Raw genomic sequence first — 56,581 nt, 5'->3', positions numbered from 1 at the left:
TTCAGCGTCAGCTTGCCGCGGCGGCGGTCTTCCTCGGCCTTGGTCGGCTTGGCCGGACGCGCCACTTCGGGCGTGACCGGACGGCGCACCGGTGCGCCGGCACCAACACGTTTCGGCTTGGCCACTTCCTCGTCATCGACTGTTGCCAGTTCGGCGGCCAATGGCGCGCGTCGACGGGCCTCTTCCTCAGCCCGACGGCGGGATTCTGCCTCGGTCTGCAACCGCGCCTCTTCCTCGGCCTGGCGGCGTGCGGATTCATCGCGTTCGCGCTTGCGGCGCTCTTCGTCCTCGGCGCGACGCTTGGCATCCTCGGCGGCGCGCTGGCGGTCCTCGACCTCGCGAACCTTCGAGCCCTCGAGCGCCCTGCGGCGTGCTTCCATTTCACTGCGCGACAGTTCGTTCAGCACCATACCGCTGCGTTCGACCGGGGCCGGCGGCGGTGGTGGCGCCTTCGGTGCTTCCGGCACGACGACGGGTGCGGCCACGACCGCCGGCTTCGGTGTGAAGACGGGGGCGGCAACAGGCTCCGGCTTGTCGCCGGGCATCGAGAACTTGCGCTTCTTGGTTTCGACGACGACCTGCTTGGTGCGGCCGTGCGAGAAGTTCTGGCGCACAGTGCCCTGTTCCATACCGGGGCGCTTCAGCGTCAAGGTCTTCTTCGGCGTCACACTCAGCGTATTGTCGTCACCCGATTTCGTATCGCTCATTCCATATCCTCTGCGGCATCATCTTCGTCAGCAACAGCCGCAAGCATTGCCAGATCGTCCGGGGAACCGCCCCGATACCGGTCGAGCGCAACCATGCGCTTCTGGACCGCCCTGCCCGCGTCTCCCGCGAGAACGGCAGCATGTATCACATTTGTACCCCCCAATGCCAAGCTCAACTCGGCCTCGGAGAAAAGTTTGTAGGCAAGGATAGCGGGCCCGCCGAGATGGACTGTCGCCCGTCGCGCCTGGCTGATCTTGCGCACGCCGTCGTCGGACGCCTCGGTCGCGTGGAGCACGAAAAGCGCCAATCCACCGCGGACAGCACTTTCGACCTTGGTGGCACCCAGCGAAATTGCGCCTGCCTTGCGGGCAAGACCAAGCATGCCCAGAGCGTGCCTGGAAAGTAGCCCGTCGATCATGCCGCCAAGATCGGGCGGCACGACCACCTGTGCCTTGAAGGCGCGGGCAAAGAGGTTCTTCGCCGCAGCCTTGTCGATATGTAGGCGGTCGGCGCTCACCCAGCAACCGCGGCCGGGCAGATTTCTCTTAATGTCGGGAACGACGGCCGAATCCGGGCCGACGACAAACCGGATCAGATCATCCGGTTCGGCTTGTTTGCGCGTAACGATGCAGGTGCGATCGTTCATCTCGTCCAAGGGCGGGTTCGGTGCGATGCGGTTTCACCTCACGCACCAACGGCTTCGTCAGCCGAGACTTCTTCGGCTGCAAGCTCGTCTTCGGTGATCCAGCCGGCCTTGAGGCGGGCGGCCAGAACCATTTGTTCGGCGTCTGCGCGGGTCACGCCATGATTGGCCAGCACGCCCGGATAGACCTTGGTCTCACCGTCCTTGCGTTCCTTCCAGCCGGTCAGGTCGTCGGCGGCATAGCCGGCGAAATCCTCGATCGTCTTCACGCCGTCCTCGCCAAGCGTCACCATCATGGCGGTGGTGACGCCGGGGATTTCGCGCAATTCGTCCGAAACACCAAGCGCCTTGCGCTTGTCATCGTGCTCGGCCTCGATCTTCTCCAGATATTCGCGAGCGCGGGTCTGGATTTCCGAAGCGGTGTCCTCGTCGAAACCGTCGATCGAGGCGATCTCGCCGGAATCGACATAAGCGACTTCCTCGACGCTGGTGAAGCCTTCGGAGGCCAGCACCTGGCCGACCATCTCGTCGACGTCGAGGGCTTCCATGAACAGCGACGAACGCTCGACGAATTCCTTCTGGCGGCGCTCGGATTCTTCGGCCTCGGTCAGGATGTCGATATCCCAACCGGTCAGCTGCGAAGCCAGGCGCACGTTCTGGCCGCGGCGGCCGATGGCCAGCGACAGCTGGTCGTCGGGAACCACGACTTCGATGCGTTCGGCATCCTCGTCGAGCACGACCTTGGCGACTTCCGCCGGCTGCAGCGCGTTGACGATGAAGGACGCCGCCGAAGGCGACCACGGAATGATGTCGATCTTCTCGCCCTGCAATTCGCCGACGACGGCCTGGACGCGGCTGCCGCGCATGCCGACGCAGGCGCCGACCGGATCGATCGAGCTGTCGCGCGAGATGACGGCGATCTTGGCGCGCGAACCTGGGTCGCGGGCGACCGACTTGATCTCGATGATGCCGTCATAGATTTCCGGCACTTCCATGGTGAACAGCTTGGCCATGAACTGCGGATGAGTACGCGACAGGAAGATCTGCGGGCCGCGCTGCTCGCGGCGCACATCGTAGACATAGGCGCGGACGCGGTCGCCATATTTGTAGTTCTCGCGCGGGATCAGCTCATCGCGGCGGATGATCGCTTCGCCGCGGCCGAGATCGACGATGACGTTGCCGTATTCGACGCGCTTGACGGTACCGTTGACGATCTCGCCGATGCGGTCCTTGTACTCGTCATACTGGCGGTCGCGTTCGGCCTCGCGGACCTTCTGCACGATGACCTGCTTGGCCGACTGGGCGGCGATGCGGCCGAAATCCATGGGCGGCAGCTGTTCAGCGATGAAGTCGCCGAGCTGAGCGTCGGGATTGCGCTCGCGCGCCGAGGAAATGGCGATCTGCGTGGCGTAGTCATCGACCTTCTCGACGACTTCCATCAGCCGCTGCAGCTTCATCTCACCGGTGTTCGGGTTGATGTCGGCGCGGATGTTGGTCTCCTGACCGTAACGCGAGCGCGCCGCCTTCTGGATCGCATCGGCCATGGCGGCGATGACGATCGACTTGTCGATCGACTTTTCACGCGCGACCGCGTCGGCGATCTGCAGCAATTCAAGTCTGTTGGCGCTTACAACCATCGTTTTTCTCCCGAGCCTGTTTGCCGGACCTTTGCGCCCGGCAGCTCAATCATAGTTCCTGTTCGTGTTCTTCCGTGGCGTCCGCTTCCGCACCCGACTCGTCGTCGTCCGGTTCGCCGCGGCGTTTCTTGGCTTCCTTGCGCGCCCTGTTGTCCTTCGACAGGGCATCGCGGATAAGATCGTCTGTCAGGATCAAGCGCACATCGGCAATCGCATCATAGGGGACGCGCACCGTCGGCTCCTCGCCATAGGCGGCCTTGTCGCGCTCGATCAGCACATCGTCTTCGCCGGCTTCGGCGATCTTGCCCTTGAAGCGCTTGCGGTCGGCAACGACGATCGATGTTTCCATCTTCACCAGATGACCCGTCCAGGTCGTGAAATCCGATTTGCGGACCAGCGGCCGGTCGATGCCGGGCGACGAGACTTCAAGATGATAGGCCTTTTCGATCGGATCGTCGACGTCGAGCGCCGGCGACACCGCGCGGCTGACCTCTTCGCAATCCTCGACGGTCATGGTGCCGTCCTCGCGTTCGGCCATGATCTGCAGCGTCAGCCCGTTCTGGCCCGACAGATGCACCCGCACGAGGCGGAAGCCGATGCCACGCAGGACCGGCTGGACGATCAGCGCGATGCGCGCATCGATGCCGCTTTCGCGGATGATGCGATCGTCGCCCTCGCTTGCCGTTGCAGTCATTGAAGCCCTGTCGTTCTACTAGGTTATCGGCAGGTAATAAAAAAGAGCGGGACCGGGTGGACCCACTCTTCGTCATACCGACCAAGAATTTGAGGCTGATATAAACGATCATGGCCTGTGTTTCAAGCCCGCTATGCTGGTCGGGCAACGCCGCCATCGAGGCGGCCCGCGCCAGCGTTGCATGGGGTGCATGGCGCCTATGCGGCGACCCCCATGGGATTGGCGCCGAAACGCACCTACCTATGTTGCGCTGCACAAATGTGGCCGTGGGTCACACGTGCGCGAAAGGACATGATCATGAGCAATCGCAAGATATTTTCTGCAATAGGCGACTTCTTCACCGTATTCGGCAGCGCCGTGGCCGCTTCACGGGCCGTGGAAGCCGGTCGCAGGCCGCGCGCCGACGACCTGCGCAACCTCGGCGTCGAGCCTGCCGCCTTCGATCGCATCGGCCGCCGCTTCTAGCTTTGACGCAATTCCGGACGGAAAACCGTTTCACACTTTTCCTGGAATTGCTCTAAGACTGCAAGCTTATTTCCGAATGAAGGTAAGATAGGCCGGCCGCCGGCCCTCACGAATGGCCTTGACCTCGTAACGGGTGCCCGGCCAGCCTTCATAGGGCCGGTGCCAGTCCGCCGCCTCGCAAGCCTGCCATGCGAACGCGCCATGCGCGCGGCAATGCAGCAGGGTCCAGTTGACATAGGTGTCGATGTCGGACGCAAAGCGGAATTTTGAACCAGGCTTCAGCACACGCGCGAACCGCTCGAGATTGACCGGGCTGACGAAGCGCCGCTTCCAGTGTTTCTTCTTCGGCCAGGGATCGGGATAGAGCAGATCGATGCCGTCGAGCGAGGCTTGCGGCAGCCAGTCGAGCAGCCTTGTGGCGTCGTCGTCATAAACCCGCAAATTGGCGAGCGGTTTCTCGCGCACCGCCATCATCATCTTGGCCATGCCGTTGACGAAGGGCTCGACGCCGATAAAGCCGATCGCTGGGGCCTCGGTCGCACGATGCAGGAGATGCTCGCCGCCGCCGAAGCCAATCTCGAGGCGAACCGCGCGGACATCCGTCTCAAACAAAGCGCTGAGATCAGCCGGCGGCTCGGCCGCCAGATCGAGCCGATATGTACCGAAGCCGCTCTCCAGCGCGGCCGCCTGCTGCGGACGCATGGCCTTGCCGCGCCGGCGACCGAAAAAGGCTTCGGTCGCGCGGCTTGGTCTGTCCTTCGGATCCATGGCGGGACTTTGCGGCGCCGCTGTCAGGCGGCGACCGCGTCCTTGAGCGCCTTGGCGAGATCGGTCTTTTCCCAGGAGAAAGACCCATCACGGCCGGCCTTGCGGCCGAAATGGCCGTAGGACGACGTCTTGGCGTAGATCGGTTTGTTGAGATCGAGGTGACGGCGGATGCCCGACGGCGACAGATCCATTACCGTGCGCAACGCGTCCTCGAGCTTTGCCTCGTCGACCTTGCCGGTACCGTGCAAGTCAACATAGACCGACAGCGGCTGAGCAACGCCGATGGCGTAGGAAAGCTGGATGGTGCAGCGGTCGGCGAGTTTCGCCGCCACGACGTTCTTGGCCAGGTAGCGCGCCGCATAGGCCGCCGAACGATCCACCTTGGTGGTGTCCTTGCCGGAGAAGGCGCCGCCGCCATGGGGTGCGGCACCACCATAGGTGTCGACGATGATCTTGCGGCCGGTCAGTCCGGCATCGCCGTCCGGCCCGCCAATGACGAACTTGCCGGTCGGATTGATGTACCACATGCAATCGTCGGCGATCTTGAGGTCGCCCAGCGCCTCCCGGATATAGGGTTCGACGACCTTGCGGACCTTCTTCGAATCCCAGCTCGCATCGAGATGCTGCGTGGACAGCACGATCTGCGTCGCCTCGGCGGCCTTGCCGTCGACATAGCGAACGGTGACCTGGCTCTTGGCATCCGGCCCGAGCTTGCCGGCTTCACCGCTGCCTTCGTGACGAGCGGCAGCCAGCAGTTCGAGGATCTTGTGGCTGTAGTAGATCGGCGCCGGCATCAAATCCGGCGTCTCGCGGCAGGCGTAACCGAACATGATGCCCTGGTCGCCGGCACCCTCTTCGCCCTGACGGTCGGAGGCATTGTCGACGCCCTGGCCGATGTCAGGCGACTGGCCGTGCAGCAGAACCTCGATCTTCGCCGTTTTCCAATGAAAGCCGGCCTGCTCGTAGCCGATTTCGCGGATCGCCTTGCGGGCGACCGATTTGAACTTGGCCGGATTGACGACCGAATGCCCGGCGGCATCCTTGAGAATATTGCCGGCCTTGTCCCGCTTGAGCAACGTGTCGGGAACACGCACTTCGCCGGCGATCACGACACGGTTGGTGGTGGCCAGCGTCTCGCAGGCGACACGGACTTTCCACGGGTCCATGCCGGTCTTCTTGGCTTCGCGATACACCAGATCGACGATCTCGTCGGAAATCCGGTCACAGACTTTGTCGGGATGGCCCTCGGCAACGGATTCCGAGGTAAAGAAGTAGTTCTGCCGCGTCACGGGTGTCCCCTCTTGAAAAACGATCGGCAGGCTGCCGATTTTGGCGCGCCACGTGTTAGCGGGGCGAAGCGCCGCTCGTCAAGCGGTGCTTCGGTTCTGGCATGATGTCGATGCAGTTATCTTGTGCCACCGGCGGCAAGACGCCGCCAGTCCTGGCGTGATTGCCGATCAGTCGGGATCGTCGGTGGAGAGGGACTTGACCAGGTCTATGATCCTGCGGCGCACCTTGGCGTCCGCGATCTTGACAAAGGCCCGGTTGAGCTGGAGTCCTTCGGGACTGCCGCAGAATTCGACGGCGAAAGCCATCGACGCGTCCTCGGCAAATCCGCGGCCCGCCACGGGCTCCTGGCCGGGCGCATCCTCGAAAAAGAAGGCGACAGGCACGCCGAGTATGGACGCTATCGCCTGCAATCGGCTGGCGCCGACGCGGTTGGTGCCTTTTTCATATTTCTGAATCTGTTGAAATGTGATGCCGAGGTTTTCTCCCAGCTTTTCCTGGCTCATTCCCAGCATGTTGCGGCGAAGCCGGATGCGACTGCCAACATGGATGTCGATCGGATTCGGTTTCTTCTTGTTGTCTTCTGTCATTTTTTCCTCGCCGAATTTTTTCGGCTTTCTCTATTTTTTTCCTGCCCAAACAAAGCCGGAGGCAACTGCCCCAACAGAACGATCCACCGGCTTCGAGAAATTTTCAGGCACTTACAGTATGAGTTTCTAATGTGTGGGCTGTCAATTCACCCGTAGCCTTTGCCTTACGTTCAACAGCGCTGCCCCAACGGCAAACAGCAACATGATCAGCATTCCGTTAATGCACCGTTGGCCGGGAGATATGAGCGCCTGTCCGGAAATCGGTATGTGGGCGTCGATGGCGCCGCGTGCGTCGATCGCAAGCGCATCGACGATGCGCCCACGCGGATCGACGACGGCCGAGATGCCGTTGTTGGCAGCACGCACCAATGGCAATCCATTTTCCACCGCACGGATCTGGGCCTGCCTGAAATGCTGATACGGACCCGGCGTGTCGCCGAACCACGCATCGTTGGTAACGTTCACAATAAGCTGCGCTGACGCAGCGTCAACTGCCACAAGATCGGGAAAGATCACCTCATAACAGATAAATGGCAGCGCACGGATGCCATCGGGCAGCGTGATGGCGTGGCGCTCATTGCCGGCCGCGAAACTCATCGGCCCGGCAACCAGTTGCTCGATGCCGAAACGCTGGAGCAGATCGGCGAAAGGCAGGTATTCGCCGAACGGCACCAGGTGAACCTTGTCGACGGCGTCAGCGATTTCACCCTTGTCGTCGATCGCCACCACGGAGTTGTAGTAACGGCTGTCGGCATTCGCGGCCGAACCGCCTTCCTCGCGAACGACGCCGGCAATCAGCATCTGGCCGGGTCCGAGCATGTCCCCCAGCGCCGTCAATGCGTCCGGACGCTCGGTGAAGAGGAACGGCACCGAGGTTTCGGGCCACAAGATCAGTTGCGGCTTTTGATGGCCTGGGTCCGGCGCCTTGGCCGAGAGCCCCATCAGGACCGCGAAGATGCGGTCGCGCACCGAGGCATCCCATTTTTCCGACAGGTCAACGGCCGGCTGGACGATGCGGACATCCAGGCTGCGTGAAGCTGGCGGTTCGGGAGCGGCAAGCCTGACATAGCCGAAGCCGACATGGGCGGCGGCGAGCACGACAAACAGTGCCGCGCCGAGGCGCAGATGCCGACGTGCCGCCAGCAGTGCCGGCAATGCGAAGACGAACACCGCGAGCGCGTTCATGCCGATCATGCCCGTCACCGAGACGCTCTGCATCAGCAGCGGCACGGGCATGGCCGCGTAGCCGACGGCATTCCAGGGAAAACCGGTGAACAGGAAATCGCGCAGCCATTCCGCCAGGCCGAAGCCGAAGGCAAGGGCGGCGATGCGGCCAATGTCGTTGCTCCACAGCAGCCGGGCAACGATTGCCGCAAAGCCGTAGAAAAAGGCGAGCATGAAAGGAATGCCGACCACCGCGAAGGGAAGCGCCCAGGCAAAACTGTCGGCCTCGACCAGCAGCGCCGAGCCGATCCACCAGAGGCCGGCGAGGAAATAGCCGAAACCGAACCACCAACCGACGGCGAAAGCCGGCCGCAGGCGCTGGAACAGGCTGCCGGAAGCTTCGCCGGTGGCGCCGTCGAGCAGCCAGACCAGCAGCGGAAACGAGACGAAACAGGCGGCGAAGAAATCGTAAGGCGCCTGCCCAAGCACGGCAAAAGCGCCTGCGAGAAACGCCACGAGCGCACGCCGCCAACCCCAAAGCAGAATTATCCGGCCGGTGAGGCGCTCCATGCATACTTCCGAGTCGCGAATCAGGACACAAGATTTAACAGGCTGCGCTCCGCGCTCCAAACGGCGGATGGGCTGGCTGAGATGCACAGCTTCGGCCCTGCCCTACCGGTGCCAACCCTCGATTTGAACGCCGCCCAGCCGCTCGGCCTCCTCGCGCGGAACTGAACGGATGGTCTGCGTGAAGGTCCAGACATGGCCCTCGGGGTCGCGTGCACGATACTGGCGCTCACCGTAGAACTGATCCGCCGGCTCCTGGATTATATCAGCCTCGGCAGCCCGCGCCTTCTCGCAATGCGCATCCAGGCCGCGCTTCAGCCTGACATAGATCGACTGCGTGTTCTTGCCCAAGACCGAAGCCGGGCTGGCAACATAATCGCTCCATTCGGAATCGACGATGATGTAGCTGTCGCCGAATCGCATCTCTGCATGGACGAGTTTTCCCTCGGCATCGCTGACCACCATGCTGCGCGCGAAGCCGAAGGCTGCTTCCAGCCAGTCCAGCGCGGCATGAGGGTCCTTGTAGAAGACACCGGACCCCAGACTTGGATGCTTGAAGGGGTCCTCGACCGCCATCCCTAAGCGCCTGGATTCTGGTTTTGCCGCATGATGTTCATTCGAAAAGTCTGCAACTTTTCGGCATCATGCTTAAGCCCTGGTTTTGCCGCATGATGTTCATCCAAAAAGTCTGCAACTTTTCGGCATCATGCTTACGCCTGTTCGGTGCGCGCGGTGGCGCGCCGGCGGCGCTCACCCTTCTGGCTCTGCACGATGCGCACGCGCTTGACGCGGCGCGGATCGGCGTCGAGGACGTGGAACTCGAAGCCGGGTATGGCCTGCACCACCTCGCCGCGGGCCGGAACACGGCCAAGCGTGTTGAAAATCATGCCGCCGATCGTGTCGACATATTCGCCATGTTCACCGGCGGCGAAATCCCCGCCGATCATCTTGGCGACGTCGTCGATCTCGGCCTTGCCGTCGACGATGAACACGCCGTCGCCGCTCTGGGTGATCATCGGCTCGTCGTCGTCATGCTCGTCCTCGATGTCGCCGACCACCATCTCGACGATGTCTTCCAGCGAGGCGAGGCCGTCGGTGCCGCCATATTCGTCGATGACCAGCGCCATCTGGGTGCGCGTCGTCTGCATGCGGCCCATCAGGTCGGAGGCAAGCATCGACGGCGGCACGAACAGCACCGGGCGGATCAGATTGAGGTCGCCAATGGTGCGTGCGAGGTCGACCTGGGCAAGATCGAGAACCGTGGCAGCGGGGGTTTTCCTGGTCGTGCGGCCCTTCTTGACGCGCGCGATCTTGGTGATGTGGGCCAGCACGTCACGGATATGGACCATGCCGCGCGGATCATCGAGCGTCTCGGAATAGACCGGCATGCGCGAATGGCCGGATTGTTCGAAAGTGCCCAGGAGATCGCCGAGCGTCGTCGTGATTTCGACCCCCTGAATGTCGGCGCGCGGTACCATGACGTCCTCGACGCGCACTTCGCGCAGCCGCAGGATGTTGTTGAGCATGGCGCGTTCGCCGGGCGAGAAGGCGCCGGCATCGCTCGTCGTCTCGGCTAGCGCGCCGGCAATTTCCTCACGCAGGCTGGTTCCGTTGCGTTGCTTGAACAGGCCCAGAACGCGGTCGAACAGGGAGGGACCGGCAGGCAACGTCTCGCTGGCAGCGCTGCCAGCACCGGCAGCAGCAGAGGTACTGCTAGCGCCAGAGGTACTGTTAGCACCAGAGGTAACGGTACTCGGACTTGATCCCTCTTCCGACGTGTCGGAAGCCTTGGTCGCACTGCCGGCGTCGGGGCGGGCGGCAGTCTCTGGTTTGTCGTTCATCGTCGTCCGGTCAATTGATCAGATGTAGTTACGCGTAGGGGTCGGGAATGGCAAGCCTTGCAAGCGCCGCGCGTTCGACGGCTTCCATCGCCTCGGCCTCGGCCTCGGTCTCGTGATCGTAGCCCAGCAAATGCAGCAGGCCGTGGATGACGAGATGGGTGATATGGTTCTCGACCGGCTTGTCTTCCAGTGCCGCTTCATGGGCGACCGTTTCGGCGGCCAGCACGATGTCGCCCAGCATCGGCGGCAACGGACCGCCTTGCGCAAACGGAAAAGCCGGAAAAGACAAGACGTTGGTCGGCTTGTCCTTGCCGCGCCAGCCGGCGTTGAGAACCTGGATATGGGCGTCGTCGGTAAAAACGAGGCTGAGTTCGGAACGGCCCGCCACGCCGGTTTCGGCAAAAGCCGCCTTAACGGCGCCATCGACCAGCCGCGTCAGGCTTACCTCGTCGGGCCAGTTGCCCGCCTCAACCGATATGTCGATGTCGACGGGAACATTCCCGTCGCTGGATATTATGTCCTCAGGCATGAAGCCGCATCGTCAACATCAATTCTCGGCGCCGAGGCCGCGCGCCAGCTTGGCGTCCCGGTCGTAGGCCCTGACGATTTCCGCCACCAGCGGATGGCGGACCACATCGCCGTCGTTGAAGCGCACGGTGACCGCGCCCGCCACGCCGTCCAGCACCCGCAAGGCTTCGACGAGGCCCGATTTGGTGTTCGAGGGAAGGTCGATCTGGGTCGGGTCGCCGGTGACGATCATGCGCGAGTTTTCGCCCAGACGCGTCAGGAACATCTTCATCTGCATCGGCGTGGTGTTCTGCGCCTCGTCGAGGATGACGGCGGCATGCGCCAGCGTGCGGCCGCGCATGAAGGCGAGCGGCGCGATCTCGATCACTTCGGCGGCAATGGCGCGCTCAACCTTGTCGGCGGGCATCATGTCGTAGAGCGCATCATAGAGCGGCCGCAGATAGGGATCGACCTTCTCCTTCATGTCGCCGGGCAGGAAGCCCAGCCGTTCGCCGGCCTCGACCGCAGGCCGCGAGAGAATGATGCGCTCGACCATGCCGCGCTCGAGCAGCATCGCCGCATGCGCCACCGCCAGATAGGTCTTGCCGGTGCCGGCCGGGCCGATGCCGAACACCAGTTCCGACCGTTCCAGCGCCCGCATATAGGCATCCTGGTTAAGTGAACGGGCATAGATCGTCTTCTTGCGGGTGGCGATCTGGGCGGCGGAAACCTTGCCCTTGCGCTCCAGCGTCGGCAGGGTCAGCTGATCGTCGGCGGCGATCGCCATGCGCACGGCGCCGTCGACGTCGGACTGGCCGATATCGACGCCCTTCTGGAGAATGCCGTAGAGATTGTCCAGGGCGCGGCGCGCCTGCTCGGCGGCCGACGCTGAGCCCTTGATGGTCAGCTGGTTGCCGCGTGAGCGGATGTCGACGCCAAGCTTCTGCTCCAGCCTGGCGAGGTTTTCGTCGAACTGACCATAAAGGGCGCTGGCAAGCTTGTTGTTGTCGAAAGTCAGAACGATGTGCGCCATGTCAGAAGCCCCAGATGCCGGTACCGGGGGCAGGTTCTTCAGCTCTGCTGCGCTCAACCGTCTCTCCTCATCTGCCGAGACCCTCAGGCCAATTCGGCGAACAGGCTATTGTAGCCCGTCTTCGTGATTCGCACCTGGATAATGTCACCGATTTCGCCGGCCTTTTCATCAACAATAACCGGCTGCAGCCAAGGTGAGCGGCCAACCTTCTGGCCGGCCTGACGGCCGGGCTTCTCGATCAGCGTGTCGATGGTGGTGCCGACGAGGCTCAAGCCGAAATCCTGCTGCTGCTTCACAAGCAGAGCCTGCAGCCGCTGCAAGCGCTCGTCCTTGACCGTTTCCGACACATGATCGGACATTTCGGCGCCCGGCGTGCCGGGGCGCGGCGAATATTTGAACGAGAAGGCCGAGGCGTAATTCACCTGACGCACCAACTCCATGGTCGCCTCGAAATCCGCCTCGGTCTCGCCGGGGAAGCCGACGATGAAGTCGCCGGAGAGCGCGATGTCAGGCCGCGCGGTACGGATACGGTCGAGCAGCGCCAGATAATCCCTCGCCGTGTGCCGGCGATTCATCGCCTTGAGGATGCGGTCGGAGCCGGATTGCACCGGCAGATGCAGATAGGGCATCAACGTCGGCAGATCGCGATGGGCCGCGATCAGTTCGTCATCCATGTCGCGCGGGTGGCTGGTGGTGTAGCGCAGACGCGCCAGCCCGGGGATTTCGGCCAGCCTGAACAGCAGGCGGCCAAGGCCCCACTCCTCGGTCTTGCCCCCTTTGGCTTCGCCCCGGCCATGCCAGGCATTGACGTTCTGGCCAAGCAGCGTCACTTCGCGCACGCCGGCTTCAGCCAGGCGCTCAGCCTCCGCGACAATCTGCGCCACCGGCCGGGAGACTTCGGAGCCCCTTGTGTAGGGCACAACGCAGAATGTGCAGAACTTGTCGCAGCCTTCCTGCACGGTGAGGAAGGCGGTGACGCCGCGCTTGATGACCTCGGCGCGCTTGGGCTGCGGCAGATGCTCGAACTTGTCCTCGATGGCGTAGTCGGTCTCGACGATCTTTTCGCCGCCGCGCACCCGCGCCAGCACGTCCGGGAGCCGGTGATAGGTCTGCGGACCGATGACCAGGTCGACGGCAGGCGAACGGCGGATGATCTCGGCGCCTTCGGCCTGCGCCACGCAGCCGGCGACGCCGACCAGCATCTCACGGCCGGCCAGGGCACGCTCGGCTTTCATGTCGCGGATACGGCCGAGCTCGGAATAGACCTTTTCGGCCGCCTTCTCCCTGATATGACAGGTGTTCAGCAACACCAAGTCGGCCTCGCCAATGGCATCGGTCGCGGAATAGCCGTCGGCAGCCAGCGCATCGGCCATACGCTGTGAATCATAGACATTCATCTGGCAGCCATAGGTCTTGATGAAGACTTTTCTCGCTGCCGCGGGAAGCACCGCCGGCTGTCCAGCCGTAGTGCCGATGTCGTCGCTTTCTATCGTGTTCAAGTCCATAAGGCGGCTTCTAACGCCTTTCCGTGACAAAAAACAGACGATTCTCGGCCCGCGCCAGCAAGGCCGGAGCTACCGGCTCGGCCGCGGGTCGGCAAGCGCCGCCTGCATCATCTCACGCACCTGGCTTTCCATCAGTTTCGACGTCTCCTTGCGGTTCGAACCCTTGGAAAAGGCGATTGCCTCGCCGAAATGCACCTCGACGTCGAGCGCGCCCTCAGCGAGCAATACCTTGAGATGCGGCATCAAATCCTCATCGCCGATCCAGGCGGCAAGCGGGCGATGCCGGCGGCCGAGCGGCACGCCGTGCAGACGCGTATAGGCGATCGCCACCGGCTGGATGAACACCTGTTCCGCCGCGCCTTCGGAAATCGCCATCGAGGCGGCGCCGAACAGCGTGCTCTTGAACGGCAGGACCATATTGCCGTCGCCGGTCGAGCCCTCGGCAAACAGCACCATCGCATCGCCCTTGGCCATGCGGCTGGCAATCTCGCTTGCCTGGTCGCCCGACGATCGCTTGCGCTCGCGCTCGATGAACACGGTGCGCTGCAGCTTCGACAGCATGCCGATCAGCGGCCAGCCTTCCATATCCGCCCTGGCGATGAACTTTACGTCGGCAAAAGAGCCGAGCACCATGATGTCGGTCCAGGAGATGTGATTGGACGAAACCAGCAGCGGGCGCTTGTCGGACAGCGCTCCCTTGACATGGATGCGCATGCCGAGCGCCCTGACGATCAGCCTGTGCCAGACCTTGAGGATGAAGGTTTCCGGCCACCAGCCAGTCTTCATCGACAGGATCTGTAACGGCACGAGGACCAGCGAACCGGCGACAACGAGGCCCAGCGCCAGGAGAATCCTGATTTTCTTGATCATCGCCCCATCCGGCCGTCTCGCTAGCGAAGATCGCGGCGCATGACAAGCGCGCCGGTGGGTCCGTGTTCGGCCGATCTGTAGTAATTCGGCCGCTTGCCGACCTCACGGAAGCCCAGCCGACGATAAAGCGCGATCGCCGCGACATTGGTCTCGTCGACCTCGAGGAACAGCGCTTCGGCGCGCTGCGCGTGCAGTTCGCGCAACACCGCGTCCATCAATTGCCAGCCCAACCCCTGGCGACGATGCGATCGCGCCACCGCGACGGTCAGGATCTCGCCCTCGCCTGCCGCAAGCCTCGCCAGCACGAAGCCGACGGGCGGCTTGGAGCCCTGTCCGGTTTCGCGCGCGGCATAGCCGAACACGGTGTCCTGTTCGAGCAACGCGGCGAATTCGCCATCGGTCCAGGGGCGGACAAAGTCCTCGCGATGCAGCAGCGAGACCGCCGGACTGTCGGCGATCCTCAGCGGCTCGAGCGCGTAGTCCCGGCGGCGTGGTTGGAGAAAAGGTATGCGCATTTATCTTTCTTGCCTTGATAGAATAAAGCCAGCCTGCGGCTTGGCGTCGGCGCCGCGCATATAGAGTGGTTTCGGCCGTTCGCCTGCGCCCTTGGCGGCAGCCAGGCGGGCGTAGGTGACAATGTCGGCGGTGGATGTCCGAGGGCCGACATCAAATTCGCGCCCGGCCGATGCGCTGATGAGCGCTGCCGCGGTGCCGGCAAGCACCGGAGACGTTTCCTTCGCCATGGCCACCACGTCAGCCAGCGTGGCCGCGGCCGGACCGTAAGTCAAGGCTAACCTTTTGTCGTAAAAGGCCGCGTGGATCTCTTCACGGCCGGCATCGAGCGCCGCCAGCACGGCGCGACCGGGAAATACCGCTGCTGCTTCGGCGGCCAGCGCCTCCAGTGTCGTCACCCCGATTGCCGGTATCTTCAGCGCCAGCGCCAGGCCACGCGCGGTCGAGACGCCGACCCGCAGACCGGTGAAGGAACCTGGGCCGACGGAGACGGCAATGGCGCCAAGACCCGCATAGTCGGTTGCGCTTGCCTCCAGCGCTTCGGCCGTGACCGCCATCAGGTGCTCGGCATGGCCCTTGCCGAGATCGAGCACCGAGCGGCCAAGCTCCTGCTTCGCCGTCGCGTCATAGACGCTAGCGGCGCAGAGGTTGGCGGCACAGTCGATGGCAAGCAATTTCATGAGGCAACCGGTTCGAAAAACAATTCCCTGTGCCCGCCACGGCCCGCCACCGCAAGGGGATAGTGCATAATTCGTTAAACGGCTTCGCTGGTAGACTATGCGGCCTGTTCGATGCGCAGCATGTGGTTGTCCCAGACATAGTCCGGTTCGGAGCGTGTCGCGCCGCTGCCCTCGACGATCTCGCCGGCGCCGGTGGTGGCCATGAAGCCGGTTCCATCGGGCGCCACGCCGCAGACCTCGACCAACGCGCTGTTCGCAACGACCCGGCCGCTGGCCGCATCGATCACGACAAGCGAGTTGCCTTCCGGCGAGGAAACGGCGACGGTTCCGGCAGCCCGATTGGCCGCGACCGAGCCTATGTAGTTGCGGAAGCCGGACAAAACGTCCTGCGGCATGTCGAGCAACTGCAGATCCTTGCCGCGCGCGGCGCGACCGACCAGCAATGGACGATCGCTGCCCGGTCCCCGGTACTGGCAGCCGAACCAGACGGTTCCGGACGGATCGGTGTCCATGTGGCGGATCGACAGCTGATGCAGTGCGGCCGGCAATTCGTGTTTCTCGATGACATAGCCGGTGACGCGGTCGATCAGCACATAGGACGGCTTCATGGTGGCGATGTTGAGCTCGGCGCGGCCGTAGTCCGGATGAGTCTCGATGCCGCCATTTGCAACCGCAATCGTCCTGCCATCGCCCAGGAGCAGAAGCTCGTGCGGACCCATGCCATAGGTCGGGAACTCACTGATGCGGCTGAATTTCGCCCGCGCGTCGTAGACGCCGACGACGCCGGCAGCATTCTCGAAGTCGTTTTCGGTGGCATAAAGCAGCGCCCCGTCGGGCGAGAACACGCCATGGCCGAAGAAATGCCGGCCGGCGATGCTGGCGATGGTCAGCGGCGCGTCACGGCCCGAGTGATCGAAAACCACGGCGAAGGTGCCGGGCTGACGCGCGAAGACCACCGAGCGTTTCGATATGGGATCGAAGGTGACATCGTGGCCGCGATCGGGCAGGTCGATCGCATGCAGGACCTTGCCGGCCTCGGACAGGACGGCAGCGCCAAAGCTGCCGTCGCGTTTGACGAAAGCGGTGGCGAAGACGGCGTCGGCCGCAAGCGTCGTTGCCCAGGCCGACGGCGCCATTGCCGCGACAAAGCCGATACCCGCAGCCCTCAGGAAATCGCGGCGATCGATGAGGGAGGTTTTCAAGAGACTATCCTCCCCTGCACTGGCTCGCTCCAGGACACGGTGATTATTACGGATCGGAGCTGACGCTTGGCACCTACCGATTCTTGGAATAATCCATCGCAGACATTGGAAGTTGGCCGAAGCCTCCGGAACTTCGTCATCCACGGGCGGAGCAGGAGCGAAGCTCCGTCGCGGAGACCCGAGGATCCATGCCGTGACCTTGACCGTCGGGTGCAACGGAGCAAAATTCTGGACCGCGGCAGCGCTTTGAAGTCGCGGCATGGATCCCGGGGTCTGCGCTGCGTCGCTTCGCTCCTTGCTTCGCCCCAGGATGACGAAGCTATGGGCGTTTCGGCCAATCTCAAGGTCATGCTCAGTCCCCATCCAGCGACGAGAAGCCTGCGGTCAGGCCGAATTCGGCGGTCAACCTGGTGCCGATCAAGGTCGACAGGCTGGAGGTGATCAGCGCGAAATGATCGAGCTTGTCGCGCAGCGCCGGATCGGCAAGCGTCTTGTCGATTGGACCACTGACCGCCTTGGCGGTGGCGACACCGTTGACCAGCTGGATATGGATCGATTCGGCCATCCAGCGCGCATCGGCCGGCAGAGCGTCACCAAGTTTCGAGGCCTGGAACAGCGTATCGATGCCGGAGAGATTGCCGGCCAGTGACGCGGTGGTGTTTTGCGAGCGCCAGTAGATTGCCTGTTTCGGCTTGTCCGCATCCGGCTTGCCACCGAAAAACCCTTTCAGGCGCACGTCGCGGACCATTTCCAGCTCATTGATGAAGACGCCGACCAGTTCGGTCACCGCTTCATTGCCGTCGCGGTAGAGCGGGTTCTGCGGCCCCGGATTGGCCCAAAGGGCGGCAAAGCCGCCCGGCTTGTTCCAGGCGGCGCTGACCTCGCCGGCCATGGTTTCGATGTTGCCGGCAACAGCAGTGCCATAAGCGCAGCGGTAGGGATCATCCTTGCCGGCAAGTGCATCGGCGCCGTCGCCGTAAAGAACGAATTCGAGCGCGCCCAGCCCCTGCATGGCAACGCTCTTGCCGGCCAGTTGTGCCGGATCGGTCGCGGTCGGATCCTTGGCGGACAGCGCCGCCTGTACCTGTTTCAGGCCGATGCTCTTGCGATCCGGCCAGAACAGCATGCGTTCCAGCCGGTTGTTCTCCTTGATCGGTCCGAAGCCGATGATTTCGGCTGACGACCAGGCATAGACGGTGGCGGAGAATTCGGCGCGTGCGGCATCGAGTTCTCCTTGCGAGGGCGCTTCGCAGAGCTTGTGCATCGCTTTCGTCAAGGCTTCCGCATGCTGATGCAGGCCGGCATAGGCCGGGCGGACGAAGCCATCGATCGCGCGCTGGATGATATCGGAGGCTTTGACCGCCGCCGACGCAGGGACAACGCCCAGCAGAGCCAGCGGAAGAACGAGAAACAATGCAGAACGCTTGAACATCACAGTGACTCCAGGAATTTGAGCAGCGCATTGCGGTCGGCCGCATTGGCTGCGGCAAAGCGGTCGCGCGCTTTCTGTGCCTCGCCGCCATGCCACAGGATCGCCTCGGTCAGGCTGCGCGCGCGCCCGTCATGCAGGAAGAAGGAATTGCCGTTGACCGTCTCGGTCAGGCCGATGCCCCACAGTGGCGGCGTGCGCCATTCATTGCCCGTCGCATCTCCCACGGCCTGGCCATCGGCCAGATCTGGCCCCATGTCGTGCAGCAGGAAGTCGGAATAGGGCCAGATCAGCTGGAAGGCCTGCGCTTTGTTGGGCGTGTCGCGGCGCGTGACAAATTTCGATGTGTGGCAGGCAATGCAGCCCATCTCATAGAAGACCTTCTTGCCTTTGAGAACTTGTGGGGCGTCGAGATCCCGGCGCGCCGGCACGGCCAGGTTCTGCGAATAGAAGGTGACGAGATCCATCACCGGCGGCGGCGCCTCGACCGGGCCAAGACGCTGCTGCACGCCGTTCGGCATGGCGAGGCATTTTGCCTCCGCAGCAGTGCAATCGCCCCAATGCTTCGGCTCTTCGGGCGTCGAGATGCCGATGTCGCCGGCAAAGGCATCCGCTGCCTGCTGGCGGATCGACGCGGTCTGCGCCTTCCAGCCGAAGCGGCCGAGCGTCAGTTCCCCGCTCAAGCCATCGCGCACGATGTTCGGCCTGCCGGAAATGCCGTCGCCGTCCCTGTCGTCCGGATCGGCGTGGGCGAGAATATCAGCCGGCGCGATCTGTTCGATCAGGCCCAGGCCGATCATCGGCGGCGTCAGGCGCGGCGACAGCGTGGTGCGTGGGTCAAGCGGCCCGTAGCCAAGGCCGTCAACCGAATAGCTCGGTTTGCGCAAGGAGATCACTGTGCCGTCCGTCAGCTCCACCTTACGTTCCTGATAGTCGATGTGCATCCTGCCTTCACCGGGCAGGCCGGGCACGGCGAGCTCCTGCAATTGCCTGCCATAGACCGGGTCGGGGAAGTTAGGCACCTCGTGGTCGGCAAGCGCCTCCCTCTCTTGCGCGCTGCTGGCGTCGCGGGCCAGCCGAAGGAACATCGACGTGGTGCCGGCGTCGCCTTGCGGCGGGCGGCCGCGGCCATCCTTCAGATGGCAGTTCTGGCAGGCGCGTTCGTTGAACAGCGGGCCGAGCCCGTCCGAAGCCTGCGTCGAGGATGGCGACGAGACCCAATTCTTGCGGAAAAGGGCATTGCCGAGCTTGAAGTCGCCCTCTTCCTCGAAGGTGATGTTGGCCGAGGATTGCGAGAAGGAATCGCGGCTGACGTCCTTTCGGGACGTGCCGGCGCCACCTTGCATCAGTTCGAACTGCTCTGGCCTGGAAAAATCCGTGGTCGGCCTGGTGACGGCGATGACGCGCGCCTGATCCTTCGCATTGAGGTCGGTGCGCGTGACGGCGAGGCCGGCTGGCTGAATATCACCCGCCATCGCCGAAGAGGTGAGTGCCAACACGAGCATGACATAGTGCCGACGCGCCAATCCGGCTGACGTCTTTGGAAGGGACGGCGAGCCATCGGCCCGCCGCGAGCGGCGCACGAATTCTAGCAGGCGCCGCATTCCCGCATGCCCTTACTCCGCCTCGTCCGCCGATGCGGCGTTGAGCTGGCCGTATTTCTCCTCGCCGATCGAGGCAAGCAGGTCGAGTTGCGTCTCGAGAAAGTCGATGTGGCCCTCCTCGTCGGCGAGCAATTCCTCGAACAGCTTCATCGTCACGTAGTCGCCGGCGTCGTTGCAGATTTCGCGCGAACGCTTGTAAGCGGTACGTGCGTCATATTCGCCGGCAAGGTCGGATTCGAGCACTTCCTTGACGTTCTGCCCGATGCGCAGCGGCGCCACGGACTGCAGGTTCGGATGGCCTTCGAGGAAGATGATGCGGGCGACGAGCTTGTCGGCATGGTGCATCTCCTCGATCGATTCCGCCCGCTCCTTCTTTGCCAGCTTGGCGTATCCCCAGTCCTCAAGCAGACGGAAATGCACCCAGTACTGATTGACGGCCCCGAGTTCCAGAAAAAGGGCCTCGTTAAGCCGCTCGATGATCTGCGGATCGCCTTTCATGAATTCTGCTCCCGTATTGGACGCGCAGGCCTCTGACGCGATCCAGGTGTGAAACGACATCCACGCCGCTCGCCTCCGAGCGGGCGTGGTAATTTTCGGTGACCCGAATGATCGTTTCCACCACATTTGGGAAGCAGCCGCAACAGCGACCGCGCTTTTGCATGGCATGATAGATCTTCGCCGGCACGATCAGCTGCCAGGGATCCTGGTCCAGCAGCCCGACGATCGTCTGCTCGATCTCCTTCTCGTTGATGATATTGCAATGACAAATCAGCATTGGCTTGCTCGGCTGGCTGACGGCGTCTCCCGCGCCGTGTGGCTTGATTTTCTAGCGGAGGCCGTTCCAGAGCCGGTTTTCCGGCTCCCGGATCAGTCACCTGTCTTTCGACCCTTACTTGAACACCTTGTCCGGCGCGTCGAGGCTATCGGACCCTTCGAAGGCGATGGTGCTGAGCTTCAAGGAGCCGACGGCGCGCTCAATCGACTTGGTCTGATCGATCAGCGCATCGATCGCCGCCTGCACGGTGGCGTTGCCCTCAATGTTGCCCTCGGCGATCTGCTGGTCATAGGCCTCGCCGGCCAGTGCACGCGCCTTGATCGCCTCCATCTTGGCGACCGAAACATCGAGCTTGTCAGACAGTTCCTTGTCGATCGCCGGATCGGCCGCCTTCACCATATCGGCCACCGAGGGACCCGAAACGACGGTGCCGTCGAGACGCGTGTAGCTCGCATGATAGGCCGCGCGAATGCCGATGGCGTCGTAGAGATGCGAATTGTACGTGTTGTCGGAGAAGCAATCGTGCTCCTCTTCCGGATCATGCAGCAGCAGGCCGAGCTTCATGCGCTCGCCGGCCAGTTCGCCGTAGGACAGCGAGCCCATGCCGGTGAAGATGGTCGAGATCGCCGTGTTCGGCTCGCCATCGACGAGAGCCTTGCGGGCGGCGCCGTCTTCCTTCCAGTTGCCGACCATCTCCTGAAGATCCGAAACCAGAAGGTCGCTGGCCGATTTCAGATACTCGGCGCGGCGATCGCAATTGCCGCCGGTGCAGTTCTGGAGGTCGTAGTCGGTATAGGGGCGCTCGCCGGCACCCGGCCCGGTGCCATGCAGGTCCTGGCCCCAGAGCAGGAATTCGATGGCGTGGTAGCCGGTGGCGACATTGGCCTCGATGCCGCCGGCTCCCTGCAGCGTGCCGGAGAGGAATTCCGGCGAAAGCTTCGATGCATCGACCTTCTTGCCGTTGATCTCGATCTCCTTGTTGGCGATCACATTGGCCGTGTAGAGCGCATTCGCGTCCGATTCGGTGCCGTAGCTCTTGGCGATGTAGTCGATCAAACCTTCATCCAGCGGCCAGGAATTCACCTTGCCTTCCCAGTCGTCGACGATCTTGCTGCCGAAGCGGTAGACCTCGGTCTGCTGGTAGGGAACGCGCGATGCCTTCCAGGCGTCACGGGCAGCGTTGAGGGTTTCCGCCGATGGCGTGGCGAGCAGCGCGTCGACCGCCTTGTCGAGCGCCTGCGCGGTGGTCAGCGAATCCTCATATTTGGCGAGCGCGATGTCGGAATAGGTCTTGATGACGGCCTTTGCATCGGTTTCCGCCTTTGCCGGCAACACGAATACCGCCGCCGTCAGCAGGGCAGTGGCGCCGATCGCCGCAAGCCTGCTGCCATATCGTGCTGTCATAATCACTCTCCAGTTTCTCGGAAATTCTGTAAACGGCGCGCACAGCAACCGGCGCCAGGCCATCTGCGGGCCATTGGGCGCAAGAGATGCCGCGCTAGCGCGCGGTTCGCGGAAGAAAGACACCAAAATGCCTCCAATCGAAAGGGTTCAAGGCCCAGACATTAAAGGGATGCGCTGACGCGCGAGCTTCCATAAAGCTGCGACATCGTCGGATGTCAATGACAATCCGTAGGAAAAGTCAATTGAAACAACAGTTTAGAATTATTCTAAACTACGACTGTCAACTTATGCGTCTTTCTGCACCGGTCTTGCCGTTGAACTGTACGATTGACAGCTGCCATTCCGGGTGCGACCCGCAAAAGCTCTCTTGCGGCGGCACCAGACAATTGCCACTTGGCGAAACATCCTAGGATAGAAGCGGGATTGGAATGCGATGAAGAACGGTGTGGTCATTGTCGGCGCGGGTCATGCGGGCGTGCAAGCGGCCGCCAGTCTGCGCGAAGACGGCTATGACGGGCCGGTGATCCTCGTCGGGGATGAGGACGAACTTCCCTATCACAAGCCGCCGCTGTCGAAGACTTTCATCAAGGATGCCGAGGCCAAGCCGCAACCCTTGCGCGGCGAGGCCTTTTACACCGGCAGCGCCATCGATTACCGGCCTGGCGTCAGGATCGATCGCATCGATGCCGAGCGCCGCAGCCTGGAGATATCAGGCGGTGGCGCGCTTGCTTTTGATCACCTGATCCTGGCGACCGGCTCGCGCCCGCGCACCCTGCCGTTGCCCGGCTCGGACCTGTCCGGCGTGCTGTCGCTGCGCTCGCTGGCCGATGCGCGGCTGATCCGCGACCTCAGCGCGCAAAGCGACGAAATCGTCATCCTCGGCGGCGGTTTCATCGGGCTGGAGATAGCAGCCACACTGCGGGCCACCGGCCGCACGGTGACAGTGGTGGAGGCCGTGGACCGGCTACTCGGCCGCGCCGTGGCGCCGGTGGTGGCGAGCCACGTCCGGCAACGGCTGGAAGCGACAGGCGTGCGCATTCTCACCGGCACCTCGATCGCCAGGCTCGATGGCGAAAACGGTCATGTCACGGCCGCCATCACCTCGTCAGGCGAAAGGCTGCCGGCGCGCATGGTCATCGTCGGCATTGGTGCCATGCCGAATGTCGAACTGGCGCAGTCTGCAGGCCTCGGCATCGCCAACGGCATCCGCGTCGATCATCAGATGCGCACGTCGATGCCGGAGATTCTTGCCATTGGCGATGCTGCCTCCTACCGTCACTGGTTCACCGGCGGCGACGTGCGGCTGGAATCGGTGCAGAACGCCACCGATCAGGCGCGGCTTGCCGCGCGCACGATATCAGGCCACACCGACGCCTATTCGGCGGTGCCATGGTTCTGGTCGGACATCGGCGACATGAAATTGCAGATGGTCGGCCTGACCGCCGGCGGCGACAGCCATGTCGTGCTGGGCGACCTGCCCGAAAACAAATTCTCGATCTACCACTATGCCGGCGACCGGCTGCTCGGCATCGAATCGGTCAACCGCCCCGGCGACCACATGCTTGGCCGCAAGATGCTCGGCGCCGGCTTTTCGCCGACGCCGGAAACGGTTGCTGAGGGACCTGACGGTTTGAAGGCGGCGCTGGCCGCGTTTCAGCAGGATGAGCCTGCCAGGGCTGCGGGCTAGCCCCCGCTTACCCTCCCTTGTGGGGAGGGTCGCTGTGAAGCAGCGGGGTGGGGTCTGCGCGAGGCGCCCCACCCGGACCTTCGGTCCGACCTCCCCACAAGGGGGAGGTAGAAGTTCAGGCGGCGCAGACTTCGCGGATCGAGCTTTCCAGGATGTCGAGTGCTTCGTTCATGACTTCGTCCTGGATGGTGATCGGCGCCAGGAAGCGGATGACGTTGCCGTAGACACCGCAGGTCAGCAGGATCAGGCCCTTGTCGAGCGCCTTCAACCGGATCGCATTGGCGATCTCGGCCGACGGCAGGCCCTTCTTGACGTCGTTGAACTCGACCGCGTTCATGAAGCCGAGGCCTCTGATGTCGACGATCTCGGGCACGTCGTCGCGGATCGACTGCAACCGCTGCTTCAGCCTTGCGCCCAGCGTGTTGGCGCGGTCGCACAGGTTTTCGTCCTCGATCACGTCGAGCACGGCGTGCGCGGCGGCAACGCCGATCGGGCTGCCGCCATAGGTGCCGCCTAGCCCGCCGGGGCCGGGCGCATCCATGATTTCGGCGCGGCCGGTGACCGCCGCCAGCGGAAAACCGCCGGCCAGGCTCTTGGCCATGGTGGTGATGTCGGCCGCCACCTCATGGTGATCCATCGCAAACATCTTGCCGGTGCGGGCAAAGCCGGTCTGCACTTCGTCGGCAATCAGCAGCATGCCGTGCTGGTCGCAAAGCTTGCGCAGCGCAACCAGGAAGTCACGCGGCGCCTCGTAGAAGCCGCCCTCGCCCTGAACCGGCTCGATGATGATGGCGGCGACGCGGGCCGGATCGACATCGGCCTTGAACAGCCGGTCGAGCGCCGCCAGCGAGTCGGCGACCGAGACACCGTGCAGCGGCACCGGGAACGGCGCATGATAGACATCGCCCGGCATGGCGCCGAAGCCGACCTTGTAGGGCACGACCTTGCCGGTCAGTGCCATGCCCATGAAGGTGCGGCCATGGAAACCGCCGGCGAAGGCGATGACCGCCTGACGGCCGGTGGCATTGCGGGCGATCTTGATGGCGTTCTCTACCGCCTCCGCCCCGGTGGTGACGAAGATCGTCTTCTTCTCGAACTTGCCGGGCAGCATGCCGTTCAGCCGTTCGGCCAGGCGCACATAGCTCTCATAGGGCACCACCTGGTGGCAGGTGTGGGTGAAGCGGTCGAGTTGTGCCTTGACCGCTTCGATCACCCTGGGATGGCGATGCCCGGTGTTGACGACGGCGATGCCCGACGAGAAATCGATATAGCGACGCCCCTCGACATCCCAGATTTCCGAATTTTCAGCCCGGTCGGCATAGATCTGCGTGGTCATGCCGACACCGCGGGAAATCGATTGGTTCTTGCGTTCGGAAATGGCTGAATTCTTCATCGTATCCCTCACCGGGCCGGCGCCCGTCCTGTTTGATGCCGTTGAGACATCTTCTGACCTTATTTCACGTTTTCCTCAAGTCGGCACCACCGGCAGGCGATTGGGCCTGCGGTGGGCAGATCCCGGCGCTTAACCAGTCAGGCGATACACGTACGAGACCGGTTTCCTTTTCCCGGGGATCGACTATCCTCTGGATGTCCACGAGGCATCGCGACCAGCGAGCCGCCGCGGCCGGGGGAGCCCATGAGCAGGAACGTGACTTCGCCCGTCTCGCAGCCGTCGGTCCAAGCTCCCGGTCTTTTGTCTTTTCCAGCCGCCCCGGCGCTTTTCGCCTGCACGGCTGCGCTGCTTTTGGTCGGCTGCCAGAAGCAGGAAGCGGTGGACAAGAAACTGCAGATCATGGTGCGCACCGAAACGGTGGCGATGGCCGACTATGCGCCAAGGACCTCGCTGACCGGGGTGATCGCGGCGCGTACGCTGAACAATCTGTCGTTCCGGGTCGGCGGTCGCGTCGCCGAACGGTTTGTCGATGTCGGCCAGCATGTCGATCAAGGCACGGTGCTTGCCCGGATCGATCCGCAGGAGCAGGAATCCGATTTGCGCTCGGCGCAGGCCGATCTCGACGCGGCACAGGCGCAATTGACCCAGTCCGCCGCCGCCTTCGAACGGCAGAAGACGCTGCTCGCCCAGGGTTTCACCACCAGGCGCGATTATGACGCCGCGGACCAGGCCCTGAAGATGGCACAAGGCAGCGTCGATGCCGCGCAGAGCGCTTTCTCCAACGCCCAGCAAAACCTGTCCTTCACCGAACTCAAGGCCGGTGCCGCCGGCGTGATTACCGCCCGCCAAGTCGAAACCGGCCAAGTGGTGCAAGCCGCGCAAACCGTCTTCACCGTCGCCGAGGACGGGGACCGCGACGCGGTATTCAACGTGCAGGAGACGCTGATCGCCAAGACACCGGCATCGCCTGCGGTGACGATCACGCTGTTGTCCGATCCGCAGGTCAGGGCGACGGGCAAGGTCCGCGAAATCTCGCCTGCGGTCGACCCGGCTTCGGGCTCGATCCGGGTCAAAGTCGCCATTCCCGACACGCCCGCCGGCATGCCGCTGGGGGCAGCCGTCATCGGCTCGGTAAGCGCCAAACCGGCGAAGGCGATCCTGCTGCCTTGGCAGGCGCTGACGTCCAGCGGCGGCAAGCCGGCGGTCTGGATCGTCGATCCCTCGACCAAGGCGGTGACGATGGCGCCGGTCGAAGTGCTGGCGTTCAATTCGGGCACGGTCGTGATCGCCAAGGGGCTGGACGCGGGCCAGAGCGTCGTCACCGCTGGAGGACAGCTGCTCAGCCCTGGACAGACGATCGAAATATCGGGAGCGGGCCAATGAGCCGAACGCCACGCATCCTGCTCGGCGTGCTCATGCTCGGCGCGCTGGCATCCTGCTCCAAGTCGGAGGAAAAGCCGCCAGAGATCATCCGACCGGTGCTGTCGATGGTGATCGAGCCGCGCACCACGCAAATCTTCGGTTTTGCCGGATCCGTCGAACCGCAGGTCAGCGCCGACCTGGCCTTCCGCCTGCTTGGGCGGGTCGTCTCGCGCGACGTCCAGGTCGGCGACATCGTCAGCAAGGGCACGACGATAGCGGCACTCGATCCGACCGCGCTGGAGTTGGGCCTGCAGGCGGCCAAGGCGGAACTGTCCAATGCCGAGGCGCAGCTCGCCAACGCCGCCGCCAGCGAGGAACGGCAGCGCCAGTTGCTCGCCTCGGCCAACGCCACGCAAGCTGTCTTCGATGCCGCGCAGCAGGCGCGCAAAGCTGCGGAGGCAGGTGTCGAGCGGGCCAAGGCTTCGCTTGCCAAATCGCAGGAGCAGCTCGGCTATGCCAGGCTGTTCTCTGATTTCGACGGTGTCGTCACCGCGGTGGGCGCCGAAGTTGGCCAGACGGTCTCGCCCGGCCAGACCATCGTCACCGTGGCGCGTTCGGACCTGCGCGAGGCGGTGGTCGACATTCCCGATCAATTGACCGGTGATCTTGAGGCCGGCACGCCCTTCCAGGTGATCCTGCAGTCGCTGCCGACGATCCAGACCGGGGCCAAGCTGCGCGAGATCGCACCGCAATCCGAGGGCTCGACCCGCACGCGGCGCGTCAAGCTGAAGCTCACGGATCCGCCACAGGCCTTCCGGCTCGGCTCGACGGTGACGGCGACCCGCGTGACCAAGGTGGCACCGACGATCGAACTGCCGATGTCGGCGCTGTTCGAAAAGAACGGTTCCGCGAAAGTGTGGATCGTCGACCCGCAGACATCCAGCGTGAACGCACGCGACATCAAGATCGCGTCGAAGAATGGCGTTATCTTCACCGTGGCCGAAGGGCTTGACGCGGGCATGCGTGTCGTCACGGCGGGCGTCCACAGCCTGAGCGAAGGCCAGAAGGTGACAGTGCCCGAGGGAGGGGCCTCATGAAAGGCTTCAATCTCTCCGACTGGGCGCTCAACCACCGCTCCATGGTCTGGTATTTCATGCTGGTCTTCGTCGTGGCTGGCGTGTTCTCTTACCTCAATCTCGGCCGTGAAGAAGACCCCAACTTCACCATCAAGACGATGATCATCCAGGCCAACTGGCCGGGCGCCTCGGTCAAGGAAACCGTGCAGCAGGTGACCGACCGTATCGAGAAGAAACTCGAGGAACTCGACAGCCTCGACTACACCAAGTCCGTCACCACGGCCGGCCAGACCGTCATCTTCGTCAACCTGAAGGACACCACCAAGGCACGCGATGTCGTGCCGAACTGGATTCAGGTGCGCAACATGGTCAACGACATCGGGGCGCAGTTTCCGCAGGGGGTGCAGGGACCGTTCTTCAACGACCGCTTCGGCGACGTCTATGGCAACATCTACGCCTTCACATCGGACGGGCTGACGCCGCGCCAGTTGCGCGACTATGTCGAGGACGCCAGAACAAAAATCCTGACCGTGCCCAACGCCGGCAAGGTCGACCTGGTCGGCGCCCAGGACGAGGCGATCTATCTCGAATTCTCGACCCGCCAGATCGCCGCCCTCGGCCTCAACCAGCAAGCGATCGTGGCAAGCCTGCAGGCGCAGAACGCGATTACGCCGTCCGGCGTCATTCAGTCCGGGCCGGAGCGCATCAGCGTGCGTGTCGGCGGGCAGTTCACCTCCGAGGACAGCCTGCGCGCCATCAATCTGCGCGTCAATGACCGCTTCTTCCGCCTCAGCGACGTGGCGACGATCACGCGCGGCTATGTCGATCCGCCTACGGCGCTATTCCGCTTCAACGGCCAGGACGCGATCGGGCTCGCCATCGGCATGAAACCCAACGCCAACCTGCTCGAATTCGGCGAGGCGCTGCACAAGGAGATGGACAAGGTGCTGGCCGACCTGCCGGTCGGTGTCGGCGTGCATCTGGTGGCCGACCAGCCGGTCATTGTCGAGGAGGCCGTCTCGGGCTTTACGCGCGCGCTGTTCGAGGCGGTCGCCATCGTGCTCGCGGTGTCGTTCATCAGCCTCGGCATGCGCGCCGGCTTCGTCGTGGCGCTGTCGATCCCGCTGGTGCTGGCCATCACCTTCACGGTCATGGCCTATCTCGGCATTTCGCTGCAGCGTATTTCCCTGGGTGCGCTGATCATCGCGCTCGGGCTTCTGGTCGACGACGCGATGATCGCGGTCGAGATGATGGTGGCGCGGCTGGAGGTCGGCGACAATCTGCGCAAGGCGGCGACCTATGTCTACACATCGACCGCCTTTCCGATGCTGACCGGTACGCTGGTGACGGTCGCCGGCTTCATCCCGATCGGCCTCAACAACAGCGCCGCCGGCGAATATACCTTCACCCTGTTCGTGGTCATCGCCGTTTCGCTGCTGGTGTCATGGGTCGTGGCGGTGCTGTTTGCGCCACTGCTCGGCGTCACCATCCTGCCGGCGACGATGAAAACCAAGCATCACGATCAGCCCGGCCGCTTCACCTCGCTTTTCCGGCGCGTGCTTGTCGGCTCGGTGCGCCATCACTGGCTGACCATCATCGTCACCGTGCTTTTGTTTGCCGGCTCGATCGCCGGCTTCGGGCTGGTGCAGCAGCAGTTCTTTCCGCCATCGGACCGGCCGGAGCTGATCGTCGACTGGAACCTGCCGCAGAATGCCTCGATCGCCGATACGCGCGACCAGATGGAGCGGTTCGAGCAGCGGGCGTTGGTCGGCAATCCCGACATCGACCATTTTTCGTCCTATATCGGCCAGGGCGCGGTGCGTTTCGTGCTCGCCTATGACGTGCAGCCGGCCAACCCCTATTTCGGCCAGACCGTCATCGTCACCAAGAGCATCGCGGCCCGCAACCGGGTCAAGCCGGCGCTTGAAAAACTGCTGCGCGAGGAGTTCGTCGGCACCGACGCCTTCGTCAAGCCGCTCGAACTCGGGCCCCCGGTCGGCCGCCCGGTGCAGTATCGCATCGGCGGTCCCGACATCCAGACGGTGCGCGGGCTGGCGCAGCAATTCGCCGGTATCATTTCCGCCAACCCCAAGCTTGCCGCGCCTACCTTCGACTGGAACGAGCCGCAACGCGTGCTGAGGGTCGACGTGCTGCAGGACAAGGCACGCCAGCTCGGTATCACCTCTTCCGACATCGCCAGCGCGCTCAACAGCACCGTCGGCGGCGCTACCATCACGCAGGTGCGTGACGCCACCTACCTGATCAATGTCGTGGCGCGCTCGCGTGGGTCCGAACGCGGCTCGATCGAAACGTTGCAGAACATGCAGCTGCCGACCAGTACCGGCGAGGCGATCCCGCTCGCGGCCGTCGCCAACTTCCGCTACGATCTGGAGCAGCCAACGGTGTGGCGACGCGACCGCATCCCGACCATCACCGTGCGCGCCGGACTGGTCGGCGACGTGCTGCCGGCCACCGTCGTCAACGAATTGAAGCCGTCGGTCGATGCCTTCACCGCCAAGCTGCCGCCGGGCTATTCGATCGCCACCGCCGGCTCGGTCGAGGAGAGTGCCAAAAGCCAAGGACCGATCGCCGCCGTCGTGCCGTTGATGCTGTTCGTCATGGCGACGATCCTGATGGTGCAATTGCAGAGTTTCCAGCGCCTGTTCCTGGTGGTGGCGGTGGCGCCGCTCGGCCTGATCGGCGTTGTGGCGGCCCTTGTGCCGAGCGGCGCGCCGCTCGGCTTCGTCGCCATCCTCGGCGTGCTGGCGCTGATCGGCATCCTGATCCGCAACTCGGTCATCCTGATCGTGCAGATCGAGGATCTCGTCCGGGAAGGCAAGGACCGCTGGGCGGCCGTCATCGAGGCGACGGAACACCGCATGCGGCCAATCGCGCTGACGGCGGCGGCCGCAAGTCTCGCCCTGATCCCGATCGCGCGCGAAGTGTTCTGGGGCCCGATGGCCTATGCCATGATGGGCGGCATCATCGCCGGCACGGCGATCACGCTGCTGTTCCTGCCAGCGCTTTATGTGACGTGGTTCAGGATCAAGGAGCCGAAAGCCCAGGAAGAGCTACCCGTGGAGAGCGGCGAACCGGTGCAAGCTCAGACTTAAGGCTTTGCCGGGTCATTCGTTGTCGTTGGAGGGTACGGGGCGTGACTTGGCGCGTTGCCACGGCGACGATTTTGAGGTGCGCCAGGCATGCCAACCTTTCGGCAAATCGGCCAACTCCACGATGGTTTCATCCAGTTGAACCACCTCTTGCAGGCCTACGAGCATTACCTCGCGTTCATCCCAATCTCGAGTGTCGCTGCTGTAGAATTGCCAACTGCCACCTTCGTCGTTGTAGCTGTCGTCGTCGTCATCTTCATGCACAACGTATGCGATCCAGTCGCCACGTTTAAATAGGCTCTTGTCCGACAACACCGCGAGGTTGGGCGGATCCGCAAACTTTCATTCCTCCATCGGAATCCCTGAAGACGGTTGGTTCTGCACACAGGAAGACGAATTCAGGCGGTTCTCACAAACCCGTCGCTCGCTCTCAGCAGGTTGCGAGTATAGTCCTTCGTCACGCGACGTTCGACGAGATCCGCCGCCGCCAGGTTCTCAACCGCCCCGCCGCTTTGCATCACCATCAGCCGCTCGCACATATGGGTGATGATGGCGAGGTCGTGGCTGACCATCAGGAAGGTCAGCTTGCGCCGCTTGCGTACCTCTTCCAACAGGTTGAGCACTTCCGCCTGCACCGAGGCATCGAGCGCCGAGGTCGGCTCGTCGAGCAGCAGGATCGAAGGTTCGAGGATCAGGGCACGGGCAATCGCCACGCGCTGGCGCTGGCCGCCCGATAGTTGGTGCGAATAGCGGAAGCGAAAGCCGTTTCCCAGCCCGACCTCGTCGAGCGCCCGCTGGATGCGCTTTCCGCCATCGGCGAAGCCGTGGATGGCAAGCGGCTCCTGCAGCAGGCGGTCGACGGTCTGGCGCGGGTGCAGCGAGCCGTACGGATCCTGGAAGACCATCTGCACTTCGCGGTAGAAGGCCTTGTCGCGGCGTGGCCCGAGCGTCTTGCCGTTGACGGCGATGCTGCCCGATGCGACCGGCGCAAGGCCGGCGATGGCCCGAAGCAGCGTCGATTTGCCGGAGCCGGATTCACCGACCAGGCCAAAGGATTCACCCGGCTGCACGTCGAGGCTGACGCCCTTCAGTGCGCGAAAACGGTCGAAGATCACTTCCAGCCTGTCGACGGCAATCGCAGAAGTCATGCCGCCCACTCCGGCTTGCGGTCGAGCACCGGCAGCGGGTGGCGGTCGGCACCGATCTTGGGCATGCAATTGAGCAAGCCGCGCGTGTAGGGATGCTGGGCATGGCCGAGTTCGGACGCCTTGAGCTGCTCGACCACCTTGCCGGCATACATGACGATGACGCGGTCGCAGAAGGATGAGACCAGGCGCAGATCGTGCGAGATGAAGATCAGCCCCATGCCGCGCTCACTGACCAGCCGGTCGAGAATGCCGAGCACATCAAGCTGCACGGTGACGTCGAGCGCCGAGGTCGGCTCGTCGGCGATCATCATTTCCGGACCGGCGATCAGCATCATGGCGATCATGGCGCGCTGGCCCATGCCGCCGGACACTTCATGCGGATGCAGGTTGAAGACGCGAGAGGGATCACGGATCTGCACCGCCTCCAGCATGGCCAATGCGCGGTCGCGCGCCTCGGCCTTGCCGACCTTTTCATGCGTGCGCAGCGTTTCGACGATCTGGCGGCCGATGCTCATCACCGGGTCGAGCGAGTATTTCGGATCCTGCAGGATCATGGCGATGCGCTTGCCGCGCAGCGCCCGGCGTTCGCGCGGCGAGACGCTGAGCAGGTCGATGCCGTCGAAGGCGAGCTTGTTGGCCGATATCCGCGCCTGCGGCGGCGTCAGGCCCATGATGGCGCGGCCGGTCTGCGATTTGCCGGAGCCGGATTCTCCGACGATGCCGAGCCGTTCGCGGCCGAGCGAGAAGGAGACGCCGCGAACCGCCTCGATCAGCCCGGTGCGGGTCGGGAAGGTGACGCGCAAATCGTCGACCTCGAGCAGCGTCTTCGTTTCCCTGCTCATTGGTCACCACTGCGGGGATCGAGCGCGTCGCGCAGGCCGTCGCCGAGCAGGTTGAAGCCGAGGCTGACGATGAGGATGGCGAAGCCCGGCGCACCGGCCACCCACCACTGGTCGAGCACGAAGCGGCGCCCCGACGCGATCATCGTGCCCCATTCCGGCAGCGGCGGTTGCGCGCCGAGGCCGAGGAAACCGAGCCCGGCGGCGGTCAGGATGATGCCGGCCATGTCGAGCGTCACCCTGACGATCAGGGACGAAATGCAAAGCGGCATGATATGGCGCAGCACGATGCGGAAGGGCGAGGCGCCCATCAGCTGCACCGCCTTGATGTAATCGGAATTGCGCACCGTCAGCGTCTCTGCCCGCGCGATGCGGGCGTAGGGCGGCCATGAGGTGATGGCGATGGCCAGCACCGCATTCTCGATGCCGGGGCCAAGTGCTGCAACAAACGCCAGCGCCAGGATCAGCTTGGGAAAGGCGAGAAAGATGTCGGTGATGCGCATCAGGATGGCATCGGTCCAGCCGCCGGCATAGCCGGCCACCGTGCCGACCAGAAGGCCGATCGGTGCCGCGATGATGGCGACCAGGATGACCACATAAAGGGTCCAGCGCGAGCCGTAGAGGATGCGCGACAGGATATCGCGGCCGAGATCGTCGGTGCCAAACCAGTGCTCGGTGCTCGGCGCCAGCAGGCGCGCGTTCTTCAGGTCGCCGAACGTCGGAGAATAAGGCGCCAGCACACCGGCAAGGGCGGCAACGATCAGCAAGGCAATGATAATGAGCAGGCCGAGAAAGGCCAGCCGGTTGGCGGAAAAGCGCCGCCACGCCACATAGGCGCGGCCGAGCCTCGCCTGGGTGCGCGAGGCCGGCCGCTCGCTGAGCAGCCAGTCGCGACGAGAGAGAGGACGGGCGTCGGAGGCGGTCATGATGATGCCTCTTGGAGCTGTCGACCCCCACTCCGGCCTGCTTCGCAGACCACCTCTCCCCCGCACGACGGGGGAGAGGAAAGGCGCGAAGCGTGCGACCGGCTTTTCCTCTCCCCCGGGCAGGGGGAGAGGTGACCCGAAGGGCCGGAGTGGGGGTGATTGGCCGCAGCTGGAGCAATTCCAGGAAAAGTGTGAAACGGTTTTCCGTCCGGAATTGCGTAAAAACAAGGAGTTAGAGCGGGTAGCCGTTTCCGTGAAACGGTGAACTGCTCTAGGCCCGAAAGTGGAATACCTCTGCTCATTGAACCTTCGTCCTCGGATCGAGGACCCGATACAGAAGGTCGGACAGAAGGTTGATGGCGATGAAGACCGAACCGATGACGATGGTGCCGCCGAGCACCGCATTCATGTCGGCGTTCTGCAGCGAGTTGGTGATGTAGAGGCCGATGCCCGGCCATGAGAAGACGGTCTCGGTCAGCACCGAACCTTCGAGCAGCCCGGCATAGGAGAGCGCGATCACCGTCACCATCGGCACCGCCGCATTGCGCAGCGCGTGGCCCCAGATGATGCGGGTTTCCGACAGGCCCTTGGCGCGCGCCGCGACGATATATTCCTGCGACAATTCGTTGAGCATGAACGAGCGCGTCATGCGGCTGATATAGGCGAGCGAGAAATAGCCGAGCAGCGAGGCCGGCAGGATGATGTGGCGGAAGGCGTCGTAAAAAACGTCCCACTGCCCCTGCATCGCAGAGTCGAGGAGATAGAAGCCAGTGATCGGCGTAAAGGTGTATTCGTAGACGATGTCGAGCCGCGCGGGGAAGGCAACCCATTGCAGCTTGGCGTAAAACAGCACCAGCGCCAGCAGTCCCAGCCAGAAGATCGGCACGGAATAGCCGATCAGGCCGATGATACGCACGATCTGATCGATGAAACTGCCGCGCCTGACCGCGGCCAGCACGCCAAGCGGTACGCCGAACAGCGCGCCGATCAGCGTCCCCAGCGTCGCCAGTTCCGTCGTGGCCGGAAGCGCCCGGCGAATGTCGGTCATGACAGGATTGGTGGTCAGCACAGAGACACCGAAATTGCCGTTCAGGGCATTTTTCACATAGATGTAGAACTGCTCGATCAGCGGCAGGTCCAGGCCCATCTCGCGGCGCGTGCGCTCGACGACATTGGCCGGCGCCCGGTCGCCGAGCACCGCCAGCACCGGGTCGATCGGGATGACGCGACCGATGAAGAAGGTGACCGCGAGCAGACCAAGATAGGTCGTGATCGCGATGACCAGGAAACGGCCAAGCGATGATGCAATAGCGACGGCACGGGCGCTGCCGCGCCCCGCCGCCACTTCCTTTTCAACCGTGCTCATGCGGCGTGTCCGCGAGCACTATTCCTTGGACACCGGCCCGACGAAATTGCTGTCGAAGCTCGGGCCGAGCGCAAAGCCCTTGAGGTTCTTGCGCAGGCCGGCCACTTCCAGCTGCTGGTGGATGACGACGAAGGGGCTGGTGTCCAGGATCTTCTTCTCGAGATCCTTGTACATGTCAGCGCGCTTGCCGGCGTCCTTCTCAAGCAGCGCTGCTTCCGTCTCCTTGGTCAGGTCCGGAATGTCCCAGGCGTTGCGCCAGGCCAGCGTCTTGGACTTACCCGCATCCGAGTTGTCCGGATTCGAGGCAAAGGTCTGGGCGTTGGAATTCGGGTCGAAATAATCCTGGCCCCACTGGCCGATATAGATGTCGTGGTTGCGGGCGCGGTACTTGGTCAGCGTCTGCTTGCCGTCGCCCGGGATGATCTCGAGCTTGATGCCGGCCTGTCCGAGCGTCTGCTGGATCGATTCCGCCATGCCGGTCGTCGGCTGACCGGTGCGTACGTCCATGGTTACGCTGAAGCCGTCGGGCAGACCGGCCTTGGCCAGCAATTCCTTGGCCTTGGCGACATCGAACTTGAACGGATTCTCATCCAATTCGCCGAGCACACCCTTCGGCAGGAAGGTCTGGTGGATTTCGCCGATGCCCTTGAGGATCGTCGAGCTCAGCGCATCGTAGTCGACCAGGTATTTGAAGGCTTGGCGGACCTCGGGCTTGGCGAGGTTGGCATTCTTCTGGTTGAGGCTGATGTAATAGACCGTGCCCTTCGGCGCGCTGGTCGAGGTGAGATCGGCGTTCTTGGCGATAGCGTCGAGGTCGTTCGGCTCGAGATTGCGGGCAACGTCGATGTCGCCGGCCTCGAGCGCCAGGCGCTGGCCCGAGCTTTCCTTCATATTGCGGTAGATGACGCGGGCAAGCTTGGCCTTCTCGCCGTAGTAATTATCGTTGCGCTCGAGAACGACCACCTCATTGGCCCGCCATTCACGCAACTTGAAGACGCCGGAGCCGGCATAGCCGGTCTTCAGCCAGGCATTGCCGAAATCATTGTCCCATTTGTAGTCGGCGCTCGGCGTCACCGCAGCGACATGTTCCTTGACCAGCTTGGCGTCGACCACCGATGCAACCGTTGCCGACAGGCAGTTCAGGACGAAGCTCGGCGCATAGGCCTTGTCGACGGTGAACTGGAAGGTGGTCTCGTCGACCGCCTTGGCCTTCTCGGCGACGTTGTCGCCGCTGATGCCGAATTGGCCGATGATGAAGGCCGGGCTCTTGTCGAGCTTGACGGCGCGTTCGAACGACCAGGCGACGTCGGCCGCGGTGATCGGATTGCCGGAAGCGAATTTCAGGCCGGGCTTGAGCTTGAATGTGTAGGTCAGGCCGTCATCGGAGACGGTCCAGCTTTCGGCAAGGTCTCCCTTGACCTTGGAGGTGTCGCTGAGGTCGAGACGGACAAGCAGATCATACGTGTTGCCGGTGACCTCGGCGGTCGACAGTTCGAACGCCTCGCCCGGATCCATGGAGATGATGTCGTCGATCGCGAAACCTTCGACCAGCGTGTCGGCGGGCGTGACCGCACCGGCGGGCGCGCCGGCCAGAAGGAGCGCGGACATGGCTGCACCCGCCAGCAGGAAGCGAGAGCGTAGAGCAAACTTTTCCATCATCATCGTGATTGTTCCCTGTTTTGTTGTTTGTTGACCTGAGTTCCCGGCTCAGGGTTGTGCAATTCTTTTCGGGCCTGGAGAAGGCCCCACTGATCTCTTACCGTTGCGGTTTTTGTCCAGTTGGTCAACACCATATCCGGCAGCCTCGTGGCGGGCAACGAGCATTTATACGATGGCTCAATGGGCCAGAAAGGCCGGGTGGGATGTCGACGCATAGGCCAGCCAATCGAGGCTGCCGATCGAGGACAATCTGGCGTATGTCGCGGCTATCTCAGCGCCGCGACCAGGCTGGTGTCAGGGAAGCAGGTGGCGGCGCGGCCGTTCTTGGCTTGCCAAATGCCGATCGAACGGCGGGTCTTGAAGCCGGGCAGGCCATCGGCGCTGCCGACATCATAGCCCTTGGCTTCCAGCGCGCGTTGCAGAGCGGCTATGTCCGAACGGTGGAGCCCGCCGACCGCGCCCCAGCTGCCGGCAAAATTCGAATCGCCATGGGCGATGCGATCGGCGCCATGGCCGATGAACAGCGCGTAGAGGTCGCTGGTGTTATACTGCTTCAGCACGTAGAAATTGGGCGTGGCGATAAAGGCCGGGCCGCTGCGCCCTGCCGGCATCAGCAGGAAGCCTTCGGCCTTCAGCTCACTCGCGGGAAACGGTTTGCCGCCGACGCGCCTGATGCCCATATCAGCCCATTCGGAGATTTTCTTGCCCTGGTCCGGGCCTTCCAACGAACAGGAAACGCTTTCCGGCACCATCACCTCGAAACCCCAGCCACGGCCCTTTACCCAGCCATAGTGGACGAGATAATTGGCGATCGAGGCCAGCACGTCCGGCGTCGAGTTCCAGATGTCGGCGCGGCCGTCGCCGTCGAAATCGACGGCATGTTTCAGGAACGAGGTCGGCATGAATTGCGGCTGGCCGAGCGCTCCGGCCCAGGACGATTTCATCGCCCCGACCGGAGCCAGGCCGCGCTCGACGATCTCGAGTGCCGCAAGCAGTTCGGTGCGGAAGAAATCCTTCCTGGTCGACATGAACGCCTTGGTGCCCAGCACTTCGAAGGCGTCGTAGGGCATCTTCGCCGCGCCGAATCCGGTCTCGCGGCCCCAGATCGCCAGCAGCACTTCGCCCGGCACGCCGTAGCGCTTTTCGATTGATGCAAGTGTCCTGGCATTGGTGGCTTCGCGCGCCCGGCCGCCCGCCGTCACCGCGCGAACCGTCTTCTCGGCGAAATAGGCGCCGGGTGAGCCGAATTCGGCCTGGTGCTGTTTTTGGGGCGTGGTCGCCTTCTCGCCCGGCTTGACCAGGTCCGGCAGCTTCAGATTGGGCTTGATGCCGTCGAAGGCAGCATCGAAGGTGGTTTTGGAAATGCCATTCGCCCTTGCTTGCGGCCAGAGGTCGTTCCGCAGCCAGGCGCGGAACTGGTCGTCGATCTTTGCGGCGGAGGCGGGGGTGGAAAGGAGGACCGCGAGAAGAACTGCAAAAAAGGAAAACAGAGCCAATCTGAGAGGTTTGCGTTCCTTCACACCCCCCTCTGTCCTGCCGGACATCTCCCCCGCAAGGGGGGAGATTGGCCGCTTCATCGGCGGCGCTCTTGTTGCAATGTCGGCGATTTGCGAAAACAAAGATGACATCCGATCTCCCCCCTTGCGGGGGAGATGTCCGGCAGGACAGAGGGGGGTGTTTGGCACCAGCCTCGACGGATGCGCAACAATCATGATCCGCACCCTCTCCCGTAACTTTGTCAAAACGCCGTCCGCGAGCGCAGCGCCGCGGCCAGCGTGCCCTCGTCGAGATAGTCGAGTTCGCCGCCGACAGGCACGCCATGCGCCAGTCGTGTCACCTTGATATCGAAGCCGGACAGCTGATCGGTGAGGTAATGCGCGGTCGTCTGGCCCTCCACCGTAGCATTGACGGCGAGGATGATCTCCTTGACCTCGCCACCGGCGACGCGGTCGACCAGCGAGCGCATGTTGAGCTGCTCGGGGCCGATGCCGTCGAGCGGGGACAGCGTGCCGCCGAGAACGTGGTAACGCACATTCATGGCCGCCGCGCGCTCCAGCGCCCACAGGTCGGAGACGTCCTCGACGACAATGATGGTGCCGGCATCGCGGCGCGGATCGGTGCAGATCATGCAAGGGTCCGATGTATCGACATTGCCGCAGGTCGAGCAGATGCGCACCTTGTCGGCCGCCTCGGCCATGGCGGCGGCCAGCGGCGACAAAAGCTGCTCCTTCTTCTTGATCAGATGAAGGGCGGCACGCCTGGCCGAACGGGGACCCAGCCCCGGCACCTTGGCCAGGAGCTGGATCAGACGTTCGATCTCGGGACCGGCGATTCGCTTCGACATCGCTCTGATCTAGGATTTTTCAGAGCGCTTTGGAACATCCCGCATCCGCATGACCCGCCATATTGGCTTGGTGGACCATTGGGTGGAGCATGGAGCGCAGATCAGTTGGCTTCGAGCGGCCGGCCCTGGCTGACGATCATCGCGCCGACAGCGTCGGTGTTCTCAGGCGTCGACTGGAAACCCATAGACGCCTCTTGCGGCGCTTCCTCGACCGAGGAGATGACCCTTGTCCTTGTGTTCAAGGTTCCGCCAAAACGGGCGGCATCCGGTTCCTCCATCGGCTCCTGCATCGCCACCACCGTCGGCTCCGCCGAGACCCGCGCGGATTTCGCGGCCGGCGCGGCGGCCGCAGTCATATAGGTCTGTTGGGCAGGAGCGGACCGGACGGTGGCCGGCTTGGCCGGACGCACCGGCTCGGCGGACGCGACCATCGTCACCGGCTCCGCTGGCTTCTGCGGCGCCGCCGAGGCAATGGCGACCTGCGGCTCGTCCGGCAGCGGCTGCCAGTTGCGGCCGCGCTTCTCGTAAAAGGCATTGCCGCCGGCAACCATGGTGTAGTGCATGTTCTTGTAGGGGAAGCGTAGGCCGGCGGTGTGGAAGAACATGGTGTTCTTGAGCTTGGACTTGCGCTCCCCCTTCAGCACCGCGTCGGCGGCTTCCTCGACATCGGGCATTGCGCGTGAATTCATCGGCCTTGTCATGACGCCGGGGGCAAACTGCCCGCGCTCGCCCACCACCGCGCAGATGGTGCTGCCGTGCTTGCCGGAGCGCAGCCGGTTCATCACCACCGTGCCGACCGCGATCATGCCGTCGCGGCTCGAGCGGTTGGATTCAAAGAACATCGCCCGTTCCAGGCATTCCTTGTCCTTCGGCGTGTGGCTGTACGCCCGGGAGCTCAGGAAACCCGGCGTGATGGCGTCGGTCAGGCTGGCGACGGACATGCCGTGTGAAGTGGTCTGGCTACAGGCAGCCAAAAACAGGGGTGAAATGACGGCGCCGAGCAACAGCGGCGTCTTCCATCGCGTAGAAATCAACAGGTAACCCTCTCACTTCGTGCCCGCCCCCAGGCTGCGGCAAGAATGAGACACTTTCGGGCAAAATGATGGCCAAAACGTTATTAACAATGCACTGTTGCCAAATTGGCACAATTTCGTGGCTTTCCAGATAGATCGGGCCATCATTTCACAAAAGCGATGACCCCTCTCTCTTTGTTTCGCCGCAATTGCCCCAAGGGAAAGCGCTACGCGCTTTTCCCGGGCAAACGCTGTTCCTTTCTCCTGGAACCGGCCTGCAGCCCGGCCGCAATCACGGCCGCTGGCCAGGCTCAAGCTCCTCGACCTTCTCCGAAAACAGGCCGCGCCGGAGGAACAGCGTCCGCGCCTCCCTGGCCGTCGGGGCGATCTTTCCCGGCCAGTCGCTGTCAATGAACTCAGCCTTGGTGAAGTCCGGATTTGTCTCGCTTGCCGCCTCCAGGAATTCGGCGATCTCCAGCACGATCGCGCGCTCGTCCTTCGAAAGCGCCGATGTGCCGGCTTCGATCGAAGGGCGATGGACGAAATCCTCGAACAGATAGAAATAACCCTTGATGCCGACGAGATCGACGCCGTCGTCACAATCGGCCAGGATTTCCAGGATCTCGTAGATCCGGTTGCGGATACGCTGCTCGATCAGTCTTTCGGAGGGCTCTTCGGTCATGGCGATCATGGGCGCGCGCGCCGAATGCTAGAAGGGCAGTTTCATTCCCGGCGGGATCGGCAGACCTGCGGTCAGCGCCTTGGTCTTTTCCTGCATGATCTGCTCGACCTTGGTCTTGGCGTCGTTGTGAGCGGCCAACACCAGGTCTTCCAGGATCTCGACATCGTCTTCCTTGAACAGAGACGGATCGATCTTCAGCGACTTCATCTCGAATTTTCCGGTCAGCGTCACGTTGACCAGGCCGCCGCCGGCCTGGCCGGACGCTTCCAACGTGGCGATCTCGTCCTGCATGGCCTGGAACTTGGCCTGCATTTCCTTCGCCTTGCCCATCAGGCCGAGAAGATCTTTCATGGTCGGGTCCTTTGCGGATTTGTGGCTGGATCAGGGTTCATCGTCGTCAGCCGGCGGCTCGACCGGCATTTCAGCCTCTGTCGTTTCGGCTTCCGGCGCGTCTGGAATGCGCACGTCGATGATCTTGGCGCCGGGAAAGCGCGCCAGGATGGCGGCCACGGTCGGGTCGCTCTTGGCATCGAGAAAAGCCGTCTCGCGCTTGGCCGATTCCATTTCGGCGAGCGTCTGGCCGCCCTCTTCCTTCGACAGCGAGACCAGCCAGCTGCGGCCGGTCCAGGCGCGCAATTTCGTCGTCAGGTCGTTGAGCAGCATCTTGGGCGCATCGCCGGTCAGGCCGACGTCGATGCGGCCGGGCTCGATACGCACAAACCTGATGCAGCTCTTGACCAGCACCTTGAAGGCGATGTCACGCTGCGCATCGGCGAGCGCAATGATGTCGGCCAGCGATTTCAGCGGCGCCGATTCCATGACCGGCTCCGGCGGAGCGACGTAGGCAACGGGAGCAGGCGAGGCTTCGACCAGCCGCATGCTCTGTGCCCCGCCCGATCCGGATGGCATGCGCGTCTGCGCCACCGCGCCGGCGCCACCGCCGTTGCCGGAACTTGCAGGCGCGCCATTCGGGCGCGGCGCGCCGCTTTGGACCGGCGCTCCGCCCTCGAGCGATCTCAACGCCTCGTCCAGCGTCGGCAGGTCGGCGGCATGCGCCAGCCGGATCAGCACCATTTCGGCGGCACTGACCGGCCGGTTGGAGGACTGCACTTCGGGAATGCCCTTGAGCAGCATCTGCCATGTCCGCGACAGCACCCTGACCGACAGCGTCCTTGCGAAATCGGCGCCGCGCTGCCGCTCGTCCTCGGACAGCGAGGCATCCTCGATGGCCGTCGGCACGAAACGCAGCCGGGTGACGAGGTGGTTGAACTCGGCAAGGTCGGTCAGCACGGCGGCCGGATCGGCGCCGGTGTCGTATTGCGCGCGGAATTCGCCGAGCGCTGCCGCCACATCGCCCTTCATCACATGTTCGAACAGGTCGACGATGCGGGCGCGGTCGGCAAGTCCCAGCATCGCCCGCACAGCCGCGGCACCGACAGTGCCGGCGCCATGGGCAATCGCCTGGTCGAGGATGGAGAGCGAATCACGAGCCGAGCCTTCGGCGGCGCGCGCGATCATCGCCAGCGCGTCGTCGTCGACCGAAATGCCTTCCTGGGCCGAGATCGAGGACAGATGCGCGACCAGAGCGCCGGCGTCGATGCGCCTCAGGTCGAAGCGTTGGCAGCGCGACAGGACGGTGATCGGGACCTTGCGGATTTCGGTGGTGGCGAAGATGAATTTGACGTGCGGCGGCGGCTCTTCCAGCGTCTTCAGCAGGCCGTTGAAGGCCTGCGTCGACAGCATGTGCACTTCGTCGATGATGTAGACCTTGTAGCGCGCCGAGACCGGCGCATAACGTACGCGCTCGATGATATCCCTGATGTCGTCGATGCCGGTATGCGAGGCGGCGTCCATCTCAATGACGTCGACATGGCGGCCCTCCATGATCGCCTGGCAATGCTCGCCGAGCACCGCGAGGTCGACCGAAGGCTGGTCGATATCAGCGGTTTTATAATTCAGGGCCCGCGCGAGGATGCGCGCCGTCGTGGTCTTGCCGACGCCGCGCACGCCGGTCAGCATCCAGGCCTGGGCGATGCGGCCGGTGGCAAAGGCATTGGTGAGGGTGCGCACCATCGGCTCCTGGCCGACCAGCTCGGAGAAGTTCGAAGGACGGTACTTGCGCGCCAGCACACGATAGGCGGCGGCCTTGCCTATCTCCAGGCTTTTTGGTCCCGAATTTCCGGCTTCGCTCATACGCCCGTAAAGCTCCAAATGGCCGCGCCCGAAGGCGGCCGATTCCTGCGCATAGTCTCGCCCGCGCTGCAATGCGTCGTCAATGTCGCGAGAGGGGCCGATGAGGTGGGAGGCTGGAACAATGACCCGTTCCGGGCTCGTTAGGGCTGCTTCCTTCCGGACCTGACCCGGTTGGCGAGTGGATCGTCCACCACCAACCTCCCGCTTTCCATATCGGCAATTGCGCGACGAAATGCAAGTCCGCCGAAGAAATCGCAAAAATATGGAATTGGCGCACCAATGCGTGAGGGGCGCAATGATTCGCTTGCAGCCCCCTTGCCGCCGCTCTAGCCTTCATGTGTTGAGCAAACCAAGAAAAGCAAGGGAAACGCCGATGCTGCCGGGCCTGGAGGCCGGATTTACGCTGGACGCACGGCTGGAGGCGGACAGCGAACAGTTGATGTGGCTTGGGCTGTGCGAATTGCGGGTGATGAACGACCGCCGCTGGCCATGGCTGCTGCTGGTGCCGCAGCGGCCCGGCGCGGAGGAAATCCATGACATGACGCCGCTCGACCAGGCGATGCTGACCTTCGAGACCAATATGGTGGCGCAGGCGCTGAAGAAGGCGACCGGCTGCGCCAAGATCAACACCGGCGCGCTCGGCAACATCGTGCGCCAGCTGCACATCCATGTCATCGCGCGTTCGGAAGGTGATCCCGGCTGGCCCGGCCCCGTATGGGGACACGGCCTGCGAGAGCCCTATCAACGTTCCGACTTGCGACGGTTTGCCGAAACGATCAAGGCGGCGCTATAAGCGTTCCCCGTGTCCATCCCTCAACGTATCCCAGAGTCCCCATGAGCTTCCGCCTGTTTGACGCGCCTTTGCGCGAGCCGAGCCAGTTCGTCGGCTTTGCCGGCAACATGATCGACCGGCAGTCCGAGAACCGCGCCGACGATTCGGTCGACAAGGCGCTAGCCGACCCGGCGACGCGGCTGCTTCTGATGCATGGCGGCCGGCTCTATCTGAAGCTCGGCGATAGCGGCGCTCTCGACCCTTGGTTCGGCGCGACCGAGAGCGAGCCCTTCAAGGTTTCCCTGGCGCAAGGCATCCTGCTCGGCTTTTCCGAACGAGGACCGGTGCTGGCCGTGCCCGCCGGCGTCGAACCCGAACAGCTTCCGGAAGCAGTCAAGGCCATCGACTACCGCTCGGTCTACATGCAAGGGCTGATCGACGAGGCGGCGGCTGGCGCGATGGCGCAAGGGGCGGCCCTGCTTGCCTGGCATGCCAGCCATCGCTTCTGCAGCAAATGTGGTACGGAATCGCAGATGCGGGCCGGCGGCTACAAGCGCCATTGCCCGAATTGCGGCACCGAGCATTTTCCGCGCACCGATCCGGTGGCGATCATGCTGACGGCGACGCGGGAAAAATGCCTGCTCGGACGCGGCCGGCATTTCGCGCCGGGCATGTACTCGGCCCTTGCCGGCTTCATCGAGCCGGGCGAGACGATCGAGGCGGCGGTGCGCCGCGAGACGCTGGAAGAGGCCGGTATCCGGCTTGGCCGCGTCGTCTACCACGCCAGCCAGCCCTGGCCGTTCCCCTATTCGCTGATGATCGGCTGCTTCGGCGAGCCGCTCAATGACGATATCCAGGCCGACCTCAACGAGCTTGAGGACTGCCGCTGGTTTTTTCGCGACGAGGTGCGCCTGATGCTGGAAAGGACGCACAAGGACAATCTGGTCACGCCGCCGAAAGGCGCCATTGCGCATCACCTCATCCGCGCCTGGGTCGATTCAGAATGATGGCAGCGAACACCGAAAGACATTGCAGGAGCAGGACATGATCCGTCACACCGTCGTTTTCACGCTGAAGCATCCGCCGCACTCGCTGGAGGAAAAGCGGTTCCTGGTCGACGCCAAGAAAATCCTCACCGCGATCAGAGGCGTCACGCATTTCGAGCAATTGCGGCAGATCAGCCCCAAGAACGATTATCATTTCGGCTTCTCGATGGAGTTCGCCGACCAGGCCGCCTACAACAGGTACAACGACCATCCTGACCATGTCGCCTTCGTACGCGACCGCTGGGTGCCGGAAGTCGAGAAATTCATGGAAATTGATTACGTGCCGCTGGGCGCGATGATTTAATCCGCCACTTTCCACTGCTCACGGGACGCGCTGGCCGGATAGACGCCGAGTATCCGCACTTCGCGGGAGAAGAAGCGAAGCTCGTCTAGCGCCAGCTTGACCAGCGGATCGTCGGGATGGCCCTCGATGTCGGCGTAAAACAGCGTCGCCGTGAAAGCGCCCAACTGGTAGCTCTCCAGCTTGGTCATGTTGATGCCGTTGGTGGCAAAACCGCCCATCGCCTTGTAGAGCGCGGCCGGCACGTTGCGGACGCGGAAGATGAAGGTCGTCATCATCTTGACGTCAGGCGACGGGCGCTCGGCCCATTGCTTGTTCTTGGTCAGGACGACAAAGCGGGTGACGTTGCTGTCGGTATCCTCGACGTTTTGCTCGATGATGTCGAGGCCGTAGAGTGTTGCGGCCAGGGCCGGCGACAGCGCCGCCATGGTGCGGTCCTTGACCTCGGAGACCATCTTGGCGGCGCCAGCCGTGTCGCCAGCGACGATCGCCTTCCAGCCGTTCTTGCGGATGTATTTGCGGCACTGGCCAAGCGCGTGGATGTGGCTGTGCACGGTCTCGATCTCGTCGCGCTTCACGCCCGGCAGCACCATCAGCTGGAAATGGATCGGCAGAAAATATTCGCCGACGATGTGCAGCTTCGATTCCGGCAGCAGATGATGGATATCGGCGACGCGTCCGGCAATGGTGTTCTCGATCGGGATCATGGCGAGATCGGCCTTGCCGGTCTCGACCGCGTTGAACGCATCCTCGAAGGTCGGGCACGGCAACGGCTCCATCGATGGATAGACGTTGCGGGAGGCGGTGTCGGAATTGGCGCCCGGCTCGCCCTGGAAGGATATTCTATTGGTCTTTTCAGGCATGGGCCAAGTCTCGGGTTTCTCAGTTTGAAAGGATTGTTCTGGCGCGTTCGAGGTCTTCCGGCGTGTCGACACCGAGCGGCAGCGACTGGACGATCTCGGCATCGATGCGCATGCCGGCTTCCAGCGCCCGCAACTGTTCCAGCCGCTCGCGCCGTTCGAGCGGCGACGGCTTCAGCGCGACGAAGCGCTCGAGTGCTTCGCGGCGATAGGCGTAGAGGCCGACATGATGGTAGAGCGGCCCCTCGCCCCAAGGCGCCGTGGCACGGGTGAAATAGAGCGCCCTCAGCCTGCTGCCGGAAAGCGGCGAACCGACGATCTTGACGACATTGGGATTGGTCTTTTCCTCGTCGCGGACGATCTCGACGCCGAGCGTGGCGATGTCCACCGCACTGTCCTTGAAAGGCCTGAGCGACGCGACGATGATCTGGGGATCGATGGTCGGCAGGTCGCCTTGCACATTGACGATGGTTTCGACCTTGCGCCCGGGGTCGAGCGCGATCAGCGCTTCGTGGATGCGGTCGGAGCCGGATTCGTGATCCATACGCGTCATCACGGCCTCGAAACCGTGCGCGCGCACCGCTTGCGCCACGCTTTGCGTGTCGGTCGCCACCACCACCCGGCCAAGGCCGGCTTCGGCGGCGCGGCGGGCGACATGGACGATCATCGGCGCGCCTGCGATGTCGGCCAGCGGCTTGCCCGGCAGGCGGGTCGAAGCCATGCGGGCCGGGATCAGGATCAGCGTGGACATTTCGGGTGCAAGGCGTCTCGAAAGAGGACAGGGAAAGTGGCAAAAGGTCTCACTGGAAGCGCCCTTATAGGTGTTGCAACGCCGCAGCAAAAGACCTAGTTTCCGCCCGATTTGACCGCCCTGGCAGGACGGGTCACGATACCGACGGACGGAGTGGACGGTTCTGTCCGCCGGAAAAGGGAGCAAGGGGCGTATGGATTCCAACGAAGTCAACAAACTGCTCGCCGGATTGCTCGGAACCGTTTTCGTCGTCTTCTCGGTCGGCATTGTGTCCGATGCGCTGTTTGCCTCGCCGGCGCCGGAAAAGCCCGGCTTCGCCATCGAGGCCGCGGAGCCCGCCGAAGGCGGCCCGGCCGCTCCTGCCGCAGCCGAAAAGCCGATCGCAGATCTTCTGGCCAATGCAAATGCCGAACAGGGCGCTGCCATCTTCAAGAAGTGCCAGGCCTGCCATTCCGGCGAAAAAGGCGGTCCTAACAAGGTCGGCCCCGATCTGTGGGACATCGTCGACCGTCCGGTCGCCTCTCACGAGGGCTTCGCCTATTCGGCGGGCATGAAGGAATATTCCAAGGGCGGCACAGAGAAGTGGACCTACGATAACCTCAACCACTTCATCACGTCGCCCAAGAAGGACGTTAAAGGCACGGCGATGGGCTTTGCCGGCCTGCCGAAGGAAGAAGACCGCGCCAACGTCATCGCCTATCTGCGCACGCTGTCCGACAATCCCAAGCCGCTGCCGGCACCGGGTGCCGCCGCCGATGCAGGCGCGCCCGCCAAGCCTGCCGATGCAGCCGCTCCGGCAAAGCCGGCTGATGGTGCCGCGCCCGCGAAACCGGCGGCTCCTGCCGCCCCGGCTCCGGCCGCACCCGCACCGGCGCCTGCCCAATAACCAGATATCATCTCGACGACCTTGAAAAAGCCGGGTTCAGCCCGGCTTTTTTGTTGGGAAAACCGCATAGGTGGCGACAAAGCCGCGCATGGCGGTTTTCACGGGCGCCAAATCATCTAGATTGCCGGAACGGGCATTGCGAAGAGGATAGTGCATGACGGTTGGCCGAACGCTTCTCAGGTCGTTGCTGGCGGCAGCCCTTCTGGCGGCGGGATTGCAGGCTGCCCGCGCCGACGAATGGCGCACCACCTCATCGCTGATCGGCGAATCCAAATACGGCGCCAATTTCCAGCACTACGACTACGTCAACCCGAACGCGCCCAAGGGCGGCACGCTGAACTCGGTGGTGCCAGGCACATTCGACAGCTTCAACCCCTACGTCGTCCAGGGATCGCCGGCCGCGGGCCTGGTCGGGTTCGGCGGCGGCCTGCTCTACGACACGTTGATGGAGCAGGCGACCGACGAAGGCAGCACCAGCCATCCGCTGATCGCCGATGCCTACAAATATCCCGATGATTATTCCTCCGCGACCTACCGCCTCGATCCGCGCGCCAAATGGCATGACGGCCAGCCGATCACCGTCGATGACGTGATCTGGTCGTTCCATGTGCTCAAGGCCAACAGCCCGCAATACAGCCGCTATTTTGAAAATGTCACCGATGCGGTGGCGATTTCGGATCGCGAGGTGGAGTTCCATTTCAACCAGAAGGGCAATCGCGAACTGCCCAAGATCATCGGCGACCTTGCCGTGCTGCCGAAACATTGGTGGGAAGGCACCGATGCCACCGGCAGGAAACGCGACGTGACCAAGCCGACCCTGGAAATCCCGCTCGGTTCGGCGGCCTACAAGATCGCCAGCTTCAAGCCGGGCTCGGAGATCATCTGGCAGCGTGTGCCGGATTACTGGGCGGCCAAGCTGCCGGTGAAGATCGGCCGCGAGAACTTCGACACGCGGCGCTACACCTATATCCTCGACGACAACGCCGCCTGGCTCGCCTTCACCAAGGGCGGGCTGGAAGACATCAACCGCGAATACAGTTCGCGCAAATGGGCGACGGCTTACAATTTCCCGGCATTCCAGGCCGGCGATGTCATCAAGAAGGATTTTCAGACCCAGGCGCCGGAACCGATGCAGGGCTTCGTCCTCAACCAGCGGCGGCCGCTGTTCCAGGACCGGCTGGTGCGTGAAGCGCTGACCATTCCATTCGATTTCGAGAGCATGAACCGCACCCTGTTCTTCGGCTTCAACACCCGCACATCAAGCTATTTCCAGGGCACCGAACTGGCCTCGAGCGGGTTGCCGCAGGGCAAGGAGCTGGAGATCCTGGAAAAATATCGCGACAAGCTGCCGCCCGAACTTTTCACCCAGGAGTTCAAGCTGCCGGTCTATGATACGCCGCAGGCGGAACGGAAGTACCTGAAACAGGCGGTCGATCTCTTCGCCAAGGCGGGATGGGTGATCAAGGCCGGCAAGATGGTCAATGCCAAGACCGGCGCGCCGTTCAAGTTCGAAATCCTCGGCTGGAACGACACAGACCAGGTGATCGCCAGCCCCTACATCGCCAATCTGCGCAAGATCGGTATCGACGCCACTTTGCGCATCATCGACCAGACGCAGTACATCAACCGCGTCAATAATTTCGATTTCGATGTCGTGACCGGGATTCTGCAGCAGTCGGATTCGCCGGGCAACGAGCAGCGCGACTTCTGGAGCTCTAGAGCTGCCGATTCGCCCGGTTCGCGCAATCTGATGGGCATCAAGGACCCGACCGTCGACGCCCTGGTCGATCGCATTATCTTCGCGACCGATCGAGACGATCTCGTCGCCGCCACCCATGCGCTCGACCGCATCCTGCTGTGGAACTTCTATGTCTTGCCGCAATATTACCGGTCGGCGGTGTGGCTGGCCTATTGGGACAAGTTCAAATTCCCCGACAAGCAGCCTGCCTATATCGGAGCCGACATCGATTCTTGGTGGATCGACCCGGACAAGGAGAAGGCGCTGGCGGCCAAATACAAGGGTGGCAATTGATGGCGGCCCTTGCCCGCCGCGACTTTCTCGCCCTGGGCAGTGCCGCGGCAGCCGCCGCCTTGCTGCCCGGCAGGGCCTTCGCCGACATTGCGACCGGCACCAAGCTGCATGGCCTGTCAGCCTTCGGCGACCTCAAATATAAGCCCGATTTCGCGCATTTCGACTACGTCAATCCGGACGCCCCAAAGGGCGGCCAGATGAATTTCGCGCCGCCGAACTCGACCCTCAATCAGAGCTTCCTGACCTTCAACACATTGAACTCACTGGTGTTGAAGGGGGAGGCGCCGCCGCGCACCGAACTCTGTTTCGATTCCCTGATGACAAGCGCGCTCGATGAGCCGGATGCAGCCTACGGCCTGCTTGCCGAAACCGTTACCCTGTCGCCAGACCGCAACGGTTTCCGCTTCGCCCTGCGACCGCAAGCGCGTTTCCACGACGGCTCGCCGCTGACCGCGGACGACGTTGTCTTCGCGCTGAAGCTTTATAAGGACAAGGGCCATCCGAACCTTTCCCAGGCGTTGCGGTACATGACCGACGCGGTTGCGGTCGATCCCGCCACCGTCAACCTCACTTTCAACGGCGAACAGTCAGCGCAAAACATCCTGGCGATCGTGGGGATGCCAATCGTCTCCAAGGCCTTTTACACGGCCAATGATTTCGATGCTTCGACCATGACACCGCCGCTTGGCTCGGGACCCTACAAGATTGGACGCGTGGCGGCCGGACAGACTGTCGAATATGACCGCGTGGCCGACTATTGGGGCCGCGATCTGCCAGTGAACCGCGGCCTCTACAATTTCGACCGGATCCGCATCGACTTCTATCTTGACCGGCAGGCGGCGTTCGAAGCCTTCAAGAAAGGCGACACGCATTTTCGCGAGGAATTCACCTCACGGGTATGGGCGACCGGCTACGACTTTCCGGCGCTGAAGGACGGCAAGGTCGTCAAACGGGAATTTCCCGGCGAAAAAACGCCCTCCATGCAGGCTGCCGCAGTGAACCAGCGGCGACCGCAGTTCCGCGATGAGCGGGTGCGGCGGGCGATCGCCAGATGCTTCGATTTCGAATGGATGAAGCGGGCGCTGTTTTACGGCTCCTACGAGCGCTCTCATTCGAACTTCGAACGGTCGGATTACAAGGCCGAAGGCCTGCCCTCACCTGACGAATTGAACCTGCTGGAGCCGTTCCGGGCCGAGTTGCCGCCAGAGGTCTTTGGTGAAGCGGTGACGCAGCCCCTTTCCGACGGTTCGGGCCATGACCGCAAGCTGCTGGGCGCGGCTTCGAGATTGCTTGCGCAAGCCGGCTGGAAGCGTACAGGCAGTTTCGTCGTCAACGACAAAGGCGAGCGGCTGCGGGTGGAAATGCTGGCCGAAGACGACGGCATGGTTCGCATCTTCACCCCATGGTCGGAAAGTATGAAGGCGATCGGGATCGACGCCTCGATCCGGCAAGTCGATTCGGCGCAATATGAACAGCGGCAGAGCGATTTCGACTTCGACCTCATCGTGCTCGCATGGTCGATCGGGGCGACGCCGACCGACGACAGCCTGCAGATGCTCTATAATTCCCGGATGGCTAAAATCCCGGGGCAGCGCAACTATCCGGGCACGGAAAGCAAGGCCATCGACGCCCTGATCGCGGCAGCCGGCAAGGCGAAAGACCGTATAGAACTCGTCACGGCGCTCAGAGCGCTCGACCGGGTCTTGCGCGCGCGGCTCGACTGGATTCCAACATACTATCTGGCGAATCACCGCGTCGCCTATTGGGACATGTTCGGCTTTGTCGAACAGAAGCCCGATTTCGGCTTTCCGGTCGAGACGCTGTGGTGGTTCGATAAGGGCAAGGCGGCAAGAATTGGCAAAGGCTGAGATGTTCGCTCAACGAGGGCAGAAGGCCTGATGGGCGCCTATATCCTGCGCCGCATCCTTTTGATGATCCCGACGCTGTTCGGCATCATGGCGATATCCTTCGCCGTCATCCAGTTCGCCCCCGGCGGTCCGGTCGAACAGGTCATCGCCCGGCTGACCAATCAGGGCGGCAGCGACCGCCTCGGCGGCGGTGGTGGCGACGCGGGCGCTGGCGGCAATTTCGATGCCGCCGGTGACGTCAGTTCCAAATATCGCGGTGCGCAGGGACTCGATCCGGAATTCATCAAGAAGCTGGAGAAGCAGTTCGGCTTCGACAAGCCGCCGCTCGAGCGCTTCGGCATGATGCTTTGGAATTACGCCCGCTTTGATTTCGGCGACAGCTATTTCCGCGACATTTCGGTGCTCGACCTGATCCTGGAGAAAATGCCGGTGTCGATCTCGATCGGGCTGTGGATCACGCTGTTGTCCTACCTGATCTCGATCCCGCTCGGCATCCGCAAGGCGGTCAAGGACGGCACTCCCTTCGACGTCTGGACCAGCGGCGTCGTCATTGTCGGCTATGCCATTCCGGGCTTCCTGTTCGGCATCATGCTGATGGTGCTGTTTGCCGGCGGGTCTTTCTGGGACTGGTTTCCGTTGCGCGGCCTCACCTCGGACAATTGGGATCAATTGTCCTGGTGGGGAAAGATCGTCGACTATTTCTGGCACATGACCTTGCCGCTGACCGCGCTGGTGCTGTCGGCCTTCGCCACCACGACGCTGTTGACCAAGAACTCCTTCCTCGAAGAAATCCGCAAGCAGTATGTGGTGACGGCGCGGGCCAAGGGCCTGTCGGAACGGCAGGTGCTCTACGGCCACGTGTTCCGCAATGCCATGCTGATCGTCATCGCCGGCTTTCCCGGTGCCTTCATCTCGGCCTTCTTCACCGGCTCGCTGCTGATCGAGAACATCTTCTCCCTCGACGGCCTCGGCCTGCTCGGCTTCCGGTCGGTGGTCGAGCGCGACTATCCCGTGGTGTTCGCCAATCTTTACATCTTCTCGCTGCTGGGGCTGTTCGTCGGTCTCTTGTCCGACCTGCTCTACACCTGGGTCGATCCGCGCATCGATTTCGAGCGGAGAGACGTCTGATGTCGGAGGCTACAGTCCCCGTGGACGCGGCACCCGCGCGGATAAAGCGGCCGTTTCTGTCGCCGCTCAACAAGCGGCGCCTGCAGAACTTCAAAGCCAACCGCCGCGGCTACTGGTCGCTGTGGATCTTCCTCTTCCTGTTCGTGCTGTCGCTGTTTTCCGAGTTCATCGCCAACGACAAGCCGATCATCGCCTCCTACAAGGGCGAGATCCTGTTTCCGGTGCTGGTCGCCTACCCCGAGGAAAAATTCGGCGGTTTCTATGCCGTCACCGATTATCGCGACCCGGTCATCCAGGACGAGATCAACGCCAATGGCTGGATGATCTGGCCACCGGTGCGCTACTCCTATCAGACCGTCAACAACGCCATTCCGGAAGCAGCGCCGGCCAAGCCGTCGTGGCAGTATGACGCCACGAAGCGCTGCAACCAGTATCCGCAGGGTGCCGCCGACCCGGCCTGCATGGTCGGCAACTGGAATTGGCTCGGCACCGACGACCAGGCGCGCGACGTGCTGGCGCGCGTCATCTACGGTTTCCGCATTTCGGTGCTGTTCGGCCTGATCCTGACCGCCGGCTCGGCCTTGATCGGCGTCGCGGCCGGCGCCGTGCAAGGCTATTTCGGCGGCTGGACGGATCTCTTGTTCCAGCGTTTCATCGAAATCTGGTCCGCCATCCCGGTGCTCTATCTCCTGCTCATCGTCGCCGCCATCCTGCCGCCGGGCTTCTTCATCCTGCTCGGCCTGATGCTGCTGTTCTCCTGGGTGGCGCTGGTCGGCGTGGTGCGGGCCGAGTTCCTGCGCGCCCGCAATTTCGAATATGTCAACGCGGCCCGGGCACTCGGCGTGCCCAACCGCACCATCATGTTCCGGCACCTGCTGCCCAACGCCATGGTGGCGACATTGACCTTCATGCCCTTCCTGCTCTCAGGCTCGATCTCGACGCTGACCTCACTCGACTACCTCGGCTTTGGCCTGCCGCCCGGCTCCGCCTCGCTCGGCGAACTGCTCAAGCAGGCGCAGCGGAACCTCAATGCGCCGTGGCTCGGCATCTCCGGCTTCGTCGTCATCTCGCTGATGCTGTCGCTGCTGGTCTTCGTCGGCGAGGCGACGCGCGATGCCTTCGATCCGCGCAAGACCTTCAGATGAGCGAAGCCCCCTTGCTCAGCGTACAGGACCTCAGCGTCGCCTTCAGCCAGGGCGGTAGCCAGTCGACGGCCGTCGACCACATCTCGTTCGACATCGCCAAGGGCGAGACGGTGGCGCTGGTCGGCGAATCCGGCTCCGGCAAATCGGTCTCGGCGCTTTCGGTGCTGAAGCTGCTGCCCTATCCAAGCGCCAGCCACCCCTCGGGAAAGATCCTGTTCCAGGGCGCCGACCTGCTGGCGATGAGCGAGAAGCAGTTGCGGCAGGTGCGCGGCAACAAGATCACCATGATCTTTCAGGAGCCGATGACCTCGCTCAATCCGCTGCACACGATCGAGCAGCAGATCGTCGAGATCCTGAAGCTGCATCAGGGCATGGCCGACCGCCCGGCCAAGGAACGCACACTGGCCTTGCTCAACGAGGTCGGCATCCGCGATCCGCACAAGCGCCTCGATGCCTATCCACACCAGTTGTCCGGCGGCCAGCGTCAGCGCGTGATGATCGCCATGGCGCTGGCCAACGAGCCCGAACTTCTGATCGCCGACGAGCCGACGACGGCACTCGACGTCACCGTGCAGGCGCAGATCCTCGAACTGCTGGCCGGCTTGAAGAGCCGCAAGGGCATGTCGATGCTGTTCATCACCCATGATCTCGGCATCGTGCGCAAGATTGCCGACCGCGTCTGCGTGATGACCAAGGGCAAGATCGTCGAGACCGGGCCGACCAAGGAGATCTTCGCCAATCCGCAGCATGCCTATACGCGGCATCTGCTGGCGGCCGAGCCGAAGGGCAAGCCGCCGGCCGCCAATGCCGGTGCCAAGCCTGTCATGACCGGCAAGGACATAAAGGTCTGGTTCCCGATCAAGCAGGGCTTCTTCCGCCGCACTGTCGACAATGTGAAGGCGGTCGACGGCATCGATGTCACCGTGCGCGCCGGCCAGACGCTTGGCGTGGTCGGCGAATCCGGCTCCGGCAAGACGACGCTCGGCCTGGCGCTGGCACGCATGATCTCGTCGACCGGGACCATCCAGTTCAACGGCCGCGATATCAACCAGCTGACCTTCAACGCCATGCGGCCGCTCAGGCGCGAATTGCAGATCGTCTTCCAGGATCCGTTCGGCTCGCTCAGCCCGCGCATGTCGATCGCAGAGATCATCGAAGAAGGCCTCAAGATCCACGAGCCGAAGCTGTCGCCCGACGAGCGCGACGACAAGGTGGCCGCCGTGCTGAAGGAGGTCGGGCTAGACCCTGCGACACGCAACCGCTATCCGCACGAGTTTTCCGGCGGCCAGCGCCAGCGCGTCGCCATCGCACGCGCCATGGTGCTCAACCCGCGCTTCGTCATGCTGGACGAGCCGACATCGGCACTCGACATGAGCGTGCAGGCGCAGGTCGTCGACCTGCTGCGCAGCCTGCAGGCCAAGCACGATCTCGCCTATCTCTTCATCAGCCATGATTTGAAAGTCATCCGCGCGCTCGCCAACGACGTCATCGTCATGCGCAATGGCAGGATCGTCGAAGCTGGTCCTTCCCAGCAGATTTTTGAAAATCCGCAAACCGACTATACTCGGGCGCTGATCTCGGCCGCCTTCAAGATCGAGACGGCACCGGTCGGCATCGTCAGCGAGTGATTTGCGTAGAGAGGGACTAAAAGACCGCAATGGAAAAAGGCCGTATCCTGCTTGCCGTCACCGGCTTTCATCCGCAGCGCTGGCGCGAGCTCCTGTCGGCCGAGCGCGAGGTGGTGCTGGAGCCCGGCGGCGCCAGCGACCCCTCGATCACCTATGCCGTGGTGTGGAAGCAGAAGCCGAACCTGTTGTCGTCGCTGCCCAATCTGCGCGCCATCTTTTCGATCGGCGCCGGCGTCGATCATATCTTCGCCGATCCCGGCCTGCCCGATGTGCCGATCGTCAAGGTCGTCGCCGACAACCTCACCCAGTACATGACCGAATATGTCGTCTGGCGGGTTCTCGACCATCACCGCCAGGGCCTGCTCTACCGGTCGCAGCAGCCGAAGAAGATCTGGCACGAGCCGCAGCAGAGGCCTGCCGGTGACATTTCGGTTGGCATCATGGGCCTCGGCAGTCTCGGCCGCGCCGCGGCCTCGGTGCTTTTGTCGCTCGGCTTTGCCGTCAATGGCTGGTCGCGCACCGACAAGGCCATGGAAGGCGTCGCGACCTATTCCGGCGAAGCCGGGCTGATCCCCTTCCTCAAGGCAACCGACATCCTGGTCGTGCTTTTGCCGCTGACGCCGGAGACAAAGGGCATCATCAACTATGGCGTGCTGAAGGAATTGCGCAAACGCAACGGCCTCGGCGGCTCTGTGCTGATCAATGCCGGACGCGGCCGCCTGCAGAAGGATGCCGACATTTTGCGGGCACTGGATGACGGCACATTGAAGGAGGCAAGCCTCGACGTGTTCGAGGTCGAACCGCTGCCGAAGACCAGTCCGCTGTGGGGGCATCCAAAAGTGTTCGTGACGCCGCACGCGGCGGCGACCTCCGACCCTGTCCATTTGGCGCCGATTATGCTGCGCCAGATGGACGCCTTCGAGCGCGGCGAAAAGCTCGACAATCTGGTGGACCGCGAGGCAGGGTATTAACCAGGACAGCCTCATCGGGCCAGGTCCCACTCCCGGAAGCATTTCTTGATTGCCCGCAGTGACGACAACTGGACCTTTGGCAGATCGAGTTGTTCGAACATTGCCCGGTACCGGTTGCGATTTTTCGGTGTGGCCACGGTGATATGGTGGATCATATCCCATTTGATGCTGTCGTGCCCGCCCTCCTAGGCACCGCGCCGCTCAATCTCAAACAGTGTTCGCCTGATATAGCGCAGCAGGCTTGTCGGCGTCGATATATCCAACAAGATCAATCCCGTCGCTCGCAGAAAGCGTTGGGGCATGCAAACCGAATAATTTCCATCCATCACCCAACGCTCGCCGGCGATAGCGGCGTCATGCAAGGCAATGAATTCGTCCCTTGGGCGCGCTTCCCAATCCGTGTTCGGGAGATGGAAGAGTTGATCTAGAGCGTTTCATATTTTGACGGAAGCGTAGCCTGCGTTTTCGAAGTAGTTCTTGCATTCGGCTGCCTCGATGGTTTCGACGAG

At 63.1% G+C, this 56,581-nt stretch carries 52 protein-coding genes and 1 other RNA gene (1 of these 53 cut by a window edge); 15 read left to right on the top strand and 38 right to left on the bottom strand.

Annotated features, from left to right (window positions below; genetic code table 11):
- The 4 genes in view from infB to rimP are tightly spaced (at most 49 nt apart) and all read right to left on the bottom strand, a layout consistent with a single transcriptional unit that may run on beyond the window.
- Positions 1-707: the 5' portion of a translation initiation factor IF-2 gene (gene infB, locus NKJ00_RS21235; protein ID WP_352631049.1), read on the bottom strand. Its footprint begins 1,864 nt before the window's first position; only the first 707 of its 2,571 coding nucleotides appear in the window; it begins with the start codon at positions 705-707; its stop codon lies beyond the left edge, outside the window.
- Positions 704-1,354 carry an RNA-binding protein gene (locus NKJ00_RS21230; protein WP_023811407.1) on the bottom strand — a complete coding sequence of 217 codons (651 nt, stop codon included), beginning with the start codon at positions 1,352-1,354 and terminating at the stop codon, positions 704-706. The genes infB and NKJ00_RS21230 overlap by 4 nt, the downstream gene beginning before the upstream one ends.
- 38 nt (positions 1,355-1,392) lie before the next feature.
- Positions 1,393-2,988, bottom strand: coding sequence for a transcription termination factor NusA (gene nusA, locus NKJ00_RS21225; protein WP_013527896.1), 1,596 nt, complete (start codon positions 2,986-2,988; stop codon positions 1,393-1,395).
- Between the two features lie 49 nt (positions 2,989-3,037).
- Positions 3,038-3,682, bottom strand: coding sequence for a ribosome maturation factor RimP (rimP, locus tag NKJ00_RS21220; protein WP_013527897.1), 645 nt, complete (start codon positions 3,680-3,682; stop codon positions 3,038-3,040).
- 297 nt (positions 3,683-3,979) lie between these two features.
- Here rimP and NKJ00_RS21215 point away from each other — a divergent pair, with 297 nt between their 5' ends.
- Complete coding sequence (locus tag NKJ00_RS21215) at positions 3,980-4,147, top strand: hypothetical protein (RefSeq protein WP_013527898.1); 168 nt, start codon at positions 3,980-3,982, stop codon at positions 4,145-4,147.
- A gap of 66 nt (positions 4,148-4,213) precedes the next feature.
- Here NKJ00_RS21215 and trmB read toward each other — a convergent pair whose 3' ends face one another.
- The 18 genes from trmB to NKJ00_RS21125 form a co-directional block, all read right to left on the bottom strand.
- Positions 4,214-4,915 (bottom strand): tRNA (guanine(46)-N(7))-methyltransferase TrmB, encoded by a 702-nt coding sequence (gene trmB / locus NKJ00_RS21210; protein WP_352631047.1) that lies wholly within the window; start codon positions 4,913-4,915, stop codon positions 4,214-4,216.
- Between the two features lie 23 nt (positions 4,916-4,938).
- A complete protein-coding gene (metK, locus tag NKJ00_RS21205) occupies positions 4,939-6,204 on the bottom strand; it encodes a methionine adenosyltransferase (RefSeq protein WP_023811409.1) in 1,266 nt (421 codons plus the stop codon).
- A 168-nt stretch (positions 6,205-6,372) separates the two neighbouring features.
- Positions 6,373-6,792, bottom strand: a complete 420-nt coding sequence (locus NKJ00_RS21200; RefSeq protein WP_023811410.1) for a helix-turn-helix domain-containing protein — start codon at positions 6,790-6,792, stop codon at positions 6,373-6,375.
- 141 nt (positions 6,793-6,933) lie between these two features.
- The gene (gene lnt / locus NKJ00_RS21195) at positions 6,934-8,526 is read right to left on the bottom strand and encodes an apolipoprotein N-acyltransferase (protein WP_352554679.1); all 1,593 of its coding nucleotides are present in this window, start codon (positions 8,524-8,526) and stop codon (positions 6,934-6,936) included.
- A gap of 102 nt (positions 8,527-8,628) precedes the next feature.
- A complete protein-coding gene (locus tag NKJ00_RS21190) occupies positions 8,629-9,099 on the bottom strand; it encodes a VOC family protein (protein ID WP_352631045.1) in 471 nt (156 codons plus the stop codon).
- Positions 9,100-9,233: 134 nt separating this feature from the next.
- The gene (locus tag NKJ00_RS21185; RefSeq protein ID WP_352631043.1) at positions 9,234-10,364 is read right to left on the bottom strand and encodes a hemolysin family protein; all 1,131 of its coding nucleotides are present in this window, start codon (positions 10,362-10,364) and stop codon (positions 9,234-9,236) included.
- Positions 10,365-10,392: 28 nt separating this feature from the next.
- Positions 10,393-10,893: an rRNA maturation RNase YbeY gene (ybeY, locus tag NKJ00_RS21180; protein ID WP_352631041.1), complete on the bottom strand. Its 501-nt coding sequence runs from the start codon at positions 10,891-10,893 to the stop codon at positions 10,393-10,395.
- Positions 10,894-10,911: 18 nt separating this feature from the next.
- On the bottom strand, positions 10,912-11,904 hold the full coding sequence (locus NKJ00_RS21175) for a PhoH family protein (protein WP_023758127.1): 993 nt from the start codon (positions 11,902-11,904) through the stop codon (positions 10,912-10,914).
- A gap of 83 nt (positions 11,905-11,987) precedes the next feature.
- On the bottom strand, positions 11,988-13,409 hold the full coding sequence (gene miaB / locus NKJ00_RS21170) for a tRNA (N6-isopentenyl adenosine(37)-C2)-methylthiotransferase MiaB (RefSeq protein WP_352631039.1): 1,422 nt from the start codon (positions 13,407-13,409) through the stop codon (positions 11,988-11,990).
- Positions 13,410-13,478: 69 nt separating this feature from the next.
- Entirely contained in the window at positions 13,479-14,279 is an 801-nt protein-coding gene (olsA, locus tag NKJ00_RS21165; RefSeq protein WP_352631037.1) for a lyso-ornithine lipid O-acyltransferase, read from the bottom strand.
- Between the two features lie 20 nt (positions 14,280-14,299).
- Positions 14,300-14,794: a ribosomal protein S18-alanine N-acetyltransferase gene (rimI, locus tag NKJ00_RS21160; RefSeq protein WP_024503455.1), complete on the bottom strand. Its 495-nt coding sequence runs from the start codon at positions 14,792-14,794 to the stop codon at positions 14,300-14,302.
- Positions 14,795-15,472 (bottom strand): tRNA (adenosine(37)-N6)-threonylcarbamoyltransferase complex dimerization subunit type 1 TsaB, encoded by a 678-nt coding sequence (gene tsaB, locus NKJ00_RS21155; RefSeq protein ID WP_352631035.1) that lies wholly within the window; start codon positions 15,470-15,472, stop codon positions 14,795-14,797.
- A 95-nt stretch (positions 15,473-15,567) separates the two neighbouring features.
- Positions 15,568-16,674 (bottom strand): DUF1513 domain-containing protein, encoded by a 1,107-nt coding sequence (locus NKJ00_RS21150; protein WP_352631033.1) that lies wholly within the window; start codon positions 16,672-16,674, stop codon positions 15,568-15,570.
- 352 nt (positions 16,675-17,026) lie between these two features.
- A complete protein-coding gene (locus NKJ00_RS21145; protein ID WP_352610755.1) occupies positions 17,027-18,106 on the bottom strand; it encodes an imelysin family protein in 1,080 nt (359 codons plus the stop codon).
- Positions 18,106-19,707: a di-heme oxidoreductase family protein gene (locus NKJ00_RS21140; protein ID WP_352554672.1), complete on the bottom strand. Its 1,602-nt coding sequence runs from the start codon at positions 19,705-19,707 to the stop codon at positions 18,106-18,108. Before NKJ00_RS21140 ends, NKJ00_RS21145 begins: the two co-directional genes overlap by 1 nt.
- 12 nt (positions 19,708-19,719) lie before the next feature.
- A complete protein-coding gene (gene bfr / locus NKJ00_RS21135) occupies positions 19,720-20,205 on the bottom strand; it encodes a bacterioferritin (protein ID WP_013527914.1) in 486 nt (161 codons plus the stop codon).
- Entirely contained in the window at positions 20,171-20,482 is a 312-nt protein-coding gene (locus tag NKJ00_RS21130; RefSeq protein ID WP_352631031.1) for a (2Fe-2S)-binding protein, read from the bottom strand. The genes bfr and NKJ00_RS21130 overlap by 35 nt, the downstream gene beginning before the upstream one ends.
- 114 nt (positions 20,483-20,596) lie before the next feature.
- Positions 20,597-21,886, bottom strand: a complete 1,290-nt coding sequence (locus NKJ00_RS21125; protein ID WP_352631029.1) for an imelysin family protein — start codon at positions 21,884-21,886, stop codon at positions 20,597-20,599.
- A gap of 433 nt (positions 21,887-22,319) precedes the next feature.
- Here NKJ00_RS21125 and NKJ00_RS21120 point away from each other — a divergent pair, with 433 nt between their 5' ends.
- Positions 22,320-23,573 carry an NAD(P)/FAD-dependent oxidoreductase gene (locus NKJ00_RS21120; protein ID WP_352610759.1) on the top strand — a complete coding sequence of 418 codons (1,254 nt, stop codon included), beginning with the start codon at positions 22,320-22,322 and terminating at the stop codon, positions 23,571-23,573.
- 115 nt (positions 23,574-23,688) lie between these two features.
- On the opposite strand, the gene NKJ00_RS21115 is transcribed toward NKJ00_RS21120, so the two are convergent.
- The gene (locus NKJ00_RS21115) at positions 23,689-24,966 is read right to left on the bottom strand and encodes a 4-aminobutyrate--2-oxoglutarate transaminase (RefSeq protein ID WP_352610760.1); all 1,278 of its coding nucleotides are present in this window, start codon (positions 24,964-24,966) and stop codon (positions 23,689-23,691) included.
- A gap of 243 nt (positions 24,967-25,209) precedes the next feature.
- Between NKJ00_RS21115 and NKJ00_RS21110 the strand changes: the two genes are divergently transcribed.
- From NKJ00_RS21110 to NKJ00_RS21100, 3 genes are read left to right on the top strand one after another with little or no spacing between them, the layout of a single operon-like run.
- Positions 25,210-26,349, top strand: a complete 1,140-nt coding sequence (locus NKJ00_RS21110; protein WP_023811425.1) for an efflux RND transporter periplasmic adaptor subunit — start codon at positions 25,210-25,212, stop codon at positions 26,347-26,349.
- On the top strand, positions 26,346-27,425 hold the full coding sequence (locus NKJ00_RS21105; protein WP_352631027.1) for an efflux RND transporter periplasmic adaptor subunit: 1,080 nt from the start codon (positions 26,346-26,348) through the stop codon (positions 27,423-27,425). Before NKJ00_RS21110 ends, NKJ00_RS21105 begins: the two co-directional genes overlap by 4 nt.
- Positions 27,422-30,517, top strand: a complete 3,096-nt coding sequence (locus tag NKJ00_RS21100; protein WP_352631025.1) for an efflux RND transporter permease subunit — start codon at positions 27,422-27,424, stop codon at positions 30,515-30,517. The genes NKJ00_RS21105 and NKJ00_RS21100 overlap by 4 nt, the downstream gene beginning before the upstream one ends.
- 12 nt (positions 30,518-30,529) lie before the next feature.
- Here the strand turns inward: NKJ00_RS21100 and NKJ00_RS21095 are convergent, their stop codons facing one another.
- From NKJ00_RS21095 to ffs, 13 genes are all read right to left on the bottom strand, one after another.
- Positions 30,530-30,778, bottom strand: coding sequence for a hypothetical protein (locus tag NKJ00_RS21095; protein ID WP_352631023.1), 249 nt, complete (start codon positions 30,776-30,778; stop codon positions 30,530-30,532).
- Positions 30,779-30,912: 134 nt separating this feature from the next.
- Positions 30,913-31,662, bottom strand: coding sequence for an ABC transporter ATP-binding protein (locus NKJ00_RS21090; protein ID WP_352631021.1), 750 nt, complete (start codon positions 31,660-31,662; stop codon positions 30,913-30,915).
- On the bottom strand, positions 31,659-32,504 hold the full coding sequence (locus NKJ00_RS21085) for an ABC transporter ATP-binding protein (RefSeq protein WP_031213315.1): 846 nt from the start codon (positions 32,502-32,504) through the stop codon (positions 31,659-31,661). The genes NKJ00_RS21090 and NKJ00_RS21085 overlap by 4 nt, the downstream gene beginning before the upstream one ends.
- A complete protein-coding gene (gene nikC / locus NKJ00_RS21080; protein ID WP_023811431.1) occupies positions 32,501-33,427 on the bottom strand; it encodes a nickel transporter permease in 927 nt (308 codons plus the stop codon). Before nikC ends, NKJ00_RS21085 begins: the two co-directional genes overlap by 4 nt.
- A 298-nt stretch (positions 33,428-33,725) precedes the next feature.
- Positions 33,726-34,793, bottom strand: a complete 1,068-nt coding sequence (locus tag NKJ00_RS21075; protein WP_352631019.1) for an ABC transporter permease — start codon at positions 34,791-34,793, stop codon at positions 33,726-33,728.
- Between the two features lie 18 nt (positions 34,794-34,811).
- A complete protein-coding gene (locus tag NKJ00_RS21070; RefSeq protein ID WP_023811434.1) occupies positions 34,812-36,455 on the bottom strand; it encodes an ABC transporter substrate-binding protein in 1,644 nt (547 codons plus the stop codon).
- Between the two features lie 263 nt (positions 36,456-36,718).
- Positions 36,719-37,996 carry a lytic murein transglycosylase gene (locus NKJ00_RS21065; protein ID WP_352631017.1) on the bottom strand — a complete coding sequence of 426 codons (1,278 nt, stop codon included), beginning with the start codon at positions 37,994-37,996 and terminating at the stop codon, positions 36,719-36,721.
- Positions 37,997-38,190: 194 nt separating this feature from the next.
- Complete coding sequence (recR, locus tag NKJ00_RS21060) at positions 38,191-38,796, bottom strand: recombination mediator RecR (protein WP_013527928.1); 606 nt, start codon at positions 38,794-38,796, stop codon at positions 38,191-38,193.
- Positions 38,797-38,897: 101 nt separating this feature from the next.
- Entirely contained in the window at positions 38,898-39,830 is a 933-nt protein-coding gene (locus NKJ00_RS21055) for a cell wall hydrolase (RefSeq protein ID WP_352631015.1), read from the bottom strand.
- A 271-nt stretch (positions 39,831-40,101) separates the two neighbouring features.
- On the bottom strand, positions 40,102-40,500 hold the full coding sequence (locus NKJ00_RS21050) for a hypothetical protein (RefSeq protein WP_502895825.1): 399 nt from the start codon (positions 40,498-40,500) through the stop codon (positions 40,102-40,104).
- An 18-nt stretch (positions 40,501-40,518) separates the two neighbouring features.
- A complete protein-coding gene (locus NKJ00_RS21045; protein ID WP_013527931.1) occupies positions 40,519-40,842 on the bottom strand; it encodes a YbaB/EbfC family nucleoid-associated protein in 324 nt (107 codons plus the stop codon).
- 30 nt (positions 40,843-40,872) lie between these two features.
- Positions 40,873-42,684, bottom strand: a complete 1,812-nt coding sequence (locus NKJ00_RS21040) for a DNA polymerase III subunit gamma/tau (protein ID WP_352631013.1) — start codon at positions 42,682-42,684, stop codon at positions 40,873-40,875.
- A 105-nt stretch (positions 42,685-42,789) separates the two neighbouring features.
- Positions 42,790-42,886: signal recognition particle sRNA small type (gene ffs, locus NKJ00_RS21035), an RNA gene on the bottom strand.
- A 171-nt stretch (positions 42,887-43,057) separates the two neighbouring features.
- Here ffs and NKJ00_RS21030 point away from each other — a divergent pair.
- The 3 genes from NKJ00_RS21030 to NKJ00_RS21020 are packed head-to-tail and all read left to right on the top strand — an operon-like array spanning position 43,058 to position 44,806.
- Complete coding sequence (locus NKJ00_RS21030) at positions 43,058-43,477, top strand: HIT domain-containing protein (RefSeq protein ID WP_127807981.1); 420 nt, start codon at positions 43,058-43,060, stop codon at positions 43,475-43,477.
- A 41-nt stretch (positions 43,478-43,518) separates the two neighbouring features.
- Entirely contained in the window at positions 43,519-44,463 is a 945-nt protein-coding gene (nudC, locus tag NKJ00_RS21025; protein ID WP_352631010.1) for an NAD(+) diphosphatase, read from the top strand.
- A gap of 37 nt (positions 44,464-44,500) precedes the next feature.
- A complete protein-coding gene (locus NKJ00_RS21020; RefSeq protein WP_352631007.1) occupies positions 44,501-44,806 on the top strand; it encodes a Dabb family protein in 306 nt (101 codons plus the stop codon).
- Here NKJ00_RS21020 and NKJ00_RS21015 read toward each other — a convergent pair.
- Both NKJ00_RS21015 and NKJ00_RS21010 read right to left on the bottom strand, forming a co-directional pair.
- Complete coding sequence (locus NKJ00_RS21015; RefSeq protein WP_352631005.1) at positions 44,803-45,666, bottom strand: prephenate dehydratase; 864 nt, start codon at positions 45,664-45,666, stop codon at positions 44,803-44,805. The two genes, NKJ00_RS21020 and NKJ00_RS21015, sit on opposite strands and share 4 nt — an antisense overlap.
- A gap of 19 nt (positions 45,667-45,685) precedes the next feature.
- Positions 45,686-46,414, bottom strand: coding sequence for a 3-deoxy-manno-octulosonate cytidylyltransferase (locus tag NKJ00_RS21010; RefSeq protein ID WP_352631003.1), 729 nt, complete (start codon positions 46,412-46,414; stop codon positions 45,686-45,688).
- 193 nt (positions 46,415-46,607) lie between these two features.
- On the opposite strand from NKJ00_RS21010, the gene NKJ00_RS21005 reads away from it, so the two are divergent.
- From NKJ00_RS21005 to NKJ00_RS20975, 7 genes are all read left to right on the top strand, one after another.
- Positions 46,608-47,300, top strand: coding sequence for a c-type cytochrome (locus NKJ00_RS21005; protein ID WP_352439668.1), 693 nt, complete (start codon positions 46,608-46,610; stop codon positions 47,298-47,300).
- Positions 47,301-47,454: 154 nt separating this feature from the next.
- The gene (locus NKJ00_RS21000; RefSeq protein WP_352631001.1) at positions 47,455-49,332 is read left to right on the top strand and encodes an extracellular solute-binding protein; all 1,878 of its coding nucleotides are present in this window, start codon (positions 47,455-47,457) and stop codon (positions 49,330-49,332) included.
- The gene (locus NKJ00_RS20995; protein ID WP_352630999.1) at positions 49,332-51,200 is read left to right on the top strand and encodes an extracellular solute-binding protein; all 1,869 of its coding nucleotides are present in this window, start codon (positions 49,332-49,334) and stop codon (positions 51,198-51,200) included. The genes NKJ00_RS21000 and NKJ00_RS20995 overlap by 1 nt, the downstream gene beginning before the upstream one ends.
- 30 nt (positions 51,201-51,230) lie before the next feature.
- Positions 51,231-52,328: a microcin C ABC transporter permease YejB gene (locus tag NKJ00_RS20990; RefSeq protein WP_013527941.1), complete on the top strand. Its 1,098-nt coding sequence runs from the start codon at positions 51,231-51,233 to the stop codon at positions 52,326-52,328.
- Positions 52,328-53,473, top strand: a complete 1,146-nt coding sequence (locus NKJ00_RS20985) for an ABC transporter permease (protein ID WP_352610771.1) — start codon at positions 52,328-52,330, stop codon at positions 53,471-53,473. Before NKJ00_RS20990 ends, NKJ00_RS20985 begins: the two co-directional genes overlap by 1 nt.
- Positions 53,470-55,101 carry an ABC transporter ATP-binding protein gene (locus tag NKJ00_RS20980; protein WP_352610772.1) on the top strand — a complete coding sequence of 544 codons (1,632 nt, stop codon included), beginning with the start codon at positions 53,470-53,472 and terminating at the stop codon, positions 55,099-55,101. Before NKJ00_RS20985 ends, NKJ00_RS20980 begins: the two co-directional genes overlap by 4 nt.
- A 29-nt stretch (positions 55,102-55,130) precedes the next feature.
- Positions 55,131-56,072 (top strand): 2-hydroxyacid dehydrogenase, encoded by a 942-nt coding sequence (locus NKJ00_RS20975; RefSeq protein ID WP_352630996.1) that lies wholly within the window; start codon positions 55,131-55,133, stop codon positions 56,070-56,072.
- The last annotated feature ends 509 nt before the right edge of the window (positions 56,073-56,581 follow it).

Source organism: Mesorhizobium sp. M0227, assembly GCF_040321855.1.
Classification (GTDB): Bacteria; Pseudomonadota; Alphaproteobacteria; order Rhizobiales; family Rhizobiaceae; genus Mesorhizobium.
Note: the sequence above shows the minus strand (reverse complement) of the source record. Positions and strands in the feature narration are given on the sequence as shown.

Bases quoted from the DNA above. Each gene is read 5' to 3' on its own strand.
- NKJ00_RS21130 (WP_352631031.1), bottom strand. From the start codon at position 20,482: ATGCTGATTTGTCATTGCAATATCATCAACGAGAAGGAGATCGAGCAG.
- NKJ00_RS20995 (WP_352630999.1), top strand. From the start codon at position 49,332: ATGGCGGCCCTTGCCCGCCGCGACTTTCTCGCCCTGGGCAGTGCCGCG.
- NKJ00_RS20990 (WP_013527941.1), top strand. From the start codon at position 51,231: ATGGGCGCCTATATCCTGCGCCGCATCCTTTTGATGATCCCGACGCTG.
- NKJ00_RS21070 (WP_023811434.1), bottom strand. From the start codon at position 36,455: ATGATGATGGAAAAGTTTGCTCTACGCTCTCGCTTCCTGCTGGCGGGT.
- NKJ00_RS21115 (WP_352610760.1), bottom strand. From the start codon at position 24,966: ATGAAGAATTCAGCCATTTCCGAACGCAAGAACCAATCGATTTCCCGC.
- NKJ00_RS21000 (WP_352631001.1), top strand. From the start codon at position 47,455: ATGACGGTTGGCCGAACGCTTCTCAGGTCGTTGCTGGCGGCAGCCCTT.
- ybeY (WP_352631041.1), bottom strand. From the start codon at position 10,893: ATGCCTGAGGACATAATATCCAGCGACGGGAATGTTCCCGTCGACATC.
- NKJ00_RS21185 (WP_352631043.1), bottom strand. From the start codon at position 10,364: ATGAACGACAAACCAGAGACTGCCGCCCGCCCCGACGCCGGCAGTGCG.
- NKJ00_RS21230 (WP_023811407.1), bottom strand. From the start codon at position 1,354: ATGAACGATCGCACCTGCATCGTTACGCGCAAACAAGCCGAACCGGAT.
- recR (WP_013527928.1), bottom strand. From the start codon at position 38,796: ATGTCGAAGCGAATCGCCGGTCCCGAGATCGAACGTCTGATCCAGCTC.
- olsA (WP_352631037.1), bottom strand. From the start codon at position 14,279: ATGATCAAGAAAATCAGGATTCTCCTGGCGCTGGGCCTCGTTGTCGCC.
- NKJ00_RS21050 (WP_502895825.1), bottom strand. From the start codon at position 40,500: ATGATCGCCATGACCGAAGAGCCCTCCGAAAGACTGATCGAGCAGCGT.
- nudC (WP_352631010.1), top strand. From the start codon at position 43,519: ATGAGCTTCCGCCTGTTTGACGCGCCTTTGCGCGAGCCGAGCCAGTTC.
- nikC (WP_023811431.1), bottom strand. From the start codon at position 33,427: ATGACCGCCTCCGACGCCCGTCCTCTCTCTCGTCGCGACTGGCTGCTC.
- NKJ00_RS20980 (WP_352610772.1), top strand. From the start codon at position 53,470: ATGAGCGAAGCCCCCTTGCTCAGCGTACAGGACCTCAGCGTCGCCTTC.
- NKJ00_RS21145 (WP_352610755.1), bottom strand. From the start codon at position 18,106: ATGTTCAAGCGTTCTGCATTGTTTCTCGTTCTTCCGCTGGCTCTGCTG.
- NKJ00_RS21175 (WP_023758127.1), bottom strand. From the start codon at position 11,904: ATGGCGCACATCGTTCTGACTTTCGACAACAACAAGCTTGCCAGCGCC.
- trmB (WP_352631047.1), bottom strand. From the start codon at position 4,915: ATGGATCCGAAGGACAGACCAAGCCGCGCGACCGAAGCCTTTTTCGGT.
- NKJ00_RS21085 (WP_031213315.1), bottom strand. From the start codon at position 32,504: ATGAGCAGGGAAACGAAGACGCTGCTCGAGGTCGACGATTTGCGCGTC.
- NKJ00_RS21010 (WP_352631003.1), bottom strand. From the start codon at position 46,414: ATGTCCACGCTGATCCTGATCCCGGCCCGCATGGCTTCGACCCGCCTG.
- NKJ00_RS21200 (WP_023811410.1), bottom strand. From the start codon at position 6,792: ATGACAGAAGACAACAAGAAGAAACCGAATCCGATCGACATCCATGTT.
- rimI (WP_024503455.1), bottom strand. From the start codon at position 14,794: ATGCGCATACCTTTTCTCCAACCACGCCGCCGGGACTACGCGCTCGAG.
- NKJ00_RS21045 (WP_013527931.1), bottom strand. From the start codon at position 40,842: ATGAAAGATCTTCTCGGCCTGATGGGCAAGGCGAAGGAAATGCAGGCC.
- NKJ00_RS21030 (WP_127807981.1), top strand. From the start codon at position 43,058: ATGCTGCCGGGCCTGGAGGCCGGATTTACGCTGGACGCACGGCTGGAG.
- tsaB (WP_352631035.1), bottom strand. From the start codon at position 15,472: ATGAAATTGCTTGCCATCGACTGTGCCGCCAACCTCTGCGCCGCTAGC.
- NKJ00_RS21120 (WP_352610759.1), top strand. From the start codon at position 22,320: ATGAAGAACGGTGTGGTCATTGTCGGCGCGGGTCATGCGGGCGTGCAA.
- NKJ00_RS21125 (WP_352631029.1), bottom strand. From the start codon at position 21,886: ATGACAGCACGATATGGCAGCAGGCTTGCGGCGATCGGCGCCACTGCC.
- NKJ00_RS21190 (WP_352631045.1), bottom strand. From the start codon at position 9,099: ATGGCGGTCGAGGACCCCTTCAAGCATCCAAGTCTGGGGTCCGGTGTC.
- nusA (WP_013527896.1), bottom strand. From the start codon at position 2,988: ATGGTTGTAAGCGCCAACAGACTTGAATTGCTGCAGATCGCCGACGCG.
- miaB (WP_352631039.1), bottom strand. From the start codon at position 13,409: ATGGACTTGAACACGATAGAAAGCGACGACATCGGCACTACGGCTGGA.
- NKJ00_RS21040 (WP_352631013.1), bottom strand. From the start codon at position 42,684: ATGAGCGAAGCCGGAAATTCGGGACCAAAAAGCCTGGAGATAGGCAAG.
- NKJ00_RS21100 (WP_352631025.1), top strand. From the start codon at position 27,422: ATGAAAGGCTTCAATCTCTCCGACTGGGCGCTCAACCACCGCTCCATG.
- NKJ00_RS21105 (WP_352631027.1), top strand. From the start codon at position 26,346: ATGAGCCGAACGCCACGCATCCTGCTCGGCGTGCTCATGCTCGGCGCG.
- lnt (WP_352554679.1), bottom strand. From the start codon at position 8,526: ATGGAGCGCCTCACCGGCCGGATAATTCTGCTTTGGGGTTGGCGGCGT.
- rimP (WP_013527897.1), bottom strand. From the start codon at position 3,682: ATGACTGCAACGGCAAGCGAGGGCGACGATCGCATCATCCGCGAAAGC.
- NKJ00_RS21215 (WP_013527898.1), top strand. From the start codon at position 3,980: ATGAGCAATCGCAAGATATTTTCTGCAATAGGCGACTTCTTCACCGTA.
- NKJ00_RS20975 (WP_352630996.1), top strand. From the start codon at position 55,131: ATGGAAAAAGGCCGTATCCTGCTTGCCGTCACCGGCTTTCATCCGCAG.
- bfr (WP_013527914.1), bottom strand. From the start codon at position 20,205: ATGAAAGGCGATCCGCAGATCATCGAGCGGCTTAACGAGGCCCTTTTT.
- NKJ00_RS21005 (WP_352439668.1), top strand. From the start codon at position 46,608: ATGGATTCCAACGAAGTCAACAAACTGCTCGCCGGATTGCTCGGAACC.
- NKJ00_RS21140 (WP_352554672.1), bottom strand. From the start codon at position 19,707: ATGCGGCGCCTGCTAGAATTCGTGCGCCGCTCGCGGCGGGCCGATGGC.
- NKJ00_RS21065 (WP_352631017.1), bottom strand. From the start codon at position 37,996: ATGTCCGGCAGGACAGAGGGGGGTGTGAAGGAACGCAAACCTCTCAGA.
- NKJ00_RS21110 (WP_023811425.1), top strand. From the start codon at position 25,210: ATGAGCAGGAACGTGACTTCGCCCGTCTCGCAGCCGTCGGTCCAAGCT.
- NKJ00_RS21075 (WP_352631019.1), bottom strand. From the start codon at position 34,793: ATGAGCACGGTTGAAAAGGAAGTGGCGGCGGGGCGCGGCAGCGCCCGT.
- NKJ00_RS21015 (WP_352631005.1), bottom strand. From the start codon at position 45,666: ATGCCTGAAAAGACCAATAGAATATCCTTCCAGGGCGAGCCGGGCGCC.
- NKJ00_RS20985 (WP_352610771.1), top strand. From the start codon at position 52,328: ATGTCGGAGGCTACAGTCCCCGTGGACGCGGCACCCGCGCGGATAAAG.
- NKJ00_RS21090 (WP_352631021.1), bottom strand. From the start codon at position 31,662: ATGACTTCTGCGATTGCCGTCGACAGGCTGGAAGTGATCTTCGACCGT.
- NKJ00_RS21020 (WP_352631007.1), top strand. From the start codon at position 44,501: ATGATCCGTCACACCGTCGTTTTCACGCTGAAGCATCCGCCGCACTCG.